The organism is Pseudomonas sp. PA15(2017), assembly GCF_001945395.1.
Lineage (GTDB): Bacteria > Pseudomonadota > Gammaproteobacteria > Pseudomonadales > Pseudomonadaceae > Aquipseudomonas.
Genome location: NZ_MSXV01000050.1, coordinates 104479 through 160989, shown reverse-complemented (window position 1 = coordinate 160989; position 56511 = coordinate 104479). Strand labels below are relative to the sequence as shown.

At 62.3% G+C, this 56511-nt stretch carries 50 protein-coding genes; 18 read left to right on the top strand and 32 right to left on the bottom strand.

The genetic code is table 11. From position 1 onward, the window contains the following. Window positions 1-7 precede the first annotated feature (7 nt). Window positions 8-904: a DMT family transporter gene (locus BVH03_RS16360; RefSeq protein ID WP_075962282.1), complete on the top strand. Its 897-nt coding sequence runs from the start codon at window positions 8-10 to the stop codon at window positions 902-904. A gap of 15 nt (window positions 905-919) precedes the next feature. On the opposite strand, the gene BVH03_RS16355 is transcribed toward BVH03_RS16360, so the two are convergent. Then, window positions 920-2923: a U32 family peptidase gene (locus tag BVH03_RS16355; RefSeq protein WP_075962153.1), complete on the bottom strand. Its 2004-nt coding sequence runs from the start codon at window positions 2921-2923 to the stop codon at window positions 920-922. A 175-nt stretch (window positions 2924-3098) separates the two neighbouring features. On the opposite strand from BVH03_RS16355, the gene BVH03_RS16350 reads away from it, so the two are divergent. Then, window positions 3099-3752 (top strand): YecA family protein, encoded by a 654-nt coding sequence (locus BVH03_RS16350; protein WP_371915368.1) that lies wholly within the window; start codon window positions 3099-3101, stop codon window positions 3750-3752. A gap of 9 nt (window positions 3753-3761) precedes the next feature. On the opposite strand, the gene BVH03_RS16345 is transcribed toward BVH03_RS16350, so the two are convergent. Further along, window positions 3762-4220, bottom strand: coding sequence for a BRO family protein (locus BVH03_RS16345; protein ID WP_075962151.1), 459 nt, complete (start codon window positions 4218-4220; stop codon window positions 3762-3764). Between the two features lie 114 nt (window positions 4221-4334). On the opposite strand from BVH03_RS16345, the gene BVH03_RS16340 reads away from it, so the two are divergent. Then, on the top strand, window positions 4335-4751 hold the full coding sequence (locus BVH03_RS16340; protein WP_075962150.1) for a transcriptional regulator: 417 nt from the start codon (window positions 4335-4337) through the stop codon (window positions 4749-4751). Between the two features lie 366 nt (window positions 4752-5117). On the opposite strand, the gene BVH03_RS16335 is transcribed toward BVH03_RS16340, so the two are convergent. The 12 genes from BVH03_RS16335 to BVH03_RS16280 all read right to left on the bottom strand — a co-directional run bounded on the left by BVH03_RS16335 (window position 5118) and on the right by BVH03_RS16280 (window position 18753). Further along, on the bottom strand, window positions 5118-6764 hold the full coding sequence (locus BVH03_RS16335) for a methyl-accepting chemotaxis protein (RefSeq protein WP_075962149.1): 1647 nt from the start codon (window positions 6762-6764) through the stop codon (window positions 5118-5120). Window positions 6765-7424: 660 nt separating this feature from the next. After that, window positions 7425-8246 carry an HDOD domain-containing protein gene (locus BVH03_RS16330; protein WP_075962148.1) on the bottom strand — a complete coding sequence of 274 codons (822 nt, stop codon included), beginning with the start codon at window positions 8244-8246 and terminating at the stop codon, window positions 7425-7427. A gap of 149 nt (window positions 8247-8395) precedes the next feature. Next, a complete protein-coding gene (locus BVH03_RS16325; protein ID WP_075962147.1) occupies window positions 8396-9430 on the bottom strand; it encodes a GGDEF domain-containing protein in 1035 nt (344 codons plus the stop codon). 202 nt (window positions 9431-9632) lie between these two features. Beyond that, entirely contained in the window at window positions 9633-10721 is a 1089-nt protein-coding gene (locus BVH03_RS16320; protein WP_075962146.1) for an SMP-30/gluconolactonase/LRE family protein, read from the bottom strand. A 238-nt stretch (window positions 10722-10959) separates the two neighbouring features. Then, on the bottom strand, window positions 10960-11307 hold the full coding sequence (locus BVH03_RS16315; protein ID WP_075962145.1) for a cupin domain-containing protein: 348 nt from the start codon (window positions 11305-11307) through the stop codon (window positions 10960-10962). Between the two features lie 102 nt (window positions 11308-11409). Then, the gene (locus BVH03_RS16310) at window positions 11410-12267 is read right to left on the bottom strand and encodes a DMT family transporter (RefSeq protein WP_075962144.1); all 858 of its coding nucleotides are present in this window, start codon (window positions 12265-12267) and stop codon (window positions 11410-11412) included. 162 nt (window positions 12268-12429) lie between these two features. Further along, window positions 12430-13209, bottom strand: coding sequence for a 2-oxo-tetronate isomerase (gene otnI, locus BVH03_RS16305; RefSeq protein WP_075962143.1), 780 nt, complete (start codon window positions 13207-13209; stop codon window positions 12430-12432). A gap of 64 nt (window positions 13210-13273) precedes the next feature. Then, window positions 13274-14731, bottom strand: coding sequence for an SLC13 family permease (locus BVH03_RS16300; protein ID WP_075962142.1), 1458 nt, complete (start codon window positions 14729-14731; stop codon window positions 13274-13276). 77 nt (window positions 14732-14808) lie between these two features. Next, window positions 14809-15447, bottom strand: coding sequence for an aldolase (locus tag BVH03_RS16295; RefSeq protein WP_075962141.1), 639 nt, complete (start codon window positions 15445-15447; stop codon window positions 14809-14811). Continuing rightward, window positions 15447-16733 carry a 3-oxo-tetronate kinase gene (gene otnK / locus BVH03_RS16290; protein WP_075962140.1) on the bottom strand — a complete coding sequence of 429 codons (1287 nt, stop codon included), beginning with the start codon at window positions 16731-16733 and terminating at the stop codon, window positions 15447-15449. Before otnK ends, BVH03_RS16295 begins: the two co-directional genes overlap by 1 nt. A 3-nt stretch (window positions 16734-16736) precedes the next feature. Further along, window positions 16737-17714, bottom strand: a complete 978-nt coding sequence (gene ltnD, locus BVH03_RS16285) for an L-threonate dehydrogenase (RefSeq protein WP_256574728.1) — start codon at window positions 17712-17714, stop codon at window positions 16737-16739. Window positions 17715-17934: 220 nt separating this feature from the next. Beyond that, on the bottom strand, window positions 17935-18753 hold the full coding sequence (locus BVH03_RS16280) for a DeoR/GlpR family DNA-binding transcription regulator (protein ID WP_075962139.1): 819 nt from the start codon (window positions 18751-18753) through the stop codon (window positions 17935-17937). Between the two features lie 437 nt (window positions 18754-19190). Here BVH03_RS16280 and BVH03_RS16275 point away from each other — a divergent pair, with 437 nt between their 5' ends. After that, entirely contained in the window at window positions 19191-19865 is a 675-nt protein-coding gene (locus BVH03_RS16275) for a DUF2076 domain-containing protein (protein WP_075962138.1), read from the top strand. Window positions 19866-20192: 327 nt separating this feature from the next. On the opposite strand, the gene BVH03_RS16270 is transcribed toward BVH03_RS16275, so the two are convergent. Both BVH03_RS16270 and BVH03_RS16265 read right to left on the bottom strand, forming a co-directional pair. Continuing rightward, window positions 20193-21365, bottom strand: coding sequence for a GGDEF domain-containing protein (locus tag BVH03_RS16270; RefSeq protein WP_075962137.1), 1173 nt, complete (start codon window positions 21363-21365; stop codon window positions 20193-20195). Between the two features lie 184 nt (window positions 21366-21549). Next, complete coding sequence (locus BVH03_RS16265; protein WP_075962136.1) at window positions 21550-22212, bottom strand: ion channel; 663 nt, start codon at window positions 22210-22212, stop codon at window positions 21550-21552. A gap of 250 nt (window positions 22213-22462) precedes the next feature. Between BVH03_RS16265 and BVH03_RS16260 the strand changes: the two genes are divergently transcribed. Both BVH03_RS16260 and BVH03_RS16255 read left to right on the top strand, forming a co-directional pair. Beyond that, complete coding sequence (locus tag BVH03_RS16260; RefSeq protein WP_075962135.1) at window positions 22463-23206, top strand: class I SAM-dependent methyltransferase; 744 nt, start codon at window positions 22463-22465, stop codon at window positions 23204-23206. A gap of 281 nt (window positions 23207-23487) precedes the next feature. Next, window positions 23488-25581 (top strand): TonB-dependent siderophore receptor, encoded by a 2094-nt coding sequence (locus tag BVH03_RS16255; RefSeq protein ID WP_075962134.1) that lies wholly within the window; start codon window positions 23488-23490, stop codon window positions 25579-25581. 25 nt (window positions 25582-25606) lie between these two features. Here the strand turns inward: BVH03_RS16255 and BVH03_RS16250 are convergent, their stop codons facing one another. After that, a complete protein-coding gene (locus BVH03_RS16250) occupies window positions 25607-26125 on the bottom strand; it encodes a hypothetical protein (RefSeq protein WP_075962133.1) in 519 nt (172 codons plus the stop codon). A 180-nt stretch (window positions 26126-26305) separates the two neighbouring features. Beyond that, the gene (locus BVH03_RS16245) at window positions 26306-26998 is read right to left on the bottom strand and encodes a GNAT family N-acetyltransferase (RefSeq protein WP_075962132.1); all 693 of its coding nucleotides are present in this window, start codon (window positions 26996-26998) and stop codon (window positions 26306-26308) included. Between the two features lie 147 nt (window positions 26999-27145). Between BVH03_RS16245 and BVH03_RS16240 the strand changes: the two genes are divergently transcribed. After that, window positions 27146-27481, top strand: coding sequence for a hypothetical protein (locus tag BVH03_RS16240; RefSeq protein WP_075962281.1), 336 nt, complete (start codon window positions 27146-27148; stop codon window positions 27479-27481). After that, window positions 27465-27665: a DUF1289 domain-containing protein gene (locus BVH03_RS16235; RefSeq protein ID WP_075962131.1), complete on the top strand. Its 201-nt coding sequence runs from the start codon at window positions 27465-27467 to the stop codon at window positions 27663-27665. Before BVH03_RS16240 ends, BVH03_RS16235 begins: the two co-directional genes overlap by 17 nt. Window positions 27666-27723: 58 nt before the next feature. On the opposite strand, the gene BVH03_RS16230 is transcribed toward BVH03_RS16235, so the two are convergent. After that, on the bottom strand, window positions 27724-28077 hold the full coding sequence (locus BVH03_RS16230) for a MerR family transcriptional regulator (protein WP_075962130.1): 354 nt from the start codon (window positions 28075-28077) through the stop codon (window positions 27724-27726). Between the two features lie 84 nt (window positions 28078-28161). Here BVH03_RS16230 and BVH03_RS16225 point away from each other — a divergent pair, with 84 nt between their 5' ends. Continuing rightward, window positions 28162-28968 carry an aminotransferase class IV family protein gene (locus BVH03_RS16225; protein ID WP_075962129.1) on the top strand — a complete coding sequence of 269 codons (807 nt, stop codon included), beginning with the start codon at window positions 28162-28164 and terminating at the stop codon, window positions 28966-28968. An 87-nt stretch (window positions 28969-29055) separates the two neighbouring features. Here BVH03_RS16225 and BVH03_RS16220 read toward each other — a convergent pair whose 3' ends face one another. The 12 genes from BVH03_RS16220 to minC all read right to left on the bottom strand — a co-directional run bounded on the left by BVH03_RS16220 (window position 29056) and on the right by minC (window position 47819). Continuing rightward, on the bottom strand, window positions 29056-29586 hold the full coding sequence (locus BVH03_RS16220) for a transposase (protein ID WP_075962128.1): 531 nt from the start codon (window positions 29584-29586) through the stop codon (window positions 29056-29058). Between the two features lie 107 nt (window positions 29587-29693). Continuing rightward, complete coding sequence (locus BVH03_RS16215; RefSeq protein ID WP_256574721.1) at window positions 29694-30155, bottom strand: BRO family protein; 462 nt, start codon at window positions 30153-30155, stop codon at window positions 29694-29696. 626 nt (window positions 30156-30781) lie between these two features. Beyond that, a complete protein-coding gene (locus BVH03_RS16210; protein ID WP_256574720.1) occupies window positions 30782-32458 on the bottom strand; it encodes a P-loop ATPase, Sll1717 family in 1677 nt (558 codons plus the stop codon). Window positions 32459-32566: 108 nt separating this feature from the next. After that, the gene (locus BVH03_RS16205; protein ID WP_075962126.1) at window positions 32567-33820 is read right to left on the bottom strand and encodes a ribonucleotide-diphosphate reductase subunit beta; all 1254 of its coding nucleotides are present in this window, start codon (window positions 33818-33820) and stop codon (window positions 32567-32569) included. Window positions 33821-33975: 155 nt separating this feature from the next. After that, complete coding sequence (locus tag BVH03_RS16200) at window positions 33976-36888, bottom strand: ribonucleoside-diphosphate reductase subunit alpha (RefSeq protein ID WP_075962125.1); 2913 nt, start codon at window positions 36886-36888, stop codon at window positions 33976-33978. A 709-nt stretch (window positions 36889-37597) separates the two neighbouring features. Beyond that, window positions 37598-38431, bottom strand: coding sequence for a 5'-nucleotidase, lipoprotein e(P4) family (locus tag BVH03_RS16195; protein WP_083640076.1), 834 nt, complete (start codon window positions 38429-38431; stop codon window positions 37598-37600). 531 nt (window positions 38432-38962) lie between these two features. Next, window positions 38963-41860 carry an autotransporter domain-containing protein gene (locus tag BVH03_RS16190; RefSeq protein ID WP_075962124.1) on the bottom strand — a complete coding sequence of 966 codons (2898 nt, stop codon included), beginning with the start codon at window positions 41858-41860 and terminating at the stop codon, window positions 38963-38965. A gap of 797 nt (window positions 41861-42657) precedes the next feature. After that, the gene (locus tag BVH03_RS16185; protein ID WP_075962123.1) at window positions 42658-44823 is read right to left on the bottom strand and encodes a TonB-dependent siderophore receptor; all 2166 of its coding nucleotides are present in this window, start codon (window positions 44821-44823) and stop codon (window positions 42658-42660) included. Between the two features lie 230 nt (window positions 44824-45053). Then, on the bottom strand, window positions 45054-45689 hold the full coding sequence (locus tag BVH03_RS16180; RefSeq protein ID WP_075962122.1) for an RluA family pseudouridine synthase: 636 nt from the start codon (window positions 45687-45689) through the stop codon (window positions 45054-45056). Window positions 45690-45841: 152 nt separating this feature from the next. Then, entirely contained in the window at window positions 45842-46096 is a 255-nt protein-coding gene (gene minE / locus BVH03_RS16175) for a cell division topological specificity factor MinE (RefSeq protein ID WP_013790888.1), read from the bottom strand. Then, window positions 46093-46908, bottom strand: coding sequence for a septum site-determining protein MinD (gene minD, locus BVH03_RS16170; RefSeq protein WP_013790889.1), 816 nt, complete (start codon window positions 46906-46908; stop codon window positions 46093-46095). The genes minE and minD overlap by 4 nt, the downstream gene beginning before the upstream one ends. A 179-nt stretch (window positions 46909-47087) precedes the next feature. After that, complete coding sequence (minC, locus tag BVH03_RS16165; RefSeq protein ID WP_075962121.1) at window positions 47088-47819, bottom strand: septum site-determining protein MinC; 732 nt, start codon at window positions 47817-47819, stop codon at window positions 47088-47090. Between the two features lie 216 nt (window positions 47820-48035). On the opposite strand from minC, the gene BVH03_RS16160 reads away from it, so the two are divergent. After that, on the top strand, window positions 48036-48542 hold the full coding sequence (locus BVH03_RS16160; protein ID WP_075962278.1) for a GNAT family N-acetyltransferase: 507 nt from the start codon (window positions 48036-48038) through the stop codon (window positions 48540-48542). 200 nt (window positions 48543-48742) lie between these two features. Beyond that, the gene (locus tag BVH03_RS16155; RefSeq protein ID WP_075962120.1) at window positions 48743-49411 is read left to right on the top strand and encodes a TIGR04211 family SH3 domain-containing protein; all 669 of its coding nucleotides are present in this window, start codon (window positions 48743-48745) and stop codon (window positions 49409-49411) included. Between the two features lie 175 nt (window positions 49412-49586). Here BVH03_RS16155 and BVH03_RS16150 read toward each other — a convergent pair whose 3' ends face one another. Then, a complete protein-coding gene (locus BVH03_RS16150; protein WP_075962119.1) occupies window positions 49587-50450 on the bottom strand; it encodes a LysR family transcriptional regulator in 864 nt (287 codons plus the stop codon). Between the two features lie 124 nt (window positions 50451-50574). Here BVH03_RS16150 and BVH03_RS16145 point away from each other — a divergent pair, with 124 nt between their 5' ends. The 7 genes from BVH03_RS16145 to accB all read left to right on the top strand — a co-directional run bounded on the left by BVH03_RS16145 (window position 50575) and on the right by accB (window position 56425). After that, window positions 50575-51000 carry a VOC family protein gene (locus tag BVH03_RS16145; RefSeq protein ID WP_075929378.1) on the top strand — a complete coding sequence of 142 codons (426 nt, stop codon included), beginning with the start codon at window positions 50575-50577 and terminating at the stop codon, window positions 50998-51000. A 192-nt stretch (window positions 51001-51192) separates the two neighbouring features. Beyond that, entirely contained in the window at window positions 51193-51963 is a 771-nt protein-coding gene (gene pxpB, locus BVH03_RS16140) for a 5-oxoprolinase subunit PxpB (protein ID WP_075962118.1), read from the top strand. After that, window positions 51960-52901 carry a biotin-dependent carboxyltransferase family protein gene (locus BVH03_RS16135; protein WP_075962117.1) on the top strand — a complete coding sequence of 314 codons (942 nt, stop codon included), beginning with the start codon at window positions 51960-51962 and terminating at the stop codon, window positions 52899-52901. Before pxpB ends, BVH03_RS16135 begins: the two co-directional genes overlap by 4 nt. Next, window positions 52891-53658 (top strand): LamB/YcsF family protein, encoded by a 768-nt coding sequence (locus tag BVH03_RS16130; RefSeq protein ID WP_075962116.1) that lies wholly within the window; start codon window positions 52891-52893, stop codon window positions 53656-53658. Before BVH03_RS16135 ends, BVH03_RS16130 begins: the two co-directional genes overlap by 11 nt. Window positions 53659-53868: 210 nt before the next feature. Continuing rightward, on the top strand, window positions 53869-55194 hold the full coding sequence (locus tag BVH03_RS16125) for an MFS transporter (protein ID WP_075962115.1): 1326 nt from the start codon (window positions 53869-53871) through the stop codon (window positions 55192-55194). Further along, window positions 55191-55985 (top strand): D-glutamate cyclase family protein, encoded by a 795-nt coding sequence (locus BVH03_RS16120; protein WP_075962114.1) that lies wholly within the window; start codon window positions 55191-55193, stop codon window positions 55983-55985. The genes BVH03_RS16125 and BVH03_RS16120 overlap by 4 nt, the downstream gene beginning before the upstream one ends. 17 nt (window positions 55986-56002) lie before the next feature. Then, window positions 56003-56425 carry an acetyl-CoA carboxylase biotin carboxyl carrier protein gene (accB, locus tag BVH03_RS16115; RefSeq protein ID WP_075962113.1) on the top strand — a complete coding sequence of 141 codons (423 nt, stop codon included), beginning with the start codon at window positions 56003-56005 and terminating at the stop codon, window positions 56423-56425. Window positions 56426-56511: the final 86 nt, after the last annotated feature.

Sequence of the window (56511 nt, the reverse complement as noted above, 5' to 3'; positions counted from 1 at the left end):
CACGATGATGGACAAGCAGATTCATAGAGGCACGCTGGAAATGGTCGCCGCCATGCTGATTTCCGGCACCATCGGCTGGTTCGTGCTGCTCACCGGCCTGCCGGTATTTGAGGTGGTGTTCTGGCGCTGCGTGTTCGGCGCGCTGACGTTGCTGGTGGTCTGCGCCATGCTCGGCTTTCTGCGCCCGGGCCTGCTCAGCCGCTATACGGCGATGCTGGCGATGGTCAGCGGGGTGGCCATCGTCGGTAACTGGCTGCTGCTGTTCGCGTCCTATTCCCGCGCCTCGATCGCCATCGGCACCGCGGTCTACAACGTCCAGCCGTTCTTGCTGGTGGTCTTGGCGGCGCTGTTTCTCGGTGAAAAACTTACCCTGCAGAAGCTTGCCTGGCTGTCGATCTCGTTTCTCGGCATGTTGGCCATCGTCAGCGCCCACGGCAGCGCCGGGCTGGGCGGCGGCGACTACCTGACGGGCATCGGCTTCGCCCTGGGCGCGGCCTTTCTGTACGCCGTGGCCGCATTGATCATCAAGAAGCTCAAGGGCATACCACCGCACCTGATCGCGCTGATCCAGGTGAGCGTTGGTGTGCTGATGCTGGCGCCGCTCGCCGACTTCACCACGCTACCCCAAGGCCAGCAGACCTGGTCGATCCTGCTCACCCTGGGCGTGGTGCACACCGGCGGCATGTACGTGCTGCTCTACGGCGCCATCCAGAAGCTGCCCACGGCGCTGACCGGCGCGCTTTCCTTCATCTACCCGATCGCAGCGATTGCCGTCGACTGGGTCGCCTTCGACCACCAGCTCAGTGCGCTGCAGTGGCTGGGCGTCGTGGCCATCCTGCTGGCAGCGGCGGGGATGCAGCAGGGGTGGAGCTTGCGCGCCTGGTGGTGGCGAAGCGTCAGCTAATGAAGGCTGGCGCTCTCAGTGCGGCGCCTGGCGTCGCGCCGTTTTCAGCAGGTCTTCCGGGCTGATATGGCCGACCACCTGGCTGGCGGCGCTGCCCGGTAGCGGCAGGTCGAGGATGTGGCCTTTCATCTTGCCCACCACGTGCATCTCGCACGGCTTGCAGTCGAACTTCAGGGTCAGCACCTCGTCGCCGTGTACCAGTTGCATCGGCGCGACCTTGGTCTTCACGCCGGTGACGCCCTTGGCCTGTTTAGGGCACAGGTTGAAGGAGAAGCGCAGGCAGTGCTTGGTGATCATCACCGGCACTTCGCCTTCTTCTTCGTGGGCCTCGTAGGCGGCGTCGATAAGCTGCACGCCGTGGCGGTGATAGAACTCGCGGGCCTTGTGGTTGTAGACGTTGGCCAGGAACGACAGGTGCGACTCGGGGTACACCGGCGGCGGGTTGCTCTCGGCCTTGCGCCTACCACGCGGGTGCGCGGCGACGCGGGCTGCGGTCAGCGCCTCGATGGCCTCGCGGCGCAGGCTTTTCAGCTGTGAGTTGGGCACGAAGAACGCCTGCGGTGCATCGAGGGCGACGCCCTGGGCGTGGTAGATGGTGGTGCCCAGCTGGGTCAGCAGGTCACGCAGGCCCTCAAGCGCCTGTTCTGGCTTGTTCGCCGCGCCGAAGGGGCCGTCCAGGCTGACGTTGGCGCTGATGCCTTCTTCGCTGGTGGCGGTGAGCTTGAGTGCGTTTTCACGCAGCTGGGCTTTCCAGCTCACACCGATGCGTCGTTCTGCCGAGGTCTTCTGCAACGCCTGCTGCCAGTTATGGTCGAGGTTGCGCGATAGCGGATGATTGGGGCGCAGACGAAACAGCCCTTCGGGCATCTCGTTGGGCTCGACGCGGTAGCGGTAGCGCTTCTCGCCGTCTTCCTCGAACTCGTTTTTGAGTTCGGCGATGTTGGCGCGGAAGCCGACGACCTCGCGCTTGACCAGCACGTTGAGGCCGTCGCCATTGGACAGCGGTTCATGGGTGACGGCGATCAGGTCGCGCTTGTTCACCTTCTCGACATGGCCGACAGAGAGCCCGGTGAAGGTCGGTGAGTCGAAGGCGCCGATGTCCACCTTGCGCTCGGTGACGAAGTAATCGGTGCTGCCGCGGTGGAAGGTCTTGTCCGGGTCGGGCACGAAGAAGTGCGCGGTATGGCCGCTGGAGGCGCGGGCCAGGTCCGGGCGGTCTTCGAGAATCGCGTCGAGCTCGCGGCGGTAGTGGGCGGTGATGTTCTTCACGTAGGCCACATCCTTGTAGCGGCCCTCGATCTTGAACGAGCGCACCCCGGCCTCGACCAGGGCGCGCAGGTTGGCGCTCTGGTTGTTGTCCTTCATGGACAGCAGGTGTTTCTCGTAGGCGATCACGCCGCCTTTCTCATCCTTGAGGGTGTAGGGGAGGCGGCAGGCCTGGGAGCAGTCGCCGCGGTTGGCGCTGCGCCCGGTCTGGGCATGGGAGATGTTGCACTTGCCGGAGAACGCCACGCACAGCGCGCCATGGATGAAGAATTCGATGGCAGCATCGGTTTCATCGGCGATAGTGCGAATTTCCTGGAGGTTCAGCTCGCGGGCCAATACCAACTGAGAGAAGCCGGCCTGGTCGAGAAACTTGGCGCGGCCCAGAGTGCGGATGTCGGTCTGGGTGCTGGCATGCAGCTCGATGGGCGGGATGTCCAGGTCCAGCACGCCGAGGTCCTGCACGATCAGCGCGTCCACGCCCGCGTCGTAGAGCTGGTGGATCAGCGCGCGCGCCGGCTCCAGCTCGTCGTCATGCAGGATGGTGTTGATGGTGGTGAAGATGCGCGCATGATAGCGCCGGGCGAACTCCACCAGCCTGGCGATATCGGCCACCTCGTTGCAGGCGTTGTGCCGGGCACCGAAGCTCGGGCCGCCGATGTAGACGGCGTCGGCGCCATGCAGAATGGCCTCGCGAGCGATCTCGACATCGCGGGCAGGGCTGAGCAGTTCCAGGTGGTTCTTGGGCAAGGACATGGTTTTTCTTTATAGGCAGCGAGGGGCTGCAGGCGCTGCAGCGTTCCTCTGGGGCACGGTTTGGCGCGCATTGTACCGGGCCATCGCCGCCTCGGCACCCGTGATGTGCCGGACGGCTGGTGAGGCTGTTGGCGGCCGGCCATCTGTGGGAAAGTAGCGGCCTTTTTTTCGAAGGATGTTTGCGATGGATAACAGAGGGCTCGAAAAGCTCGATCAGTTGTTGCTCAAGTATGGCAACGACGACTCGATTCTTTCCGCCAGCGAACTGGACGGTTATTTCGCGGCCATCGTGTCCGGGCCTCGGCAGATCGACCCTGGCATCTGGTATCCGCCCATCTGGGCCGAGCAGTTGCCCAAATGGGCCAACGACAAGGAAGGCGAGCGCTTCACCAAGCTGGCTGTCGAGCTGATGAGCGAAGCCGCCTATATGCTCGGCGAGGAGCCGGACGATTACGAGGCCATCTTCCTGGCCGACGACAATGGCAAGGGTGAGAAACTCATCGTCTCGCAGTGGTGCGCCGGTTATCTGCGCGGCGCTCAGGTGGCGGGCTGGATCGATGCCGAGCTGCCCGAGGCGCAGCAGACAGCACTGGCGAACATTACCCTGCACGGCAGCGAAGAGGGTGTGGAGACGCTCAACGCCATGTCCGATGAGCAATACGACGCCTCGGTCGCCACCGTCGAGCCAGCGGCCCTGGCACTGTACGACTACTGGCAGCAGCATCTGGAACAGGTGCTGCCGGTACGCCGTGAAGAAACCAAGGTTGGCCGTAACGACCCGTGCACCTGTGGCAGCGGCAAGAAGTACAAGCAGTGCTGCGGCCGTTGACGCACCGAGTTACGGGGCGGTCGTGCATTTGGCGATCTTGATGGGGTCCTCACCAGCACCGAACAGCGTTACCGCATCCTGCATCGACAACCACCAGGCTTCCTGCCAGTGCAGCAGTTGCAGGTGATGGTCCCCGGTGGCGAGTTTATGGCGCTGCGGTTTGGCTGACTGGTCGAGCTGTGACGTTAAAACGATCCGGCACAACCAGTCGTACAGCCGTGTGGCGCGGTTTGGAGGGCTGTGATGAGTCAGTTGCAGAACATTGCGCAAGTCGATCATCGCCTGCGGCGATTGCTCGTTGCCGAACACAATGCCGCCCGGGTCACAGTGATAGAGCAGCGCGGCCTGGCTGTCCGAATACTGCAGAGCTGAACAGATGGTTTCTGCAGAAAACCAGAGGCGCCCATCGGCACCGTTGCGAACGGCAACGTGTTTTCCCTCGAAGTGAAACGACCATACCTTGTTCATGACGCCTCCCTTTGCATTATCTGCATTGCGCTGGCTGTCATGAAACCATGAATTTAATTTAGAATTCAATCGTATGTTCAATCAAGCATGGAAGCGGAATTTAACGTCCGCCCCATGACTGAGAAAACCGAATTCGCCCAGCGCCTGCGCGACGCCATGCTCGCTGCGGGCTACCCTGATCGTCCCGCTGTGCTGGAGCGGGAGTTCAACTCCCGCTATTGGGGCCGCTCCGTAACCTTCCAGGCGGTATCACGTTGGCTGCGCGGCCAGGCCATTCCCTCCCAGGACAAGCTGCAAGTGCTGGCCGAATGGTTGCGCATCGAGCCACAGGCGCTGCGTTTCGGCGAGCGCGCCGCCCTGGCCGCACGGGAGCAACGCGGGCGTTGGGAAGACCCAAGCTTTTATCCCGAGCGCGAGGCGGTGGAGGCCTTCCTGGCGCTGCCGGCCCAGCAGCGCAAGGTAGTGCGCGACGTGATCATGGCCTTCGCCCAGAGCGCCGCCGCCACCGCCAGCAAACCTGGCCGCGAGTGAGCGCCTACCGGCAGAAATCCTGCCTTCGACGCGGCGTGCGGGGCGATGACCGCCAGGGGGCGATTCTGTTGAAAGATCGTGTTGGCCAGAGCGGCCTATTCAGGGGCTCAAACGCCGCTGATTAGTGCGCTGCCAGGTGAAATCCCGTGCAGTTCTGCCCCGCAAATGGCTCAGACCGCAGCGAAGGCAATGCGCCCTTTGGGCAGAATTTTTCAACATGATCGGGGTACGCGGCCTGTCGAAGAGCCACTGTGGGAGCGGGCCACGCCCGCGATTTCGTGCGCATGGCGCGCTCCCACAAACAGCCGATTTTTCGTCGTTCCATCGCAACGGGGGCCCGGGTACCCCAAGAGCGTGAACAGGTTTTTACAGCTGGAAGCGGCTGATGTTCTCGCGCAGGGCTTCGCTGGTGCGAGCCAGGCTCTCGCTCTCGCGCTGAGTGGCGGCGAAGGCCTGGGCCGATTGGGCACTGCTGTCGCGCACGGTGACGACGCTCTGGTTGATCTGTTCGGCCACCGTGCTCTGTTCCTCGGCCGCCGCGGCGATCTGCTGGTTCATGCCGTTGATGCGTTCGATCATGGCGACGATCCGCGCCACCGTCTCGCCGGCCTGGGACACGCCCTCGACCGACTGCTGGCTGGACGCCTGGCAGTGCTGCATGTACTGCGCGGCTTCGTCGGTAATGCGCTGCAGGTTGCCGATCAGGCCTTCGATTTCCGCCGTTGCGCCCTGGGTACGCTGGGCCAGGCCACGGACCTCGTCGGCGACCACGGCGAAACCGCGCCCGGCCTCGCCGGCCCGTGCCGCCTCGATGGCGGCGTTGAGGGCCAGCAGGTTGGTCTGATCGGCGACTGCCTTGATCACGTCCAGCACGCTGCCGATGTTGACGCTCTGCTGCTTGAGGTTGGCCATCGCTTCGGCCGAGTGGTCGATGACCTCAGCCAGGTTGCCAATCAGATGAACCGCGTGACGGGTCTTGTCCTGGCCTTCCACCGCGGCGGTATCCGCTTCGCCTGCGGCCAGCGCGGCGGTCTCCGCGTTACGCGCCACTTCTTGCACGGTGGCCGACATCTCGTGAATGGCGGTGACGATCTGCTCGATCTGCAACTGTGCGCTGGCCACCCCGTCGGCATTCAGTTGGCTGGATTCGGCCAGTTCCTGACTGGCAGCCGCCACCGACTGCGAGGAGGCGTCGATGCGCTGAGCCATATCGCGCAGGTTGCCCTGCATCTTGCGCAGCGAACCGTGCACACCGTGGCCGCTGGCGCTACCGTCGGCTTGGCGCAGGTCGCCCTCGGCCACCTGTTGTGCGAGGCGGTCCAGATCGCTTGGCTCGGCGCCCAGGGCACGCAGCAGGCCACGGGTGATCAGATGGCCGAGCAGCACGGCCAGCAGGGCCGAGAACATGGCGATGCCGATCAGCAGGTTGCGTTGCTGGCGGTAGTTTGCATCGTTCTGCGCCAGTTGCTCGCCGGCCACATTCTCGGTGTAGGTCAGGTAGGCGTTGATGGCCTGGGTCAGGTTGTTGAGCAGCGGTGTGCATTGCTGGGAGATCATGGCGATGGCTACGGCGTCCTCGCCGGCGAACACATGCTCGGCGATGCGCAGGGCCACTGGCTCGTAGCGTTGCTCGATGGCCTTGATGTCGTTGAACAGGTTGCGTGCGGCTGGCGATACGTCGGGGTCACGGTCGATTTCCCGGCCCAGGGCATCCAGCTCCCGCGTCACCAGTTCGTTGGCAGCATTGATTGCCGAGCGCTGGGCGTTGCGCTCGCCGTGGTCGGTGATCAGCACCAGGTTACGCAGGGCGATGGCCCGTTCCTTGGACGCGTTGGCCAGCAAGCTGGCCAGCTTGGCGCGGTGGTCGAGGCCGTTGATGTAGCGTGAGAAGCTGTCGTTGACCGCCGACAGTTGATACAGCGAGGCACCGGCTACCAACAACAGTAGCAATACCAGAACGGCGTAGCTCAGGGAGAGCGTCGTTCGGGTGGACAACTGGCGGGATTGGGACATGGGATCTTCTCTTGAGTTGGCGGGTGCGTGGTGGGCTCGGACGGTTTTCGATCGTTTATCGGCAGTGTTCACTTGGTCGCATCCGCTACGGCGTGACGGCGAGATCAGGGTCGGCGAAAACAAACGCGGTTTGAAACAGTGATTGATGTAGGGATGCAACTATGAGTTGCATGTTAGGCAGCCTAGTTGATCTGGCGCATGCTGGCGAAACGATAGCTGATGCCAGGGCGCTGCTATGAGCGTCTCGAGGGGCGTTAAGTTCTAACAATCGTGTACGGCTCGCAGATTACGGCTCCAGCCGGGTGGCTGCCGTTCGTGCATGGCCACCAGGACGCGCAGCAACCCCCGCGATGCCTGACTGTAGGAGTCTGGACTTCGACCAATGGGCGCCGGTCAAGGGGGCATCAGGGCAGTTGCGATGTGGATCGCCGTGATGTTCGCTTCTTTATTTAACAGTGCATCCGAGCCGGATGCTCGTTAGTTGCATGAGGAGGAATCTGGCGAGATCAGGGTGGCCGCTCCAGGCACTGAGGCCTGGGGCAGACAGCTGGCACGTCTGCGACGTCGACCAATGAGGAAGAGGCCCGTTGCCGTAGCTGACTGCAGCCCGCGAATGCGTCGGGGCTGTTGTCAGGACTCTTCGGGATGCGCTGCCTATCTTCAGCCCAGCAATTGGCCAAACGCCTTGTCCGCTTCCAGCACGGCGGGCAGGGCATCGAACAACTTGTTCAGGTCCACGCCGTCGAACAGCGGGCCCTCCAGCTCCTGTTTGGCTGCATCGCCCAGGCCGTGGGCCTCAAGGCTTTCCTCGACGTGGATAGCCTGCGCCACCAGGCGCGCATACTGGCCGTCGCCCGGCGCCTGGGTCGGTTTGTTCTGGTAGGCGATGGCGTTCTGGATCAGTGCCGGCAACTGCCAGCGGCGTGCCAGTTCGGCGCCGACTTCCGGGTAGCCGAAGCCCAGTTGCAGGGTTTCCTCGGCGGCCTGGGCCGCGGCCTCACGTTGTGGGTGGCGGTTGAGGCGACGGGCGAAATCCGGGGCGCCGGTCTGGATCAGCAGCTCGCCGATGTTGTGCATCATTCCACAGGTAAAGGCGGCATCTGCGTCGAGCTTCGACTGTTTGGCCAGGGTGCGGGCGATGCTCGCCACGCGGAAACTGCGCAGCCAGAATTTCTTCAGGTTGAAGCCGGTATCGACCTTGAAGGCGCCGGTCATGGCAGAAGCCAGTACCAGAGTGCGCAGGGTGTTGAAACCCAGGCGCATGGCGGCGTCCTCTACGCTGCTGGCATCGCGCGAGCCGCGAAAGCGCGCCGAGTTGGCCAGGCGCAGCACCTTGGCGGCGATCACCGGGTCACGCTCGATATTGCGGGCCACGCTTTCCAGGCTAGTGGAGGGGTTGTCGAACTGCTGGATCAGATCCTGGGCGACCTTCGGGACGGTGGGCAGGGTGTGCAATTCGGCAAACAGGCTGGCGATATCCATATGAAGCTCCTGGGAACGATCCGCGGGGACGATATGGAGTTTCAGCATAGCCGCGCTGATGACGCTTGCCAGGCCTCAAGCCGGCTTTTCACCGTGCAGGGGCTCGCTTCGTCAGGAAAAAAGCTCGGTTTTTCAACGCCAACCCGTGATCAGCCGAGGGCGAGTGCCTCATCGCTGACCACCCGGTTGCGGCCCGCACGTTTGGCCGCATAGGTGCGCTTGTCGGCCGCGTTCATCAGCTCGTCCAGGCGCTCGCCGTCCTGGCCCAGGTTGGCCACGCCGGCGCTGAGGGTCATCTGCATGGGCGTACCGCTGACCACCATCGGCGTGCTGGCCAGCCGCTCGCGCAGCTCCTCGGCGATTGCGCTGGCCTGTGCAGCCGTGGTGTTGGGCAGCAGGGCGGCGAATTCCTCGCCGCCGAGCCGGCACAGCAGGTCGGTGGTGCGCAAGCGCTGGGACAGAACGCTGGCGAAATGGCGCAGGGCCTGGTCGCCGGTTTCATGGCCGAAGCGGTCGTTGATCTGCTTGAAATGATCGATATCCAGGTAAACCAGGGCCAGCGGCGTGTCGTTGCGTTGCGCGTGGGCACGCTCGCGGGCGAAGATTTCGGTCAGTTTGGAGCGGTTCGCCAGGCCGGTCAGGTAGTCGGTGCTGATCAGCTCCATCAGGCGCTTCTCGGTCTGCGCGCGGGTGTGTTCGTAGGTGTGGGAGAAGATGGTGATCGCCAGGGTCGCCATGCCGATGTCGAGCAGAAAGCCCAGGCTGTCGCCCGGGTTCTTCTCGGCGTAATGCTGGGTGTACAGGTACAGCCCCAGGCTGACGAACAGGATCGAGCCGATGAGCCCCAGGCGCAGGCCCAGCAGCAGGTAGAGAATGATCGGGATGGTCTGGATCCAGGCGAAGATACCCACCGAGGTGTTCGGGTTGGCCAGGGTGGCCATCATCACCCCCAGGAAGGGAATCAGGTAGACGATGGTCAGCGTGCGCAGGTGGCGGGTGCGTTCGACCACCACCAGCATGTACAGCGACAGCAGCGTGTAGATGACCTCGATGCCCACCAGCAGCCACAGCCCGCGGGTGGCGTTGAACACCGAAAACAGCACACCGAAGCACATGGTCACCCAGAGCAGGGTCTTGAACATCCTGCGCCTGGACTGATCGCTGTGATCGACTGGAGCCAGCATTGAAACGTCCTTCGGGCCGCCTTGGCGCACGAGATTGCCGGCGCGTCCTGGCAATTGCGCCGTTTGATTGGGGAGGAGATGAATGTGGGCAATTTTGCCCGAAGCTGGCCCTGTGCTACTAGGGTTATTTTGTAGTGCGTGGGGAGTGCGTCAACGCAACCCTGCGATCACGCCCGGGTTGGCCGGGCATGATCGGTGTCGTTCACACCAGGGTAGCGCCCCGGGCATTCACGAAGATCGAATAGATCGCATGGCTGCTGGCCATGAACAGACGGTTGCCTTTCTCGCCGCCGAAGCACAGGTTGGCGCAGCGTTCGGGCAGGGTGATATGGCCGATGGCCTTGCCTTCGTTATTGAACACTCGCACGCCGTCGAGCTTTTCCGGCTCGCTTTCTGCCGAGCCGTTGCTGCCCCAGCCGCACCACAGGTTGCCGAACTCATCGCATTTGATGCCGTCCAGTGCGCCGGTGTCGGTGGCTTCGACGTGCTTGCGGCGCTGGCCGAGGGTGCCGTCGTCGTTTACCGCGTAGGCCCAGACCAGGCGGTTGGGCTTGGCGCGCCCTTCGACGATGTACAGGGTCTTCTCGTCCGGCGAAAAGCACAGGCCGTTGGGGCCATCCAGGTCGTCGGCCACGCGGGTGACCTGGCCGGTTTCGCCATCGATGCGGTAGACGCCATGGGGCAGCTCGGGCTCGATCTTGTAGCCCTCATAGAAATTGCCGGTCTGGAAGGGCGGGTCGGTGAACCACACCGAGCCGTCACGCTTGACCACCAGGTCGTTCGGCGAATTGAAGCGTTTGCCCTCGAATTTGTCGGCCAGCACGGTGATGCGCCCGTCGTGCTCGGTGCGGGTGATGCGCCGCCCCAGCTCCTGGGTGGTGGAGCCTTCACAGGCGATCAGCCGACCCTGGGTGTCGCGCACCAGGCCGTTGGCGTAGTTGGAGGGCTGGCGGTAGACGGCGAGCGACTGGCCGATCTCGTCCCAACGCATGATGCGGTTGTTGGGAATATCGCTGACCAGCAGGTAGCGCCCATCACCGAACCACACCGGGCCTTCAGCCCAGCGCAGGCCATCGGCGAGTTTTTCCACGCTGGCGTTGAACAGGCGCAGTTGCAGGAAGCTGTCATCGAGCACCTGCACGGCACTGTCGGGGTAGCGCAGGCCGAGCGGCTGGGCGGCGCCCGCCAATTGCGGCAGCAGCGAGCCGGCGCTGGCGGCAGCAGCGGAGCAAATCAGCGATTGCTTGAGAAAACGGCGGCGCGAGTTGCCAATTGCCGGGGTGTCGTTCATGTCATGTCCCTTCTTGTCATGGTCGGGCCGAAACGGCGTAGACAAGCTACAAGATGCACGATGACTGCGAAAGATTTATCGCGGCGGAATAACGGCGATGCGTAGCGTAACCTTTATCTGATTGATATTTCTTCATTTATGCAGGTGTCTTGGAGCTGCATAGCGGGATCGAAATCGCTCGTCCAATGACGTGACAATCGGCCATCGCGCCCGGGCGGTGGCCGGTCACCGAAGGAGGTCAGGCGAATACGAAATACTTGCGCACCGTCTCGACCACTTCCCAGGTGCCTTTCATGCCCGGCTCGATGACGAAGATATCGCCGGCCTTGAGGTGGATTGGCGCCATGCCGTCCGGGGTGATGATGCAGTAGCCTTCCTGGAAGTGGCAGTACTCCCATTTCACGTACTCGACCCGCCATTTGCCCGGTGTGCAAATCCAGGTGCCCATGATCTTGCTGCCGTCGTCGCTGGTGTAGGCGTTGAGGTTGACCGTGTGCGGCTCGCCCTCGATACGTTCCCACTTGCAGGCGTCGACCACGGGCATGGGCTGGGTGTCGCGCAGTACGGTGATCGGTTTGTTGGCCATGAACGGCTCCTGTTGTTGGACGAAAGGGGGTTCACCTTAGGGGGCGTTTGGATCGTCCAGTTGTCTGGGGTCGACATGGGCGTGCGTATTCGCGCTGCCTGGTCATGCCGCAAGAGCGGGGCGCGCACGCAGGGTGACGCCGGCATGCACCACCAGCGTGGCGATTACCAGCGTACCGCCGTACAGCGTGGCTCGGGCCGGTACCTCGCTCAGGAAATACCAGACCCACAAGGTGCCCAGCACGCTTTCCAGCAGATAGAACAGCGCCACTTCGGCAGATGGCAGGTAGCGCGTCGCGCTGTTGATCAGCAGGGTGGCCACCGGCATCTGCACCAGCCCCATGATGCCCAGCGCCAGGTAACTGGCCGAGTCCAGGCCCAGGGGCTGCGCCTTGGGCAGGGCGATCAGCGCGGCCACCAGCCCGCCAAGGGCGATCAGCGGCATGCGGGCGAGGCTGGAATGGCGGCGCAGCAAGGTGAGGTTGGCGCCCAGCGCGGCCGAGGACAGCAACGCGTAACCGTTGCCCAGCAGGTCGCTGGCGCTGAAGGAGCCGGCGAACACCAGCACGATGCCCAGCGTCGCCACGCCGATCGCCAGCCAGGTGCGCACGGCCACCGCCTCGTGCAGGACGAAGCGCGTGAACAAGGCGGCGAACAGCGGCGCGGTACTGAGGATGACCACCACGTTGGCCACCGTGGTGTGAATGATCGCCAGCACGAAGAAAATCGAGATCAAGGCCAGCAGTGCCGCCGACACGACGCTCGGCAGCGGCTTGGCCCGCAGGCTCGTGCGGCTTTTGGCCGATAGCGAAAAGGCGCCCAGGGCGATGAACATCAGCAGCCCGCGCCAGAACACGATGCTCCAGCCATCGGCCTGCACCAAGCGCACCAGCAGGCCATCGAAGCTGAGCAGCACGATACCGCTGGTAACCAGCAGCAGGCCGCGCGCTGAGTCGTTCATCTCGGCGTTCCTTGTTCTTATGGAGTACTGCCCGGATGATCGCTCCATTCTGGTGCGCCGGTCTGCCCAGATGCGCCGTCGGAACAGGCGTTCACGACGTGCCGGCTGGCTACCTAAAGGAATGTACGCCAGCGCTGCCGCTTTATCGCGGGTGTTGCCGGCTCAGGCCTTGATCCGGCGCAGCCATTCCAGGCCTTCGCTGGTATCGCCTTTGGGGCGGTACTCGCAGCCGATCCAGCCGGTGTAACCCAACTCATCGATCACCTCGAACAGCTGGGCGTAGTTCAGCTCGCCCATGTTCGGTTCGTGGCGGTCCGGTACGCCGGCGATCTGGATGTGGCCGATGCCCGCGAAATCACGACGCAGCTTCATGGTCAGGTCGCCTTCGACGATCTGGCAGTGATAGCAGTCGAACTGCACCTTGAGGTTGTCGGCACCCACCTGGCGGACGATGGCCTGGGCCTGGTCCTGGCGGTTGAGGAAGAAGCCCGGCATGTCACGGGTGTTGATCGGCTCGATCAGCACCGTGACACCCGCGCGACGCGCCTGCTCGGCGGCATAGGCGAGGTTTTCCAGGTACACCGCCTGATGCGCCACGCGTAGCGCTTCGCTCGGCAGCAGGCCGGCCATCACATGGATGCGGTCGTTGCCCAGCACCTGGGCGTACTCCAGCGCCCTGGCCACGCCGCCGCGGAATTCCGCCTCGCGGCCCGGCAGGCTGGCGATACCGCGCTCGCCAGTTGCCCAGTCGCCTGGCGGGGCGTTGAACAGCACCTGCACCAGGCCATTGTCGTCCAGGCGTTGTTTCAGGGCCTGGGCGCTGTAGTCGTAGGGGAACAGGTACTCGACCGCGGCGAAGCCGTCGGCGGCGGCCGCGGCAAAGCGGTCGAGAAAATCATGCTGCGGATACAGCATGCTGAGGTTGGCGGCAAAACGAGGCATGGGGGCTCTCTCTTTTCAAATCGGCGAAGGGATACACAGGGCGAGCGCTAGCGCTCGCCGTACATCAAACCAATGGCCACAGGATCAGGGTCATGACGAAACCCAGGGTGCCCAAGAGGGTGACCAGTACGGTCCAGGTACGCAGGCCGTCGGCCACGTTCAGGCCGGCCAGCTTGGTGAACATCCAGTAACCGGCATCGTTGATGTGCGACATCGCCAGCCCGCCACCGCCCATGGCCAGGCACAGCAACGCGAGCTGGTTGGCCGACAGGTCGAGGGTGGCGATCAGCGGGCTGAGGATACCGGCGGTGGTCACCAGCGCCACGGTGGTCGAACCCTGCACCGCACGCAGCAGCATGGTCAGGATGAAGCCCAGGGCCAGTACGGGCAGGCCGGTATGGCGCAGCGCCTCGGAGACCACCGCACCGATGCCGGTGTCGACCAGTACCTTGCCGAACACGCCACCGGCACCGGCGATGAGGATCACCATCGCCACGCCCGGCAGCGCCGAGCCGAGCACGTCGGAGACCTGCGAGCGGCTCCAGCCACGGCGCGATCCCAGCAGCCAGGCACACAGCAAGGTGTCGATCAGCAGCGCTACGAGCGGCGCCCCAAGTACGGTCAGCACGTCACGCAGCATCGAGCCGGCTGGCAGCAGGGTGGTAGCTAGTGTGCCAAGCAGGATCAGCACAATCGGCAGCAGAATCAGCGTGATGATCAGGCCGAAACCGGGCGCAGGGGCCGGCGGCAGGCTTTTTGCCAGACTGCCGGCGTTGGCTTCGGCGCCGAATTCCTTGCTTTCGGCCACGTCACGCACGGTGGAGTAGTCGTTGCGCGCCCAGGCTTGCAGATCGGCGTTGGTGACATTGGGGCCGTAGACCTCGGCACGAATGTCGTCGGTCATCGGGTAGGTCTTGCGGGTCATGCGTCCGGCGATGAAGTAACCGACCGTGCACACCACCGCGACCAGTGGAATACCCAGCAGCAGCACACGGCCCAGGTCGGCGCCCAGCTGGCTGGCAGCCGCCACGGCACCCGGGTGCGGCGGCAGGAAGGCATGCACGGCCAGCAGCGCGGCGCACATCGGCAGGGCGAAGATCAGCAGTGGCTTGCGCGCGGCACGCGCCACACCGTAAGCCAGTGGCATGAGGATGATCACGCCGACTTCGAAGAACACCGGGATACCGACCATGAAGCCGGCGACAGTCAGTGCCAGTGGTGTGCGCCGGTTACCAAAGCGTTCGATGAGTGTCTTGGCCAGCGCCTCGGCGCCGCCGGACAACTCGATGATTCGCCCGATCATCGCGCCCAGGGCGATGATGATCGCGATATGGCCGAGGGTTTTGCCCATGCCGCCTTCGATGGTGGCCACCAGGTCGGCGGGTTTCACGCCCGCCACCAGCGCGACGATGATGCTCACCAGCATCAGCGCCACGAAGGGCTGGAATTTGTATTTGAGGACCAGAAACAGCAACAGTGCGATACCGGCACCGGCGATCAGCATCAACATGAGTGGTGTCATTGCAATTCTCGTTTTTTATTGTTGTCCGGAATTTCCGGGCTGTTCGGGCGCCGCAGGGCGGCGCCCGGCCATGGGCATTACCAGTTCGCGCCGAAGACCTGGTTGAGTTCTTCCAGCGCATGTTGCGACAGCGGAGCAGGCTTGGGCTCACTCATCAGCCACAGCCGGGCGGTTTCCTCGAGTTCTTCGAGGGCATAACAGGCTTTCGCCACCGAGCTTTCCCAGATCACCGGGCCGAGCCGCTCGAGCATGACGCCGCGCACGCTATTGGCCAGTTGCGCCACGCGCTCGGCCACCACGGGCGAGCCGGGGCGCTGGTAGCCGATCAGCGGGATGTGGCCGACCTTCATGACCTGATACGGGGTCAGCGGCGGCAGGATGTCGTCTTCGCGCCATACGCCGGCCAGGGTCAGCGCCACCAGGTGGGTGGAGTGGGTATGCACCACGCCGCCGACGCCCGGGTTGCGGTCATAGACCTGGCGATGCAGGGCCAGGGTCTTGGACGGCTTGCTCCCGGAGACCCATTCGCCGGCCAGGTTGACCTTGGCGATATCATTGGCGTGCATGCGGCCCAGGCAGGCGTCGGTGGGGGTGATCAGCCAGCCGTCGTCCAGGCGTGCGCTGATGTTGCCGGCGCTGCCCACGGTGTAGCCGCGCCCATACAGGAGTCGGCCGACATCGCAGATTTCCTCGCGCAGGGCTTTTTCATTGCTCATCAGATTTCTCCCGCCAGCTGTTTGAGGGCCTTGGCGAAGAAATCGCGGGCACCGAAGTTGCCAGACTTGAGCGCCAGAGCCAGCGGTTGCTCGCCGTCGCTGATCGTGGCCGGTACTCCGGGGTCGATCTGCGCGCCGATCTTCAGCAGTTGCACGCCCAGTGCCTGGACCACGGCGCCGGAGGTTTCCCCGCCGGCCACCACGAAGCGTCTTACGCCTGCAGCCAGCAGGCCCTTGGCGATCTGCCCGACGGCGTCTTCGACCATCGCACCGGCACGCTCGGCGCCGAGCGTCTGTTGCACCACCTTTACTTCATCCGGGGTGCTCGTTGCGTAGATCAGTACGGTCTGGCCGGCGTCGCGGGCGAAGGCGATGGCCTGCTCGACCACCGGCTGGCCGGCCGCCAGGGCCAGCGGATCGACACGCAGCGCCGGGCGACCGGCCTCCAGCCAGGCGCTGACCTGGCCATTGGTGGCGACCGAGGCACTGCCGGCCAGCACCACCTCACCACCAGGGATGTCGATGCGCTGGGCGGCGTCGATGTCGCGCAGCTTGCCGGCCTTGCGGAAGTTGCCCGGCAAGCCCAGCGCCAGGCCCGAACCGCCGGTAAGCAGCGGCAGGTCGGCGCAGGCTTCGCCCAGGGTGTAGAGGTCGGCGTCCGACACGGCATCGGCAATCGCCATGGTCACGCCTTCGGCACGCAGTTCGGCGATGCGCGCGCGTACGGCATCGCTGCCCTTGGCGACGCTGTCATAGCGCAGCAGGCCGACCTTGCCCTGGGTCTGGGCATCCAGCACGCGCAGCAGGTTGGCGTCGCCCATGGGCGTCAGCGGGTGATGTTGCATGCCCGATTCATTGAGCAACTGGTCCTGGACGAACAGGTGGCCGCGGAAAATCGTCCGGCCGTTTTCCGGGAACGCCGGGCAGGCGATGCTGAAGTCGCCGCCCAATTCGGCCAGCAGGGCCTCGCTGACCTGGCCGATGTTGCCGGCCGGGGTGGAATCGAAGGTCGAGCAATACTTGAAGAAAATCTGCTCGCAGCCGCGCTCGCGCAGCCACTGCATGGCCGCCAGGGACTCGGCGACGGCTTCGGTTGCCGGCGTGGTGCGCGACTTTAGAGCGATGACGATGGCGTCGGCATCGAGGCCGGCAGCCACTTCGGCGCTGGGAATGCCAATGCTTTGCACGGTGCGCATGCCGCCGCGCACCAGCATGTTGGCCAGGTCGGTGGCTCCGGTGAAGTCATCGGCGATGCAGCCCAGCAACGGGCGGGAAGTCATGCTCATCGGTTACTCCTTGCCCTGGGCTTTCGGCAGCTCGATGCCAGGGAAAATCTTGATCACGGCGGAGTCGTCCTCGCGGCCGAAACCGGCGCTGGAGGCCTGCATGAACATCTGGTGCGCAGTGGCCGACAGCGGTAGCGGGAATTTGCTGGTGCGTGCGGTATCGAGCACCAGGCCCAGATCCTTGACGAAGATGTCCACGGCCGAGAGCGGCGTGTAGTCGGCGTTGAGGATGTGCGGCACGCGGTTCTCGAACATCCACGAATTGCCGGCGCTGTGGGTGATCACTTCGTAGAGGGCATCGGCATCCACGCCTTCGCGCAGGCCCAGGGCCATGGCTTCGGCGCTGGCGGCGATGTGCACACCGGCCAGCAACTGGTTGATGATCTTGACCTTGGAGCCCAGGCCATGGACGTCGCCGAGGCGGTACACCTTGCCCGCCATGCCAGCCAGCACGGCTTCGGCCTTGAGATAAGCGTCGGCGGGGCCGGACGTCATCATGGTCATCTGGCCGGCGGCGGCCTTGGCGGCGCCACCGGAAATCGGTGCGTCGAGGTAGGCGAGGCCCTTGTCGGCCAGGCGCTGGCCCAGCTCCACGGCGAAAGTTGGCGCCACGGTGGCGCAACCGATCACCAGGCTGCCGGGGCGCAGGGCGGCGACGGCACCCTGGTCACCGAACAGTACGGTCTCGGTCTGTTCGGCATTGACCACCACGGTGATGACGATGTCGCAGGCGGCGGCCATCATGGCAGGCGAGGCGCAGGCCACACCACCCTCGGCGGCGAATGCCTGAACCACCTCGTCGCGCACATCACATACATGCACCTTGAATCCGCTGCGCTGCAGGGAGCGGGCAATACCCAGGCCCATGGCGCCCAGGCCGATCACTCCGACATTGGATTGAGTCATTGCAGTCTTCCTCGGTCTTTGCCGTCGCGCGTCAGGCTGGTTGACGGCTTGATTGTTCTGAAATGTGAATTCGATAGTGAGTTAGTGAGCGGATAATGTGAAGTATTTTTTAAAATTAACAATAATTCACAAAGCTGGGCGCGCGCTGATCACGCTCCAGTCAGTTGCCAACGGGCGGGCTTTAGCCGGAAAAAGGCCTGGATCGGCCCCGAGTCAGGCGTTTTTTGACCAACGCCGAGCCAGCCAGGCGGGGCTGGTTGGATTGGCTCGAGTCGGGATGCCTGGAGGCGGGCGGTCAGGAGACCGGGGTGCTGGCGAGCAGAAGCTCGATGCGCTGATGGCGGATGCTCTCGGCAGCGGCGGGGGTCAGTGCGCTGTCGGTGATCAGGGTGTCGAATTGATCCAGGGCGGCGACCTTGTACATGCCAAAGGTGCCGTACTTGGAGCTGGTGGCGATCAGCACGTTACGCGAGGCCGATTGCATGGCCGCCTGTTTGACCTCGACCTTCAGCGCCGACGGCGTGGTGGTGCCACGTTGCAGATCCCACGAACTGGTGGAAATGAACGCGATGTCGGTGGCCAGTTGGCGTAGGGTTGCCGCTGCCAGGCCACCGACACTGGAGATGTTGGGGTGGTCGAGCAACCCGCCAGTATGGATCACGTTGACATGCTCGGCTTCGGCCAGGGCATGCACGATACCGAAGTCGTTGGTCACCACGGTCATGCCTGACAGCGCAACGATAGCCGGCACGATCTCCAGGGTGGTGGTCCCGGCGTCCAGGTAGATCGTCATGTCGGGGTGTAGCAGGCCGGCAGCCAGGCGCGCCATGGCCTGCTTGTGCGGCAATTCCACCACGGCCTTGGAGTCATGGCTGGGCTCGCTGTGCAGCTGGCTGGCGATACGCACACCGCCGGTGACCGAATAGGCACGGCCCTGTTGCTCCAGCTGGGCAATGTCGCGGCGCACGGTCATGTGCGAGCACTCGAACATCTCCATCAGCTGATGAACGCTCAGCACCTGATGCTTGCGCAGTTGGCGCAGCATCTGCTCGCGGCGCTGCTCGGGGATCATCGGAGCAACGCCGGGCGTGGCGTGTTTATCGGGAGGCGGCATGCGTGCTCCTGCGTAAAGGCACCGTGGAGCAGGTGCAAGGTAATCAGTGGCAGGTTTTTAACACAATCCGTTCATTCAAACCATTTGGCCCTCGGCGCGGCGATGGTCGTGCGCAAGGTTGCCGACTGCCGTGATGTATTACCTTCCAGCCCGGAACTTGTGATTTTGCAATTCACTCCAATATCTCGCTTCAAGGCGTCTCTAAAAACGTAGCCGAGGCAGTCAGCGCAAGGCGAAAGCAGGCGAAAAAGCGACTGGGGTCGTGCTCGACGTTACCAGCTGTAAATGAGCATTTTGTTTGGACTCGCATCCAAGTCTGCTTTCAACGCGGCGATGACAATGCAGGCAGTTTTTAGAGTTGCCTTTCAGCGGCGCCGGGCGCCGCGCGGCACCTTGAACAGGGACGTGCATTTCTCCATGGCTCAAACGAGGCATCCATGAATTCCGAAGAGCAAACCCTGATCGATGGCCTGTTCACCCGCCTGCAAGAAGCCGAGCACGAGGGCGGGCTGCGCGATAGCGAGGCCGAGGCGCAGATCAAGAGTCATCTGGCCCGACAGCCTGCAGCGCCGTATTACATGGCCCAGGCGCTGTTGATTCAGGAAGCGGCCATCAAGCGCCTGGATCAGCGCGTGCGTGAACTGGAAGCCCAGGCGGCTGATGCGCAGCGCCAGCGCGCAGGCGGTGGCGGCTTTCTGTCCGGGCTGTTCGGTGGCGGGCAAACGGCCGGCACACCGCAGCCGAGCCAGCGCCCGGCTGGCTGGGGCGAGACGCGCTTTTCCCAGAACGCCAATGTCGCACCCGTGGCCCCGACTGGCATGCCCGGCGCCGCACCGGCCGCCCAGGGCGGCGGTTTCATGCGTGGCGCGCTGCAGACCGCGGCCGGCGTGGCCGGTGGGGTGATGGTGGCGGATCTGCTCACCAACATGTTTCATCACGACCAGCCCCAGGAAATCGTCGAAGTCATCCGCGACGAGGCGCCCGTGCAGGACAGCTTCGCCAACGGCCTGGACGACGCCACTTACGCGGGCAACAGCGACATGAGCAACGACATCGACACCGATGCCTTCGACAGCTCGGACTTCTTCGACGACGACAGCATGTTTAGTTAGGGTCTGTTCCCGTTTCACGCACGGCCGCGCCGGAGCCAGTTCTTGCGCGAGGCAAGGGCCGCGCCCGCTCCAGGCGGGCTTGCGGCATTTCCCACATCCATGTGGGGCACACAGATGCGAAGTTTGGCAGGCCAAATGAGCCATCGAGTAACGCCGCATCGCGCAAGAACTGGCCCGGCCCTCCGGGTTGCGCGGGAAATGACCTCCGCTGTCGTTGCAGGACTTGGCAAGGGAAGACGCGGACGGCTAGTCCATTCCCTGCGTCCTGCGCCTAACCGGAGGCCATTTCTCGCAGCAACGCGGCTCGCGCTGAAACGGGAACAGACCCTAGCCCGCCAGCGGTTCGGCGTTGGCGGTGCGATCGACCAGCCGAATGCTGTCGCGCCCGCCACGTTTGGACTGATACAGCGCCACGTCGCCCTGTTCGATCAGCGCCGCCAGGCTGGCAGGCGGCTGGTCGAACAGGCTGGCGCCGATGCTCAGGGTCACCGCCTCGGGGGTGGCGAACGTGTGCGCGGCGGTGTTCTGAAATTGCTGACGCAGCAGGTCACCGAGGCTGTTGATGAGCGCTGGCGAAGCGTCCCTGAGCAGAATCACGAACTCGTCACCGCCCAGACGCGCCGCCAGTGAGCCGTCGGGTAGCACCCGGCGAATCATCTCGCCAAGGGCGATCAACAGTTTGTCGCCCGCCGTATGGCCGTGCAGGTCGTTGACCTGTTTGAAGTTGTCGATGTCGATCAGCAGCAACGCGCCGGGATGCTTCGGCGAAACCCCGTCGAGCAGTTTGGGCGCCCGCGCCTCCAGGGCGCGGCGGTTGTACATGGCGGTCAGCGGGTCGCGTGCGGCCAGGCGTTCGATACGTTTCTCCCGGCGATAACGCACGGTCCCGGTCATCGACAGGGCGATCAGCATCAATGCCATCACACCCTCCACCAGCGAGATCTGGATGATCTCGCCGCGAAATGCCGCGAGGTCGATCAGCGTGCCCGGCACCAGTACCGGAAAGGTCTTGGCGACGTAGAACAGCCCGTGGCCCAGCAGTACGAAGCGTAACTGGGCCGCGCCGGCGCCCAGTGACTTGCCCCGAGGGCGCAGCAGAAAACTGGCCCTGATGGTGATCAGCGCGATCAGCAGCGAATTGACCACCAGCATGATCTTCGACCACTCCGGCCCTTCCGGCAGAATCAGCATCGCGAACCAGATCACGGCCACCAGAATCCAGGCCGGCGACAGCCGCATTTCGGTAAAGCGCGCCACACCGGCCAAGAACAGCCAGTGCGAGGTTATCAGCAGGCCGTTGGCGAACCAGATACCGACCAGCAGCAGGCCGCTGCTGCGCAGCAGGGCAAGGGTGCAGCCCACGCTGATCAGCGCAAAACCCGCGCTCCAGAACAGCAGCGAAGGCTCACGTACGGTTTGCCATTCGATGGCCATATACAAGGCGGCCGCCAACGCCAGGGCGATGGTGATCGTCAGTATGGTTAGGGGGTCGAACGCCATGGTCTGCTGGGCCTGCGAGTAGAAGGAACGAGAGCGGAGTGCGCCGCTGGGCTCGAGCGGCGGCGATTGTGTGTTTGAGCGTAGCCGTCATGGGCGAAACCGGATGGCTGGCAGGCTTTTCCCGAGCCATGAATACCCACCGGTTCAGCGGTTCGTGCGTGCTTTGTACGTCTGCGCCCCAGGTTCAGTTGTGTTTCGGCCTTACCGTCAGGCTGACCAGGCGGGTGACCACCAGGCCGATGTACATGACCCCGGCGAATTGCTCGAGCATCACCAGGGCGCGGGCGAAAGGCCGCAGCGGAATGATGTCGCTCAGGCCGACGCCCGACAGGGTGGTGAAACTCAGGAACAGCAGCTCCACCCAGGTGCGCTGCGCCTCGGGATCGATCGCCGCGGTGAAGCTGCCGGGATTGAGCAGTTGGCAGACATGAAACGCATGGGCGAAGGCCCAGGCCAGCAGGGTAAAGGTGGCGCCGACGGCGAACAGCTCATCGGTGCTCGCGCGCTGGTCTTCCATCATGTAGGCGATCAGGCCGCCGGCAGCATAGAAATAGAAGCTCGACTCCAGCGCCGCGAGGAGGATCGACAGCGCGGTGTTGTACTCGAACTCCATGGCCACGGTCAGCATCAGGATGCACGCCGCCTGGGTGAAGGCGATCCACTGGATGGTCGGGCTGCTGCGCACCATGCGCAGCGACATCGCCAGCACCACGATGCCAAAGGCGCCAACGATGGCCCGCCCCTCGGACAGGCGTTCCATGAACGGGTAGAGCACGATGCCCAGCAACTGCACGAACAGCAGGCTGGCGGACGGGTAGCGGAGCAGATAGGTGTGAGCCTTGGGCATCGGAGTCGACCGGGCGAGGGGAGGTATGCAGCGGGGCGCCATTTTGCCGGGCAGTCTAATGGATCGCCAGCGCCGCGTAAGCTGCCGTTCGCCGTCTGGCAGGCTGCATGGCGTTTTGTGCAGGGCGGCCATCAACCGGGCTTATCCGCTCATGGCCTGCTGCACCCGCGCAGCGAATAGTGGCAGCGCCGCGCGGGTTTTCGGCTATGATCCGCCACCCTCGAAAACACCCCGTCATGGTCAGGTTCCGATGCCCGTCAACGCCCTCTATACGGACCTGTCCGATTACTACGACCTGATGTGCGCCGATATCGACTACCAGGCGCAAAGCCACGCTGTGCAGCGCCTGCAACAGCTGTTCGGCAACGGTGGCAAACGGCACCTGGACCTGGCCTGTGGCACCGGGCCCCACGTACGGCATTTTCTCGATGCCGGCTTTCAGAGCAGCGGGCTGGACATCAACCAGCCAATGCTCGACAAGGCCGCCATTCGCTGCCCCGAAGCGCACTTCGCAGTACAGGACATGTGCGCGTTCAGCGTCGACGAGCCGGTCGACCTGATCACCTGCTTTCTCTATTCGCTGCACTACAGCGCCACGCTCGCGCGGCTCGCCGCCTGCATTGCCAGCGTGCACCGCGCCCTGCAGCCCGGTGGGCTGTTCTGCTTCAACGCGGTCGACCGCACCCGCATCGACAACCGCCTGTTCGCGGCGCACACCGTGCAGGTCGAGGCGGGACGCTTCACCTTCAGTTCCGGCTGGCATTACAGCGGGACGGGGGAGCGGCAGGCGCTGCGCCTACGCATCGAGAAAAGCAGTGGTGATGAAACCCTGACCTGGCACGACGAACACCCCATGGTCGCAGTCAGCTTCGCCGAGCTGCAGGCGCTGCTCGAGCCGCACTTCGAGGTGCAGGTGCTCGAACACGACTATCAGAAAATCCTGCCGATCAGCGAGAACGCCGGCAACGCGCTGTTCGCCTGCGTGAAGCGCTAGCGAGTACGGCTGAAAGACGCCCGTCGACCCCTAGCGGCTTTAGCCGCGATGTTCTCGGCGCCTTCGCGCTCGATCGCGGCTAAAGCGAATCGTCGCCCGGCCGCTCCCATACGGCTCGTGCTGCAGAAAGTCCGCAATATCGAGACGCTACAGCTCCGTCATCCAGGCTGGACAGTCGGGCAAATATTGTATGTAAATATGAATGGGACGCTATTTCATAAGTAAACGCAAAGCATTACCATCCGCGCGCCAAAAACAGCCCTCTCTGGATGCGCCCCTTCATGCCTGCCTCTTTGCGTCTCGTATCTGTTTCGCTTGGCTTTTCCGTTCTACTGACTACCGGCTTCACCTATGCGGCCCCGACCATGCTGCCGCAAACCTCGATCAACGCCGACCGTGATGCCGAAGCCGACACCCCGCGCACCAAGGAAGTCAGCACCGCCACCCGTACCGCCACGCCGGTGCGCTACGTACCCCAGGCCATCGACTCGGTGAAAACCGCCAGCGTGCTCGACTATGGCACCAACGACCTGGCCACGGCGCTGAGCGGCATTCCCAACGTCAGCGGTGCGGCGGATACCCGTTTCGACGGCCTGCGCATCCGCGGTTTCGAGGCCAGCAACGACCTGTACCTCGATGGCGTACGCGATGACAGCCAGTACGTACGCGACCTGCACAACATCGAGCGTATCGACGTGCTCAAGGGCCCGGCTGCGGTGCTCTACGGGCGCGGCAGCCAGGGCGGCATCGTCAACCGCATCAGCAAGGTGCCCGAAGCCGGGCGGCGCTCCAGCATCGAGGCCCAGGGCGGCAGCGAAGACCTACGCAGCCTGTACGCCGACCTGAGTGCCGATGCGAGCGAAAACATCAGCCTGCGCCTGAACATGGGCAACCAGGACGCCAACAGTTTTCGCGATGGCGTGTCCAGCCACCGCCAGTTGTTCGCGCCCTCGATCAGCTGGCAGCTCACACCTCGCCTCAACTGGCTGGCGCAGTACGAATACAGCCGTTTCGACCGCACGCCGGATCGCGGCATCCCCGGCCTAAATGGCCGCCCGGCCGACGTGAAGCGTGAAATTACCTACGGCGACGACCGCGACTACATCGACGACAAAGCACAATCGCTGCGCTCCAAGCTGACCTTCGATCTCAACGACAACTGGCAGCTGCGCCAGACCTTGAGCGTGTTCAAGCTCGACAGTGATTTCGACAACACCTACCTGACCGGGGGCAACGCGGCCACCAGGCGCGTGACCCGCCAACGCTGGCAGCAGGATCTGCATACCCGCAATGTCTTCGGCAACCTCGAGGCTGAAGGCACCGTCGATACCTTCGGCTTCGAGCACCGCTTGCTGACCGGGGTCGAGATCGGCAACCAGCGGCGCGACCCGAGGCTGTACCGCGCTGCCTTAAGCGGGCTGCAAGCGGTGCCCACGCTGGATTTGTACAACCCGGATCGCAACCAGAGCCACACTGGCCCCATGCCGGTGTTCAGCGACAACCACACTGAAGTCGAAAGCCGCGCGATCTACCTGCAGGACCAACTGCGCCTGAGCGAACAATGGCAGCTGCTGGCGGGCCTGCGCTATGACCGCTTCGAGGTGGACACCACCAACAGGCTGACCGGGATTTCTGACGGCCGAGACGACAACAGCGTCAGCCCCCGTGTCGGCCTGGTCTGGACGCCGCTGCAGGATCACTCCTTCTACGCTTCGTGGAGCAAGAGCTATTCGCCGGTCGGCGGCGGCCTGATCGGTATCACCCCGAACGCCACCGGCAATGCCAATGACCTGGAACCGGAGCTGACTCGGCAGAAAGAGATCGGCGTGAAAAGCGACTGGCTGGGTGACCGCCTGAGCACCACGTTCGCCGTTTACGAACTGGAACTCTACAACCGTCGTACCACCGACCCCGTCAACCCGGCGCTGACCATCCTCACCGGCCTGCAACGCTCGCGCGGCATCGAGCTCACTGCCACCGGCCAACTGGCTGGCAACTGGTACCTGCGCGGCGGCGTCGGCGTGCAGGATGCGACCATCGTCAAGGACAACAACGGCCAGGAAGGCAACCGCGTCAGCAACGTCGCCAAGCGTAACGGCAGCCTGTTCCTGACTTGGAAGCCGGAGCAGGGCTGGTATGCCGAAACCGGCCTGACCCTGGTCGGCAGTCGCTTCGCCGACAACCTGAATACCACCGTGCTGCCCGGCTATGGCCGCTGGGACGCGCTGGCCGGTTTCCGCCAGAGGGACTGGGACCTGCGCGCCGCCCTGAATAACCTCACCGACCGCACCTACTACAGCTCGGCGACCAGCGCCGGGCAGATTCGCCTCGGCGAGCCACGCAACCTGGTGGTCATCGGTACCTACCGCTTCTGAGGTCGGGCCTGCGCTGCCGCGCTGGCTACCTGGCCAGCGCGGCAGGGTTGTCGGCCGCTGCGCTTTTCACCTTGGCCGCCAATACGGCGGCCTGGATCGCTACCAGGCTGCGCTTGGCCGCCGGCGACTCGAACACCGCACTTTCAGCCAGGGTGTAAACGCGCTCGCCGTTGTGCAGGGTAAATTCCACGAACGCCAGGTGCTCGCTCCATGAGCGGTAGCGCCGCACCATAAACAGTCTGTGCTTCGAGGCAACCGAGCGCACGCTGCTCAGCGGTATCTGCCGGTGATTGCTTGCGCTGGCAATGATCAGTTCATCGTCATGTATCGAGGCCGGCCCGGCCTTGTTCATCCGCCGCCATTCCAGCGCAAATCGCCAACCCATAAGCAGCAGGCAGCCGCCAACCAGCAGCAGTTCGGGCAGCTGCATATCCGCTGCCTTGAACAACAGCATGGCGCCAATGGCCAGGAGAATGGTCAGGGTGATGGAGCGGTAGAAATAGACGTTATGAAAATCGGGGAAGCTCAGAAAGCGGGTGTCCATAGGCGCATTCTCGTCCAGAAGTCTGACTACCGGATGTTCCCACGGCCGTGGGCGCATAGCATTGAAAGGCTTTGCGCCGGCTTCCTGCCCATAACTGCTCGGCATCTCGGCAGGTTATGGCATCTGTTCGTCATGCTGCGTGATCCGGCACGCAAATCGGCAGCGTCCTCGCCTATGTGATCAGTGCAGCGTCGGCGTAAGCCTTTCAGCAACCAGCTGGCGAGCCTGGTGGGCGAGCTGATCCAGGTGATAGTCGCGCTGCTTTTCGGCCTCGCTCATGGCCTTCTTGCCATGCTGCTTGAGCAGGTAGGCGTGGATCTGCCGCACCTCGGTGGACTGGAAAACCGGCGCCAGGTCCTGCACGGCCACCAGGCCATCGGAGCGCTGGTCGCGGGTGTTCATCAGCACCTGCGGCCCTTGCGCGGCCAGCACCTGAAAGCCCATGGCCTCGAAGGTCGGCACCTTGCCGGCCACGCAGGCCAGCTCCATATGCGGATGGCGCTCGATGATGCGTTGCAACATGGCGCGGGCAACACCGCGCCGGCGATGGCTGGCCGCTACGGCCATATAAGCGAGGGTGCAGGCTTCGGCGTCGTCCTGGCTGGGCAGGTACAGCGCAAAACCCAGCACCACGGCAGGATCTTGATCATCCAGGGCCAGCAGCAGGTGCGTCGGGCTATCGGCCTCGCCGTTCATGGCCTGCAGGTACAGGTGCACCTCAAAGCCGATCACATACTGGTACAGCTGGAACAGTGGGTTGCTGGGCGTCAGCGGCACCGGGCTGATGTCGCTGAAGTAGTCCACCACCATCTGCAGCACCTGGGCTTTGAGATACTCGGGTGGCGGGGCGTCGAGGTGGGTGAGGGTGAACATCGGGCGGGCTCTTTATAAAACGGCGGGCGGCATTGTAACGCGTGTGGCCGCTGACGTTGTGTAGGGGAGAGGGTACGAGCTGTTCAGCTCAAGGCGCATACCTCGGGTAACATGGCGCTGCATCGAGCATTGATTCAGAAGGGCCTTATGGCAGCCTCGAAACGAAAATATGCAAGCATCGAGCGCGAGCTGATTCGCACGCTGACAGATGCCTGCGAAACGGCAAAAAGTGAAATCGTCGGCTTTCAGTGGCTCACTCACGAGGTGGACTACGAGCGCTTTCCAGAGAGCCTGATCGTCACTTGGGTGTTCGATACCGAGACCAACAAGGCAAGTACACTCGCCAGTGCGGACAAGGCGAGAGTGCTGGCGCTGACCCTGGCTGCTTTCGAGGAAGTAGGTATCAGCGTGACCCGCATCACTGACCATGTGACGTTTTTTGTCGAGCAACCGGCGAGGGGCAAACGTGGCCAAGGACATTGAAAACCCCTGCGTGTCGCTGTGCCAGCTCAACAGTGAAATGTGCGTGAGCTGTGGCCGCACCCGAGAAGAAATCCGCAAATGGCGCGGCATGAAACGCCCCGAGAAGATGGCCACCGTGCAGAAGGCTGCGACGCGGATGAAGGCGATTGCCAAGAAGAAGGGCAAAGGGCAGAAGCCCGATTAGCCCGTTGATCGCTCCAACGTCTCGCGCAAGAGCGATTCTGTCGTGCGAGTGCCCGGCTTCAGTCACGTTCAACTTCGTGTAGAAAACTCTCCAGAATCTTGCGGCTTTGCGCCAGCTCGGCCGCTTTCTGATCCGCCACGCGGATCTGTTCGTGCAGCACCTCACGTAGTTCATCACAAGGCTCGAAAGCCAGGCCTTCACCTCTTACGCACGGCAAGAATTTCAAGATGGTCGCCAGGGTCATGCCGGCGGCGCCCAGCAATCGGATGCGTTCGACCGTGCGCAGTTCTTCCAGCGCGTAATCGCGGTAACCGCTTGTCGTGCGCTTTGGCTGCAGCAGCCCTTCGGTTTCGTAATAGCGCAGCATTCTGACGCTTACGCCCGAACGCCTGGAGAGCTCGCCTATTTTCATCCTTTGCTTCGCCTTGACTCTGACAGTGCTGTCAGGGTCGATGATAGGCGCTCGATCAATCGAGCACCATCAGGAGCCTCTGTCATGACCACTCACTCGTCGTCCTACATCGACGGCCAACCCGTCAATGCCTCGGCGCTGACCCCGCTGGCGTTCGCCGGCTTTGCCCACTTCACTGCCATGCAGGTGAGGGATTCGAGAGTCAAGGGACTGGATCTTCACCTGAGCCGACTGCGTCATGCCTCTCTGCAGTTATTCCAGCGTGCACCGGATGATGCGCTGTTGCGGTCGTACATTCGAACCGCGATCAGAGAGGGCGCGAGCGAGCAGTCGCTGACGGTCACCGTCTTTTCACCGCATGGCGAGTTCACGGCTGACAGCATGGACGTCGAGCCAGCCGTGTTCGTGCGTAAAGACGCGCCGTCCGATGGGCCGCAAGGCCCGTTGCGCTTGAGCGTCATCGAGCATGAGAGGCCGCTGGCCGCCATCAAGCATGTCGGTGAAATCGGCAAGACCTATTACCTTCACCAGGCCATACGCGAGGGGTTCGATGATGCGGCCTTCGTCGATCAGCGTGGGCACCTGAGCGAGGGCACGATATGGAACCTGGCCTTCTGGGACGGTGAAGCGGTGATCTGGCCCGAGGCCGAGAGGCTCGAGGGCACCATGATGGGCATGGTCCAGCGTCAGCTGGCCCGCCTCGGCGTACCGCAGCGTGTCGAGCCCATCACCCTCGAGCGTGTGAAGGCGCTTTGCGGTGCGGCCGTGCTCAATTCATGGACGCCGGGCATTGCCGTCACCGCCATTGGCTGCCATGCGCTCGACGAGGCGAGGCCGTTTATCGAGCTGCTGCACAAGGCTTACGGGGCCGAGCCGGCCGAGGTGCCCTGAGCTTGCGGGAGGCCAGCACGATCGATGGCAACCATGTAGGGTGGATGACGCTTTTTTCATCCACCATAGCGATACAACGTCGGCCCCTCATTCGCCGTAACCTCGCTCAGCGCCCTCCGGCTCCACACACCAGCCAAGCGGATAAATGCCCATCGCCATCGCACGATGAAAGCTCGAATACGGCCAGTCCTCCAACCGCTCGACATAGCCGTGTTTCAACGGATTGACGTGGATGTAATCGAAGTGTCGCTGGTAGTCCCGTTCGTCACGAATCAGGTGCTCCCAATAACGCCGTTGCCAGATACCGCGCTCGCGGCGGCGTTGCTGATTGACCGTGCGTGTCTCAGTAGTGGGGAGACGTTTGGCGAAGGCGAACTTGATCACCTTCCAGCGCAGGGCGAAGTCGGCATCGCCTGGCGGTAGCGTCCATAGGCAGTGCATGTGGTCGGGCAGCACCACCCAGGCATCGATATGGAAAGGGTGCCGGGCCCGCGTGGCCCGCACCGTCTCACGCAGCAGCTCGATTTCGCGGGTCAGCAGGTCGCTGGTGCGATCACGCAGATTGACGGTGAAGAAGTAGGTGGCGTCAGGAACCTGGGCGCGGCGGTAGTTGGGCATGGCGGCTCATCCTTGAGCAGTGGGTTGCCTGAACCATGGTGGACAAGCTTCGTGTTGTCCACCCTACAGTCAATTTTTGTGTCGCGTAGGAGGGATTGGACTACTTGCTAGCCAGGCCGATACGGTATCCATACATCGCCCTGCCAATGCAGCAGTGACAGGCCCTGACGGTTTTCGCGGCGCGGGCGGCGAGTGTTCGCTGGCCCGCCCTCGCGTAGCGTTGGCACCACATCGGCGGTGATCCAGCGGCGGATGCAGCGGTTCTCCGGGTGGTAGTAGTGGATCAGCGCGGCGTATGCGCCGGATTCGCTGATCAGCCGGGTCGTCTCCGGTTGGCCATGGGTGTTGAGCAGCACCGCATCGAGCAACTGGTCGGCGTCCAGCGTGCGGGTAACGCGTTCTTTCAGGTGCGGTTGGCCGATCAGCCGGCCCAGGTCGCGGGCGCAGAACCAGCAGTGGGGTTCGAGCAGCACGGCGCGCAGTTGGCGGCGGTGGCGGGTGAAGGTCGTCGGGATCAGGGTTTCGCCGGGGAGGGCGGGTATGGCGGGGAATGCGGATTGGGTTGGCATATCCATGATCTCAATGGAATACACCGCTGCTTTCGGGAGCAGTATTGCCGCTGCGTGAAGCGTTTCTTAGGCGCTGTGGCTCAGGGTAGGGATGTAAGAGTGGATGGTCAATGGCGGCTAGCGGTAGGGTGGATGACGCTCTTCTCATCCACCATTGCGGTAATAGTCCGGGTCACTTCCTTTCGGCGTGAACTCGCTGCTTTCGTGTTGTTGCCGATACCGGTTCCGCTCTTACAGCGGCTCACTTTTGGCAAACGCCCCAAAAGTAAGCAAAAAGGCTTGCCCCTGGCATCCGGCCCGACTTCGTCGGGTTCCCTCGTTACATCGTCGTTCCAGGGGCACGCCGCGAAGGGCCATCCCTGGCCCATCGCGGCTCTCGCGGCATCCATGCCGCTCAACCCCTTACACAACGATTCCACTCGGCCTCCTGACGGGGCGTCTGGCGTCGTCTGTGAGATAGGTGATCATTGATTGTGCCCACGCTCTGCGTGGCCACGCCTTGCGAAGACGCTTTGCATCCTGCTTTTGATCTGTGACCTAGATGAGCTCGTGCTGAATTCGGCATTGATAGACGCAGAGCGTCGAAACTAGATTCCCGCGTGTGAGCGATCAAAACTGCGGTGCATTTAGTCGAAGTTTTCTGGTTCAAATATTTCATGCTGCTCGGAGATTATATCTAGTGATCTGTGCAGCATTTTATGGACTTTTAAGTTTTCTGATCTTCGAGTTTCACCTCGTGAAATCGCAGATTGATCAATGTAAGACCAGATGAATGTTTCTGTCGCCCCTACTTTTACGCCGAGAGCGCCAATCTTGTACAGGCATGAGAATATAGTTGCTAGTACATCTGACTCTTTAGCCCCTTTTGAGTCGTAGTATTTTTGAACGATGGCAGTACAGGGGTCGCTGTTTTTTTGTTCATATAATGTCATCATTACTTCTTCGATCCTAGACTCCTTTATAAGGGACCTGGTAAAAGTTGATTTCAATCCGCGCAATATTTCAATTGTGTCTTCGAGCGAAGGGTAAATGTCACTCCATTCTTCTTTTAGAGACTTTACTCTCTTGGTAGAGTATTGTGCTTCTGCAGCAACTAACGACCTCCAAGAGACTCGTTCTCTTTCAGATGCTATAGAGAAGCTTTCATTGACAAACTGAAGGACATCTCTAGGTCTTCTTAATGATCGTTCGATTATGAAGTCTAAAGAAGTTTGTCCGCCGCCTTTTCGTGGTTTGGGAAAAATATGTTCGAAAGATACCTTTTCCTTAGTATATTGGCTTTTGAATACCTCATTTATTCTTAGTTCTATTAGTTTTGCTAAGTCCTCAGGCGACCGTTTTATGTCTAAAAGATAGGATTCGTATTTTTCCTCTTGGAAACCAGAATCTCGAGTTTTATCAAAAACTAGGTCAAGTAGATCCTTTCGAAGTGCAGCTATTATTTTTACCTGTCGTATCTTTCTGAATGTCTTTATTTCTTCGATTAGAGCTCTTATGAAGTGGCAGCGAGTATTAGTGCTTGCCCAGTCCTCGTCTAATTGATCAATAAGGATGAAAAACTTTTTCTGAGGGTCTGTGAAAGAGTGGTCAGCAAGCAGGTCGAGCATCTCGTTTAATTTCTTTATTTGTAATCCGTTGACTACTTGGCTTGCTCTCTGTTTGATTTCTGACTTGGTTTCTTCTGAAAGTTTTTTAGCGCCATCTAGCGACAAATCTAATCCGTTGAATTTTGTGCCAATTGTAGCTTTTGTGTCTCGCTCAAGTTTTTTTGTTATTTCTTTTAAGTGTTCGCTTGTGTCTAGCCAGAATTTATCACTCCACTCGTTAAAATATTCAATCGCTTTCCGCTTTGCTGGGTCTCGGCTAAATGCGTTGAAAATTCCCTCAATAAAACCTCGGCTATCGACTTCGCTTTTGAATTCATAGCGGAGTTTTAATAACTCTACTGTGAGGACATGGCGCCATAGTAGTCTGTAAAATAGATCTAGGTTTATTCCTAGCTCTTCAAAAAACTGAATGATGTCTGAATTCTCTAAGAAGCGGAGAGAAATGTCATTGGGGTCAAGCTTTATGCTCTTAGAGGCTGTCTCTTCTATTTTGTATATTAGTGCGCTTTTCCCTGACCCTGTACGGCCTAATATTATTGATACAGGGCTGTCGATGTTTGTTAGTAGCTTTAAATTGCCGTTGTCGACAAAGCATTTCTTCAGAAGTTCGGAGTCCGCTTCAGCATCCAGAGCGCCGATTTTAAGATTTTTTGTAATTTTTAATTTTGAGTCTTCTATGATAATAAAGAACCTCAATATATTTATAATAACAAAAAGCCCCGCACTAGGCGGGGCTCTTTATAAGCTTCAACCCCAACATCCATGGCAGGTGTGGGGTGAATCTACCGTAATTTCAAATTGCCATCAATCCCAGCTCAACGCCCCACCCGTCTGATACTCGATCACACGGGTTTCGAAGAAGTTTTTCTCTTTCTTCAAGTCCATGATTTCGCTCATCCATGGGAAGGGGTTGCTGGCGCCCGGGTACTCTTCCTTCAGGCCGATCTGGGTCAGGCGGCGGTTGGCGATGAATTTGAGGTAGTCCTCCATCATCGCGGCGTTCATGCCGAGTACGCCGCGGGGCATGGTGTCGCGGGCGTATTCGATTTCCAGCTGGGCGCCCTGCAGGATCATCTGGGTCGCTTCGTCTTTCATTTGCGCGTCCCACAGGCTCGGGTTCTCGATCTTGATCTGGTTGATCACGTCGATACCGAAGTTCAGGTGCATGGATTCGTCGCGCAGGATGTACTGGAACTGCTCGGCGGTGCCGGTCATCTTGTTGCGGCGGCCCATGGAGAGGATCTGGGTGAAGCCGCAGTAGAAGAAGATGCCTTCCAGTACGCAGTAGTAGGCGATCAGGTTCTTGAGGAACTGGCGGTCGGTTTCCGGGGTGCCGGTCTTGAACTCGGGGTCGGAGATCGAGCGGGTGTACTTGAGGCCCCAGGAGGCCTTCTTCGCGACGCTGGGGATCTCGTGGTACATGTTGAAGATCTCGCCTTCATCCATGCCCAGCGATTCGATGCAGTACTGATAGGCGTGGGTGTGGATCGCTTCCTCGAAGGCCTGGCGCAGGATGTACTGACGGCACTCGGGGTTGGTGATCAGGCGGTATACGGCCAGTACCAGGTTGTTGGCAACCAGGCTGTCGGCGGTGGAGAAGAAGCCGAGGTTGCGCATGACGATGCGGCGCTCGTCCTCGGAGAGGCCGTCAGTGCTCTTCCACAGAGCGATGTCGGCGTTCATGTTCACTTCCTGCGGCATCCAGTGGTTGGCGCAACCATCCAGATACTTCTGCCAGGCCCAGTCGTACTTGAAGGGTACGAGCTGGTTGAGGTCGGCGCGGGCGTTGATCATCTGCTTGTCGCCGACTTCCACGCGCGCGGAGGTGCCTTCGAGCTCGTCCAGGCCTTCCTGGATGTCGAGGTCGTTGAGGGCCTTCTTGGCGCGGGCGATAGCGTCGGAGTCATTGGCGTCGATGGCGCGGGCTTCGAGGGCGGCATTGCCACCGACCTGATTGAGTTTGTCCAGGCTCATGTCGGCAGCGGCTTGTGCGGCGGACTGTTTCGGAGCGGCAGCTTCAGCGCCGTCTTCCTTGTCGAATTCATCCCAGCTCAGCATGGTGGGGCTCCTTTCAGGAGCAGCTTCAAGCTTCAGGCTTCAAGCTGCAAGTGGTTGGGTGGTAGCGGGGAGGGCGGTCCATCCCCGCGAGCAGCACACGGTCGGCCATGTTGTGCGGCCAGCTTGTGGCTGACCGCTTGCAGCTTGCCGCTGCTTTATTGGCAGGCTTCGCAGTCCGGTTCGTCGATGGCGCATGCCTTCGGAACCGGCGCGGGGCCAGGGGAGGCCTGGGTGGCCGGCGCGGCAGCAGGTGCTGCGGCGAGGCCTGCGTCGCCACCACTGGATACGGCGTTGAGCTTGCCGGTGTTGATGGTGGACTTCTCGGTGCTGGTCGCGGCCAGGGCACGGAGGTAGTAGGTGGTTTTCAGGCCACGGTACCAGGCCATGCGGTAGGTCACGTCGAGCTTCTTGCCCGAGGCGCCAGCGATGTACAGGTTGAGCGATTGCGCCTGGTCGATCCACTTCTGGCGACGGCTGGCGGCATCGACGATCCACTTGGTGTCGACTTCGAAGGCGGTGGCGTAGAGGTCTTTCAGCTCTTGCGGGATGCGCTCGATCTGCTGCACGGAGCCGTCGTAGTACTTGAGATCGTTGATCATGACCGAGTCCCACAGGCCGCGTGCCTTGAGGTCGCGAACCAGGTAGGGGTTGATCACGGTGAATTCGCCGGAGAGGTTCGATTTCACGTACAGGTTCTGGTAAGTCGGTTCGATGGACTGCGATACGCCGGTGATGTTGGCGATGGTCGCGGTCGGCGCGATGGCCATGATGTTCGAGTTACGAATGCCTTTCTGTACGCGAGCACGGACCGGTGCCCAGTCCAGGGTTTCGTTCAGGTCGACGTCGATGTACTTCTGGCCACGGGCCTCGATGAGGATCTGCTGGGAGTCCAGCGGCAGAATGCCCTTGCTCCACAGCGAACCCTGGAAGGTTTCGTAGGCGCCACGCTCGTCGGCCAGGTCACAGGACGCCTGGATGGCGTAGTAGCTGACCGCTTCCATGGACTTGTCGGCGAACTCCACGGCGGCGTCGGAGCCGTAGGCGATGTGCTGCAGGTACAGGGCGTCCTGGAAGCCCATGATGCCCAGGCCGACCGGACGGTGCTTGAAGTTGGAGTTACGCGCCTGGGGTACCGAATAGTAGTTGATGTCGATGACGTTATCGAGCATGCGTACGGCGGTCTTCACGGTGCGCGCCAGCTTGGCGGTGTCCAGCTTGCCGTCCTTGATGTGGTTAGGCAGGTTGACCGAGCCCAGGTTGCAGACGGCGATCTCGTCCTTGTTGGTGTTCAGGGTGATCTCGGTGCACAGGTTGGAGCTGTGCACCACGCCCACGTGCTGCTGCGGGCTGCGCAGGTTGCATGGGTCCTTGAAGGTCAGCCATGGGTGGCCGGTCTCGAACAGCATCGAGAGCATCTTGCGCCACAGGTCTTTGGCCTGGATGGTCTTGAACAGTTTGACCTTGCCTGGGTACTCGGTCAGGGCTTCGTAGTACTCGTAGCGCTCTTCGAAGGCCTTGCCGGTCAGGTCGTGCAGGTCCGGTACTTCGCTTGGCGAGAACAGGGTCCATTTGCCGTCGTCGAAGACGCGCTTCATGAACAGGTCCGGGATCCAGTTGGCGGTGTTCATGTCGTGGGTACGGCGACGGTCATCACCAGTGTTCTTGCGCAGCTCGATGAACTCTTCGATGTCCATGTGCCAGGTTTCCAGGTAGGCACAAACAGCGCCTTTGCGCTTGCCGCCCTGGTTGACCGCTACGGCGGTGTCGTTGACCACCTTGAGGAACGGCACCACGCCCTGGGATTTGCCGTTGGTGCCCTTGATGTAGGCGCCCAGCGAGCGCACCGGGGTCCAGTCGTTGCCCAGGCCGCCAGCGAATTTGCTCAGCAGGGCGTTGTCGCGGATGGCGTCGTAGATGCCGCCCAGATCGTCAGGTACGGTGGTCAGGTAGCAGCTGGACAGCTGCGGACGCAGGGTGCCGGCGTTGAACAGGGTCGGCGTGGACGCCATGTAGTCGAACGACGACAGCAGGTTGTAGAACTCGATGGCGCGGTCTTCGCGGTTGTTCGGCTCTTCGATGGCCAGGCCCATGGCCACGCGCATGAAGAACACTTGGGGCAGTTCGAAGCGCACGCCATCCTTGTGGATGAAGTAACGGTCGTACAGGGTCTGTAGGCCCAGGTAGGTGAACTGCTGGTCGCGCTCGTGGTTGATCGCCTTGCCCAGTTTTTCCAGGTCATAGGTTTTCAGTTTCGGGTCCAGCAGTTCGAACTCGACGCCGGCTTCGACGTAGGCCGGCAGGGCCTTGGCATACAGCTCGGCCATCTCGTGGTGAGTGGCGCTGGCGGCGACATTGAGGAAGCTCAGGCCTTCGGCGCGGATGTTGTCCATCAGCAGGCGGGCGGTGACGTAGCTGTAGTTCGGCTCACGCTCGACCAGGGTACGGGCGGTCATCACCAGGGCGGTGTTGACGTCTTTCTGGGCAACGCCGTCGTAGAGGTTCTTCAGGGTTTCTTTCTGGATCAGCGTGCCGTCGACTTCCAGCAGGCCTTCGCAGGCTTCGCTGACGATGGTATTGAGGCGGCCCATGTCCAGTGGTGCCAGGCTGCCGTCAGCCAGGGTCACGCGGATGCTCGGGTGCGGCTCGGCGATGCCGTCGACAGCGTCGGCGCTCTTGCGCTTGTTGGCCTGGGCTTCGCGGTAGATCACGTAGTCACGGGCGACTTTCTGCTCGCCGGCGCGCATCAGGGCCAGTTCGACCTGGTCCTGGATCTCTTCGATGTGGATGGTACCGCCCGATGGCATACGACGCTTGAAGGTCGCGGTGACCTGCTCGGTCAGGCGTGCGACGGTGTCATGGATGCGCGACGAGGCGGCAGCGGTGCCGCCCTCCACTGCGAGGAACGCCTTGGTGATGGCAACGGTGATCTTGTCACCGGTGTAAGGCACCACGGTGCCGTTACGCTTGATCACACGCAGTTGGCCCGGCGCGGTAGCGGCCAGGTCCTGAGGGGCGTCGCCCTGAGGCACGCTGGCCTGAGGGTTCTCACGAGTGGTGTCGGTGTGCATGAAGGTCTCCATGATCAATGAAATTTTCGGGGCGAAGCGTTGTGTCGTTGATCGACGTGGTACCCGGCGTTCATTCCAATCGACAAAGCCTGCGCCCGCACGAAGCTGGCAGCAGGGTGTTGCAAAAAGGCGGTGATGGACCGGTCGAGGCGCTGCTCGGTGGTGGTCGGTACTGTTCGATGCCGGAACGCTTCATCCCTGGCGTTTACTGGTGCTTCCTGCTGCGTGGGGCCACTAGATGTTGTGATGGCCGCTACGGGTGCAGCGTCTGGTGTCGTATCGGGTGCGAACGATCGGGTCGTACGCTGCCACTGTGTCTTGGTTTGCCAGCGCCTCTGCAAAAAGGGCTTCGGGCATGGACTTTTTCAGCACATCTGTGCTTGGGTTCTTTCTGGCCAAAACCCAACATATAGGGGTCTGGCGAGCTGGGGATACAAGATAGTGCGGTGTGGGCGTCAAGGCAAGCCCTTCGGTCTGTGGATAAATCTGTGGGTTATGGCGGGGTAAGTGGCGCAAATGCCCATGGTTGCTGGCGCTCGCCCGGGCACGGTCATTAATGCCGCAGGAAGATTTTTTTCAGGCTGCAGCAGGGATGCATCCCCGGCTCACACAAACACAACATATGGGATTATTTACTGAACTTTTTGATTGGGGTGCCATCACGCCGTGCGCGCTGGATTCAAAGCGCGCGGCCGTGACCGCTGGTCGCTCAGGGCAGGAGCAAGGCGCGCTCCTTGAGGGCGCGCTTTTCGCCGTCGGACAGTTCGTCCCGATCAGCATAGGGCGCCGTATACCAACCGCCATAGGTGGGGTTGGGCAGCAGGAACCAGCGCTGGCCAAACCAGGCCTGGTAGGGCGCTGCGGCCTGGCGCTGCGCACTCAGGCGATTGGGCGCGGCAATGAAGTCGCCGTAGCTGTCGCCGACCAGCAACAGTACCCGCGCGCGCTCGCCGACCCACTGGCGACGGCAGGTCTTGTCCGAGCCCGCTCGCTGGCAACCACCGATGGCCGTGCCGGCGGTGAGAATCTGCCCGGCCTCTTTGATGGGAAAGCCCGCCTGGCGCAGGTTGCGCAAGGTGTCGGCTTCCTGTCCCGGTTCGCGATTGGTCAGGTAATAGGCGGTGATGCCCAGTCGGTCAGCCGCCTGCATGAAGGCCACCGAGCCGGGCAGGGCGCGGGCCTCGGCCTTCTCGACCCAGCGGTACCACTCGGCGTAGTCGTAGGCACCGCCATCGACCACGGACTTGGCATTGACCGGCGTGTTGTCGAGCAGGGTTTCGTCGATATCGACGATCAGCGCCGGCGGCAGGCCGGCCAGGTCGCGCGGCGCCTGGGCGAGGGCATCCCACTGCGGGTCGGCCAGTGCCGGCTGCAGCTGGCGGGTCGCCGCGGCGTAGGTCTGCTGGTAGAGCAGCTCGTGCTCGATGGAAGTCTGCGTCCACAGCACGGCGTCGAGCTGGTCGTGAGCCTGGGGTGTTTGCTGGCAGCCGCTCAGCATGGCGCCGAACAAGGCAACGGCCAAGGTGGTGGCTGTACGATGCATGGGAGTAATGCTCAGGTTGGCCGACGATGATTGGAGGACAGGGGCGTGCAGTCTAGCAATTGTGGCAGCGGACATGGGCGAGGTTTACACAACTAAGCGTCCCCGCCTGGCGCCACAATCTGGCGTTGAAACCCCGTCGATCAGGAATCATTCGTGCAGGCAGTCAGGCCGTGCAGGGCTCATTCGCGAGTAGCTGGACCATCACCCCGACAAGCGGCATCGCGCGTGACACTGAAGGTCGCCAAACGACGATGGTGCTGAGAAGGATTGCCTGAATAGCGGCGGAAGACGCCGACGAGGTCGCTGGAGAACATCGACTGGGCTCGCCGATGTATTGCTCGGGCTGGCCAATCGGGTCTTCGCAGATGGCTAAGGCGTTCGTGCGCCGATACAGCCATCGACGGCGCACAAGATGTGCATCTGAGCAGATCGCTCAGCTGGCAGTGGGTATCCTGGCCCATGAGCCAGGGCTACGGCCCTGGCTCATGGGGTTGGTGTTGGACATCGATTGGGATGGTAAAGGGCTTGGGTTTAAAAGTCGTAGCCGACCCGCAGCGAGCCGCCACTGCTGGACACGCGTTCGCCGTCGCTTCCGTGCAGATCGAAGCCGACACTCACAGGACCACGTCGGGCGCTGACACCTAGGCTCGCACTGAACAGGTTGCGATTTTGATTGGCTGAGACTTGCTGTAGGCGAATGTCTTGCAAGCTCGCGTTCGACGTGACCGAGTTGGAGTCCAAGGAACGGCTGTAGCCCAGGCTGAGCTGAGGCTCCAGCAGCCACTGATCCGCCTGCAGGGCGCGACTGACGCGCAGTTGCAACTGCGCTGACGAATCCGTGAAGCGCTTGCTGTTGACATCGAGTGCCAACTCGCTATTTTTCTCGCGAGTGCGCTTGGCATCGACGGTTGTCGAGATAACCCCTGCGCTCGGCTCGATGCTCCATTCATTGTGCTGCCACCGGTAACCGGTTTTAACGCCAGCGTGGTAGATGTACCCGTCGCTATCACCTTTGGCCGTGGTAAAACCAGGTAAGCGCCGTTTGGTGGTGTTATCGAAATAGCCCGCGCCGAGGGTCGCGCCGACATAGGCGCCTTGCTCCAGGCTATCGAACGCATGCACAAGACCGAAGGTGAGCTGGGTAACGTCCAGCTCGGCTTTGCCGGACGCGCTGTTGACCCGCCCCTTGCTGTGCGCGATCGCCGCGCCCGTGCTGGTGCGCTCACCAAATGCCTGGGTAACGCCCAAGACCATGCCGTTGGTGTGTTCACGACTGCGGGCAGCACTGGAACTGCTCGAGTTGGTCTGACTGTCATGCAAGCCGTGCAACCAGACACGCGTTGCTTGACCGCTTGAGTCACTCGATACCTGTTGGTGCATGAGGTCGTTCAGCCGGGTTGGCTGCCTGCTTAGGTAGGACAGGCTATCGGCATAGACTTGACCGCCGACACGCTGCTCCAGGCCATCGAGCTGACCCCGTATTTGTGCAGCCTGTAGCCAGTCGTTGTAAGGGCCGGCTTTCCAGGCGATGGGCTTGTCACGCAGGGCGTTCAATACGCGAGCGTTGCGTGCCGCGTTGCCACGCAGCTCCGCTTGGCCAGGCAGCGCAGTGGCGGCGGCTGACAGGAGGATGCTCTCAGGCCGGAAGTACAGATCGTAGCGCAGTCCTTGCTCGGCGAGCCCCTGAGGCTGTTGTAGGCCGCTAAAGCCTGCTTCGTAGCGGGCGCCATTGGCGGTCTCGAGTAACATCTGGTCGGTCACGCCTGGCAGATCGCTATGAGGCTCGAGTTGAACCTGGCCCCCCAGAGTTGCCACGGCGGCCTCGCCGTCCATGCGTATCGCCGATGCCACGCCCGGCGCTGCCCGTGTGATGCTGGAGGGGGAAAGCGCTAGAGATTGGGTGAAGGTCAGTGACCCGCCCGGCTCATAGGCGGCCAGCGCGCCGTCGATCCGGGTTGGCGCTGTGATTGTACCGCTGCCGCCCAATTCGCCAGCTTGGTCGACGTTCAGCGCCGGCCCTGCCAGGGCGCCGTCCACGCTCAGGCGCCCGCCACGCACCTCGCTGGTTGCGGAAAACTGGTTATCCGCGTTGAGTACCAACTCGCCCGCCTCTACGCTAATTGCCTCCAGGCGGTTGTTGCCCAAGAGCTGCAGCGAGCCGCTGCCCGCTTTGCTCAGCACGCCACCGCCGGTGATGTCGTTGCTCCAAGTGTCTGATGCGTGCCAGCCACCCAGTGCGGCATCCATGACCACCCGTTGATCGCCGAACAATAGTGCCGGCCCATGCACAGCATCGGCGAGATTGAGCAGGCCCCAGCCAAACTCCTCGTCGACGCCAGGCTCACCGAGGTCAGTGGCCGTGCTTAGCATCGTCATACGAATTTGCGGCATGCTCATATAAGGGAAGCGTTCTGCCAATAGCGCGACGCTAGCGCTCACCAAGGGCGCAGCGAAAGAGGTGCCGGAGTCTGGCCTGATGCCATAGAACAAGCTGTCGTCTTCATTGCGCTGAACGATCGCTATGTGCATATCGCCGGGAGCAGCCAGGCACCAATACTTGGAGACACCGCAGGCATTGGAATACTCCGTCAGTTCATAATCGGAGCCGATGGCCACTACACTCAGAAAACCACTTTCCAATTCGGGCATTAAGCGTGGCAGCGCTGCCAATGGGCCAGGCTGTGCACGACTTTCATTGCCGGCCGCAAAGACGAACAGCCGATCCTCGTGCACGCCCTCAGCCAAGGCATCCAAGTAAGGATGTGGGACGCTTGGATCTATCGAGGCGAACATGGCATCCACCGAGGCAGCGTCATCGCCAATAGGGTCCTCGTTGTAGCTATTATTGATAATGCGCGCATTGGGAGCGTTTTGTCTGAGCAGTTTTACTGCCTCTGCAAGATCCGGCTCAGACTCAGGCTCGAGAAGGCCGATACTCGCATCAATCTCCTCGCCGCTCTCGAGCATGTCGGTGCTCACATCTTCTTCCTCATCATCCTCGCCATCGGTCAGGCCAACCTGGAACAGCCTTACGCCTGGTGCCGCGCCGCCCTGGTATACGCTGCCGTCTGCAAGCTCCAGTTGACGGCCAACGATGATTGAGCTGACCGACGTTCCGTGATCCGTAACTTCATCATCGTCGGTGGCGTTTGGTTCGGTTGGCGGTAAAAAAAGTTGCACTACATCCTGTCCTTGAAGTGCCGGGTGCTCAGGGTAGAGAACGGAATCGATGACCCCGACCTCTACGCCTTTGCCGGTAAGGCCCAAAGCACGAGCAGCGGGTACACCAATGAAGTCATGCTCCCAGCCGCTAGGCCGCTCCAGGTCGTCACTGTAACTATATGGAGCAAATGCGAGGGAAATGCTTGCCGGAAGCAGCGCGCGCTTCCAGTAACGCTTGAAAAAGCCATCGTGTGGTTGGCATGCCATTGCGGTATTCTCCTGAATAATAAAAGTTATGCACGTAGCCGAGCGCCGCACTTAAACTGAAGAGCGCTTATATTGGATATGCCTAGTTTATAAATCGCATGATTGCACGCTCTGTTGCTAAGTGCAGAGCGAGTAGTGCGTAACTCATTCAGTGAGTGCGGATCTATGCGCGAATCTATTTGCGTCCGTCCGGTCGATCGTATGCAGAGCACATGACTTGCGGAGAGATGGCTGTTTTTTATCAAGCCATTGTGTAACTTTCAATGTAGGTAGGTGCTTAATAAGCATTTCGTTCAGCCAGGGTTCAATTTGGTGTGACTGATCAGGACTCAATGTGATAGTTGGAATATGGCAGCGAGTGGTTATTCGCTTTGGCAACTATGGATAGCTTACATTTTATGATGTTTGGGAGACATTCAAAGGGCAGCAAATATTCATCGAATTGGGATATAAGAAAATCTTTGGCCTATCAAGTCATGGGTTGTTTCCGCACTTCGGGAGGCACAGTGAAGGCCGTTCTAATGTGGGTGTATCACTCTTGTGCATTGGTTCGGTGGTGGCAGGCCATCCATGAGCTCACGGGAGAATTGCCTGTCGCGAGATTTCTGCCAGCCTGCGAGAGCGCTCATTGGTGTAGCCAAGCCGCCGCTGACTCACCTATTTTTGCCCGGCCTGACATTCGCTCGCAGGCTTTCGTATGGAGAGGTGCTGCAGCGAGCCGCAATTAGCCAAGTGCCTTTATTGGACTGGCAAGCGCACCTGCGCACGAATCGATTCCAGCTAGCTGCGCGGGCGAATCAGAAGTTCACCGTGGCAGACAGCCGCGCCGTACGCGGGTCACCTGGGAACAGGTAGCCGTCGCCCTGGTAGGCACCGGTATCACGCCAATAGCGTTTGTCGAACAGGTTGTCGACGCCCAGGCGCAGCACCGTCTCATAGCCTTCGATACGCGTGGTGTAGCGGCTACCCAGGTTGAACACGGTGTAGTCGCCGACCTTCACCGTGCCGCTCGGGTCGGCGTATTTGCTGGCGCTGTATTGCAGGCCGCCGAGCAGCGACAGGCCCTGGATGCCAGGGATACTGTAATCCGCGGCCAGGCTGGCGCGTACCTTGGGCACGTTGACCGCCTCATGGCCTTCAAAGGTTTCGGTGCCGCTGTCGATGGCCCGGGCGCGGATCACCGCGGTGCTGGCCGACACCTGCAGGTTGCGGCTGGCCTGACCGCTGGCGGAAAGCTCGAGGCCGATATTGCGCTGTTTGCCTTGCTGCACGTAGGTCGGCAGATCGTCATCGACATTGGGGCGGCTGTACTGCAGCGCCTGGTCGATGCGAAACAGTGCGGCGCCCAGGCTCAGGCCACGCCAGTCGCGCTTGAGGCCGGCTTCCAGTTGCCGTGATGTAGTGGGGGCTAGCGTCTCGTTAACCCCATCACGCGCATTGCTGGTGAACCACGGTGCCTCGCCACCCAGTGACAGGCCCTTGCTGTAGCTCAGGTACAGGGTGGTGTCAGCCTGTGGCTTGTAAATAAGCGCGGCGTTGGGCAGGAACTCACTGCGCCTGGTGCGGCGATCGCTGACGCCGCTGCTGGTGAAGGCTTCCTCGATCAGGCGCACCTGGCGCCCGCCCAGCAGCACCTGCCAGTGTTCGTCGAAGCTGATGCGGTCGCTGAAAAACAGGCCGTACTGCCGGCTGTCCAGGCGACGGTGACTGGGGTTGAGCGGTACGTCGGTGGGAGAGAACTCGACGTTGTCCTGATAGATGTTGCCGGTACCGATCCATTCGTTGACCGACTTGCGGCGCGCCACGGTGCGCCGCAATGCACTGCTGCCCACCGTCAGCTCATGGCCGATGTTGCCGGTGGCAAAGGCACCGGACAGCGTTGCCTGCAGCTCATCGTGCTGGCGCGTGTCATCAGGGCTACGGTAGTCGGATATGTCGTAATCGCCCTGCGGGCTGAAATGCGCGTACCAGGTATCACACCCTGATCTGGGACTGCAGCCATAAGGGAAACTGCTGTAGTCGTCAATTACAACCTTGCTGTGGGAAGCATCCAAAGCTGCCTTCCAGTTGTCATCGAGGCGGTACTCGAAACGCCCGCCGAGGTTCAGCGAATCGATGCCCACCGGCTTTGACCAGCTCTGATGGCCCAGGCGTTTATCGGGATCGACCCCGCCTGGCACCTGGGTGCCGCCGAGCAGTTGATAACCCGCCACGGACGGCTGTTCGCGGCTCTGGTACTCGGCATCCAGCTGCAGGGAGGCGTCTGGCGAAATTTTCCAGTCCAACGCCAGGGAAATGAAGTCGCGCTTGCCGTCGGCATGTTCAACGAACGAGCGGATGTCCTCGTGGGCCAGGTTCAGGCGCACGCCAACCTGCTGCTCGGCGCCGAACCAGTGGCCAAGGTCGGCGGCGAGGTAACGCTCACCGTCCTGGTTGCTGGCCACGCTGAGCGAGCGTACGTTCTCCGTGCGCTTGGTCACGTAGTTGATCAGCCCGCCCGGCTCGGTCACACCGCTCTGCAGGCCGGACAGCCCCTTGAGCAGTTCGACCTGCTGCTTGTTTTCCAGCGCCACGTTCTGCTCGCCCACCACGCTGCGGCCATTGACTCGGTAGCTGTTGGCAGCATTGAGGGAAAAGCCGCGCACCACGAAGTTCTCGTAGTAGCCAATGGGCGCGTAGGCCTCGCCCACCGAGGCATCGTTCTTCAGCACGTCGCTGAGCAGGCGCGCCTGCTGGTCGTCGATCAGTTGGCGATTGATCACCGCCACCGAAGCGGGCGTGTCGAGCAACTCGGCTTGAGCGAAGCCGCCCACTGCAGCGCTGCGCGCCCGGTAACCGTCGTCAGCCTGCTCCTCGATGGTGGTGGCATCGAGCAGCATGGCCGACTCGGCGGCCCAACAGAAGGTCGGGCTCAGCGCCAGGGCGAGCAGGCTCGGAGCAAAACGCGGGCAAGACAGGGCCATGCAAATTCCTTGATTGCAGAGGTGGGCGGTTGGCTATCCGGCGCGCGTACGATTTGTCGGCTGCACTGCAGTCATCGCTTGGCGGGGCGACATTGTCGCTTATCGGGGCGGCGGTTGCCATGGCGGATCTGGCAATTCGCCAGTCGTAGCCTGGTGTTGAGCGAAGCGATACCCAGGAGCAACCCCGGGTTTCGCTGCGCTCTACCCAGGCTACGGAACGATTCAGCCGTTCAGAACGGCGCCGGGCACTCGAAGCGTAGGCGTTCGCCGCTTTGCGGGTGGGTGAGGGTGAGCATGCTGGCGTGCAGACACAGGCGCGGGTAGGCGGCCAGGGCCCGTTCGTGGGCGTAGAGGCCATCGCCGAGCAACGGATGGCCGATGGACAGCATGTGCACGCGCAGTTGGTGGGAGCGGCCGGTGATCGGCGTCAGCTCGACGCGGGCATGCTCAGGGTGGCGTTCGAGCACGCGCCAGAAGGTCAGGGCGTGCTTGCCGTGTTCGTGGCAGACGACGTGGCGCGGTTTGGTCGGCGGGTCGTAGCGCAGGGGCAGGTCGATGCTGCCGCTGTCGCCCTCGGGCGAGCCCCAGCACAGGGCCGTGTAAGCCTTTTCGGTTTCCCGGTCGTGAAACTGGCGCGACAGCTCGCGGTGGCTGTCGGCGTCACGTGCCAGCACTATCAGCCCCGAGGTTTCCCAGTCCAGGCGATGCACGATGCGCGCCTCGGGGTAGCCGTTTTCCTGCAGGCGCGTGACCAGGCAATCCTTGTTGTCGTCGGCGCGGCCGGGCACCGAGAGCAGCAGGGTAGGCTTGTTGATCACCAGCAGGGCGGCATCCTGGTGGACGATTTCGATTTGGCTGAGCGGCATGGGCGTGTACAGATTCTGTAGGAGCGGATTTATCCGCGATGCGCTTAGCCTGTAGGAGCTCGCGGATAAATCCGCTCCCACAGGCAGGCTGGTGACAGCAAAATGGCGGCCACCAGGGCCGCCATCGCGTTCAGGCTTCGTTGCCGGTTCGTCTAACGATCCGGCAGGGTGATGTTCAGCTCCAGGATCGAGCAGCTACCCTGGTTTTCCAGGGCGACCTGCACCTGGTCCGAGTCGATGGCCACGTACTTGCGGATCACCTCGACCAGCTCCTGCTGCAGGGCAGGCAGGTAGTCGGGCTGGGTGCGCTGGCCACGTTCGTGGGCAACGATGATCTGCAGGCGCTCTTTGGCGATGGAGGCTGTGGTTTCCTTCTTGCGCGAGCGCAAGAAGTCGAAAATATTCATTCGCGACCTCCGAATAGGCGTTGCAGGAAGCCCTGCTTCTTAACATCGAGGAAGCGGTGCGCCACTTCCTTGCCGAGCAGGCGATCCACGGCGTCGCTGTAAGCCTGGCCGGCGTCGCTCTGGTCATCGAGGATAACCGGCACGCCCTGGTTGGAAGCCTTGAGCACCGCCTGGGACTCGGGGATCACGCCGAGCAGGCGAATGGCGAGGATTTCCTCGACGTCTTCCACGCCGAGCATTTCGCCCTTGGTGACGCGCTCGGGGTTGTAGCGGGTCAGCAGCAGGTGTTCCTTGATCGGCTCGCCGCCCTGTTCGGCGCGGCGCGACTTGCTGGCCAGCAGGCCCAGCATGCGGTCCGAGTCACGTACCGAGGAAACTTCCGGGTTGGTGACCACGATGGCTTCGTCGGCGAAGTACATGGCCAGGTGAGCGCCTTTCTCGATACCGGCCGGCGAGTCGCAGACCACGTATTCGAAGTTCTGCGACAGCTCGGCGATGACCTTTTCGACGCCTTCCTGGGTCAGGGCGTCCTTGTCACGGGTCTGGCTGGCGGCCAGCACGTAGAGGTTCTCGAGACGCTTGTCCTTGATCAGGGCCTGGGTGAGGGTGGCTTCGCCGTTGACGACGTTGACGAAGTCGTACACCACGCGGCGTTCGCAGCCCATGATCAGGTCGAGGTTACGCAGGCCGACGTCGAAGTCGACGATGACGGTCTTGTGGCCGCGCAAGGCGAGGCCGGTACCGATGGCAGCGCTGGTGGTGGTTTTACCGACGCCACCTTTGCCGGAAGTGACTACGAGGATCTTGGCCAAGGTGATTCACCCTAAAAATGAATAAAAGCAGGAACCTGCCGCGATTGGCGGTCTGTCGAAAGAATCGCTCGGCTGCGGCGTGCGCGGTGCTCGCCAGGGTGGCCGATGATTGTTTTGACAGCCCGCCCAGAGGCGTTCGAGGGCCCTGTGTGACAGTTAAAAGTGCCGGGCAGTATCCGTTAAAGACGGGTGATGTTCAACACGTCGCCGATCAGGCTGACTTGCACGGCGCGACCCCAGTTCGGGTCGCGGCGCAGATCTTCGGCAACCTTGTACTGGCCAGCAATGGAGAGCAGTTCGGCACCCATCTGCTGGCAGAAGATTCGTGCTTGCCGGTTGCCCTTGACGCCGGCCAGTGCCCGACCACGCATTGGGGCGTAGACATGGATGTTACCGTCGGCGAGAAGTTCCGCGCCGGCACTCACCGGGGCCAGCACCACCAGGTCGCAGCCCTGGGCGTAGATCTGCTGGCCGCCGCGCACCGGGGTGGTGATGACGCGGGTCGGCTTGACCTCGGGCTCCATCGGCTTGGGCGGCTCGACCGGTTTGGGCGCCGGGTCGATGACCCGCTCGCGGGCGCCGGACGGTGGCAGCACCGGCAGGTCCAGGGCATTGGCTGCGGCGATGTCCTCCTCGCGGCTGGCGCGCACGGCCAGGGTGCGCAGGCCGTGCTGGCGGCACAGGGCCATGAGCTCGCCCAGATCGAGATCACCTTCCTCGCGCGGCAGTTTGTCGAGGGCCAGGACCAGCGGCGTGTTGCTGAAGAAGTTGGGCGCCTGGGCGACCTTTTCGGCAAGTTGCGCATCGAGGCGGGCCAGGTCGTTGTGCGCCAGCTCCATCACGGTGATGGCCAGCATGCTGCCTTTGAGCTGGAACACGGGGTCTTGGTCGAGGAGATCAGCTTGGCTCATGGTCTGCCTGATGGGCCTTGGAAAATTAGCGGGACTTATAACGAGAACGGCGGCGGGGCTCAAGGATAAATGTCGCGTCGATTTCCTTCGCCAGGTTTGCACTGACAAGCTGATGGCCGATTGGTGCCCGATGGGCCTTGCGACTTGGCTGGCTTTTACCTGCGCGTTATGTTGCGCATCTTTAAAGCAAGCGACCGAGTGCGCATCGACCTCATGATGGAGACTGCTTCCGTACAGATTGCCCAGGCCACGACAGCGGATATAGACGAAGCGATCGGCTTCGTGATGGCGGCCCGCGCCGAGGTCTTCCCGATGCTGGACAGCCGCGTGCTGCCGGCTGACCTGCAGCGGTTCGCGCAAATATACGTGCAGGGCGAGGTGGGCGCATTCTGGTTGGCGCGCTGTGCGGGCGAGGTCGTCGCGGCCGTTGGCTATCTGCCGTACGACCATCGTTTCGCCCAGCTCGACTATCGGGGTGTGCGCACGGTGGAGATCGTGCGCCTGTTCGTGGCGCCGGCCTTCAGGCGCTCCGGCCTGGCCGCAAGGTTGTGCAGTCGGTTGCGCGAGCACGCCATCGGTCAGGGCGTGGAGGTGCTCTATCTGCACACCCATCCCTTTCTGCCGGGCGCCATTCGTTTCTGGGAAAGGCAGGGCTTTACGGTCACCGACGTGGAGCGCGATCCGGTGTGGCAGACCACGCATATGCAATGCCGGCTGGGGTAGGGGCTGTCGCCGTTCGCCGGTGCGCCACCAATCTGCCGGGTGCTGAGGAACCCGACCGATCTGCTGCGGTCTTTCAGCAGTCGGCCAAACCGGCGAAAGGCATGGCGTTGCGCCACTTTCGCGCCGGTTACAACAATTCGCCTGGCCGACGTTCGCGCGCTACGTCGCATTGTGTTCCACGCCGAGTGAAGATGGTTTTTATGTCCCTAGCCCGCCCTTTTTCTGCCTCCTTTTCCCTGTCGCCGCTTCGCGCACTGGGGACTTGCATTCTATCCGGCCTGCTGCTGGCCGCCGCGCCGGCCCACGCCCAACAGGCCAGCGACAACGTGCGTTGGGTCAGTGACAGCCTCAACACCTACGTGCGCAGTGGCCCCACCGAGGGCTATCGCATCGTCGGCACCCTGAGCTCCGGCACCCGCGTGCAACTGCTGCGCACTCAGGGCGACTACAGTCAGGTGCGCGGCGAGAACGGCGACGCGGTGTGGATCCCCAACCGCGACCTGCAGGAAGTACCCGGCCAGGCCGAGCGGCTGCCGGCGCTGGAGCAGAAGGTCACCGAGCTGAGCACCGAGCTCAAGGGCATCAACGAGACCTGGGAAACCCGCGTGCAAGGCATGCAGGAGACCCTCGACTCGCGCAAGACCCTAATCGACGAACTTGAAGCCAGCCGCAGCGCCCTGGACATCGAGCTCAACCAGGCCCGCTCGGAGCTGCGCGAAGCCCAGGCTCAACTGGGCGACGAGCAGAAGCAGGTGCTGATGCGCTACATGGTCTACGGCGGCAGCATCGCCGGCGCCGGCCTGCTGGCGGGGTTGATCCTGCCGACCATGTTCCGCCTGCGTCGCAAGCGCAACGATCAGTGGATCTGAGGCTGTCGGTGGCGGTCGTGTGGTTCAGGTGAGGTCGGTAGAAGGCAGAAGCGGACATTGATGCAGTACCTGTGGGAACGGGCCATGCCCGCGAAATCACGGGCATGGCCCGTTCCCACAAGTGGCTGTCGGCCGTCCGTTTTCGCCACGTTGCCGGCCCTCCTTGCTCGTGCATTCAAACCTGCGCCATCACGCATGCGCGGAACAGTTTCTGGGCCGGTGATTGGCGTGAGCCGTAGCGGGAAATCAGCACCAGGTCGCGATGGAACACCTTGTCGCCAAGGTCGATGATCTGCACCTGGGGCTTGTTTTCGACCCATAGGCCGGCCTCTGGGATCAGCGCGATGCCCAGGCCGCTCTCGACCATCTTGGCGATGGCGTCCAGCTCGTCCAGTTCCAGCACCTGGCGGGGCTGGATGCGTTGCCTGCGCATGAACTGGGTGACCTGGCGGCCGCCGAAGGAACTGCGGTCATAGCGTATGAACGGATGCTCGGTCAGCATCTTCAAGGGCTCGTTGGCGTCCATGTCGATGGGCGCTACCAGCACGAAAGGTTCGCTGCGCACCAGCTCGAGCTCCAGCTCCTTGGGCAGCTGGAAAGGCGGGCGGATGATGATCGCCAGGTCGATTTCGCCGCTGTCCACCTGATTGAGCAGGTCCAGCGAGACGCCGGGCACCAGCTTGGTCTCGATGCCCGGTGCCTGTTCGCGAAGCTTCAGCAGCATCGCCGGCATCAGGCAGGATTGAACGGTCCCGATGGCGCCGATGCGCAATTCCCCCCGGTAATCCTCGAGCCGCTCGGGGGTGCTCATCAAGCTGAATTGCTCGAGGATCTTTTCCGCCAGCGGGACCGCTCGTGCGCCGGCCTGGTTGAGGGTGGCGGTGCGCCCGGTACGGTCGAACAGCGCCTGGCCAACGCTATCTTCGAGGTTTCTGATCTGCGCACTGACCGCCGACTGGGTCAGGCCGATCTGCTTGCCGGCAGCGGCGAAGGTGCCGCAGCGAACGACGGTCAGAAAGGTTTTCAGTTCGCGAAGCATGGCGCTCGTTCTGCGGTCGATTGATCGAAATTATTTGAGCTCGAATCAAAAGATATCCGCTTTTCTGCGCGGGCGGCAAGTTGCACCATGGGCGACAGAAAAACACCGCACAGGATGACTTACCGTGAGCCTTTCGCCTTTCCACCTCGCTATTCCCGTCTACGACCTGGCCGCTGCGCGCGCTTTCTATGGTGATGTATTCGGCCTGCCCGAAGGCCGCTCGTCCGACCATTGGGTCGACTTCGATTTCTACGGCCACCAACTGGTGATCCACGAGCACCCGAAAACGGCGTCCCAGGAATCCGCGCACACCAACGCCGTCGATGGGCACAACGTGCCGGTGCCGCACTTCGGCATCATCCTGCACTGGGAAGAGTGGGAAGCCCTGGCCGACCGCCTGCGCGCCCGTGAAACCCAGTTCGTGATCGAGCCCTACGTACGCTTCAAGGGCCAGGTCGGCGAGCAGGCCACCATGTTCCTCTTCGACCCGTGCGGCAACGCGCTGGAGTTCAAGGCGTTCAAGGACATGAGCCAGCTGTTCGCCAAGTGATGCGCTAACGCAGACCGCCAGCACAGAGTGGCGGCTCGACAAAAATGCTTTGCGGCATCTCTCTTCCGTGGGCCTGGCTTGATGAGAATAACAATCGATAATGATCGATTTTATTTGTCAATCCGCTGGCCCGTGGCGGGTGGTGTATCCGTCGAGCGCTTCATTTCATCTGCCAAAGACGATGAAGACGCCATGGGCCAGCCAGCAACCGTTGATTCCTCCGTTATCCATCAGGCACTGCATGCCTGGCAGATCGTTCCTTGCGGCGATGCCTGCCTGATCATCCAGTTCGCCGCACAGTTCAGCCTTGCGGCCAACCGCCATGCCGCTGCCGTTGCTCGGCAGATCGAGGCGCAGCGCAGCCGGGGTTCGCTCGTCGGCATCACCGACGTCGTGCCGGGCATGGTTTCCATCGGCCTGCATTATCGCGCCGAGCGCGTTCACTGCCTGGCGGCAGAGTTGCCGTATCGCAGCCTGACTCGCCAGCTGGAAGCACTGCTCGGCAGCCTGGAACTCCGGGGCGGGGAGGCCACCTCGATGGAGATTACCCTGCCGGTGTGCTACGGCGGCGAGCATGGCCCCGACCTCGATGAGGTGGCCCGCGCCTGCGGCCTGACACCCAGTGAAGTGATCGAGCTGCACACCCGTACGCCCATGGATGTGCTGATGCTCGGCTTCGCGCCCGGCCATGCTTACATCGGCGAGTTCGATGCGCGCCTGGCCATACCGCGCCGCAGCACGCCACGTACCTTGGTGGCCAAAGGCAGCATCGGCGTGGCGAACCGCCAGAGCGTCATCTATCCCACGGATTTGCCAGGGGGCTGGAACCTGATCGGCCGTACGCCGCTCAACGTATTCGACCTTGCAAACGCGTCACCCTGCTTGCTGCAGGCCGGTGACCGGGTGCGTTTCGTCGCAATCGACGCTGAGCAGTTCCAGGCTCTGACCGAGGTGCGCCCATGACGCTTCGTGTACTCAAGCCTGGTCTGGCCTGTACCTTTCAAGACCTGGGCCGCAGCGGTTTTCAGCATCTTGGCGTGCCGGCCAATGGCGTGATGGACGAGAACGCCCATCGCCTGGCCAACCTGCTGGTGGGCAACGGGGCCGAGCAGGCCACTCTGGAAATCACCTTGCAGGGCCCGGAGCTGGTCTTTCAGGCCGGTACCGTGATTGCACTGGCCGGGGCCGATCTGGGTGCGACGCTGGATGGCCAGCCCCTCGAGCCGCTACGAGCCGTGCGTGTGCGCTCGGGTGCAGTCTTGGCTTTCGGTAAGCGGGTCCATGGTGCTCGTGCCTATCTGGCGGTGCGCGACGGCTATCGGCTGCCGACTACGCTGGGCAGCACCAGCACCTACGGCCGCGGCGCCTATGGTGGGCTTGCCGGCCGGGCGTTGCGCCGTGACGATGTGATTGGCATCGCTTCCGGCTTCGCTAATCCGCCGCGGGTACTGCTGCCTCGTGAATCGGCCCTGCTGGGCTACGAGGATGGGCCGATCCGCGTTGTCGCCGGTCGCCAGTGGGCGCTCTTTCAGCCCGCTGCCCAGGCGCGCTTTTTGTCCAGCGCCTATCGCATCGAGAACGATTCGGAGCGCATGGGCTATCGCCTCGAGGGCGAACCCATCGAGCTGATCGAGCCGGCCAACCTGCTGTCGGAGGCGGTCGTTTTCGGCACCGTTCAGGTACCGCCCAATGGCCAGCCGATCGTGTTGATGGCCGATCGGCAGACCACCGGCGGCTACCCGAAAATCGCCAGTGTGATCAGTGTCGATCTGCCGCGCCTGGCACAGAAGCTGCCTGGTGAGGAAATTCGCTTCGAGCAGGTCAGCCTGGATCGGGCCCAACAACTGAGCCTGGCGCGCAGCGCGTTGTTCGCCGAGCTGGAGGCCGGCCATGCAGATTGATTTCAACAGCGACCTGGGCGAGAGCTTCGGCCTTTACTCGGCCGGTAGCGACGCCGACGTGCTGCCTTACATCACCTCGGCGAACATCGCCTGTGGTTTCCATGCCGGCGATGCGCCGACCATGCGCGCCACCGTGGCCCGCGCCAAGGCGCTTGGCGTCGCCGTAGGTGCTCATCCCGGCCTGCCGGATCTGCAGGGGTTCGGTCGCCGGGAAATGCAGCTGTCGATGGACGAAGCCTATGCATTCGTCGTCTATCAGGTCGGTGCGCTGAAGGGCTTCACTGCCGCTGCCGGCGTCGAGCTTCGGCATGTCAAACCCCATGGCGCGCTCTACAACATGGCGGCCCGTGACCGCGAGCTGGCCACGGGGGTCTGCCAGGCGATCAGGGATGTCGACGCGGCACTGATTCTCTTCGGCCTGGCCAACAGCGAACTGACCCGCGCCGGTGAGGCGCTGGGCCTGCGGGTCGTCCACGAAGTATTCGCCGACCGTTCCTACCAGGCGGACGGCTCCCTGACTGCCCGGGGCACGCTCGGCGCGATGATCGAAGATCCCGAAGTCGCTACCGCGCAGATATTGACGATGCTCCACGAGGGCAGAGTGCGCAGCCAGCAGGGCACCTGGGTGTCCGTGCGTGCGGACAGCGTCTGTATCCACGGTGATCAGCCCGGCGCGCCGCAATTCGCCCGGGCGATTCGTCAGGCACTGGAGGAACAGGGCGTGCTGCTGCAGGCGCCCGGCACGAACAAGCCATGACGCGGCCCGGATAACAACAGCAACGCCGTGTCAGTCACACCCCACGCCCACTGGAGACGGGCCGCGACACCCTTATCACTGCCGGGATTCACCAAGCCAATAAAAAGCAAGAGGGCCGTGACTGCAGCCGCCGCGCTGCGTTACGGACGACAAGAAACAGCCAGCCTGACTGGCCAACACTGCCTCCATAAATCGACATAAAGGTGAGATATGTCTCGCGTGCTCAGTCCTGATTATTCGGGAGCGGCTTCGGCCGCCCCGCAAAAAGCTTCCTCGGTCGCCAAACGTGCCGCTACCGCTTCGGCAACGGGCACCGCGGTCGAGTATTACGAGTTCGGTGTGTACGGTTACATGGCCGTGATCATCGGCCCGCTGTTCTTCCCCGGCGACAACCCGACCGCTTCGCTGCTCGCCGCATTGGCGGTGTTCGGCAGCTCGTTTCTGATCCGGCCGCTGGGCGGGGTGTTGCTCGGCCGGCTCGGCGACAGGATCGGCCGGCGCAAGGTGCTACTCACCACGGTGATCGGCATGGGCGTGGCGACGGCAGCGATCGGCTTGCTGCCCACCGCGGCTCAGGTGGGCATCCTTGCGCCGACTCTGCTGGTGCTGATGCGTCTGACCCAGGGCTTCTTCGCGGGTGCCGAAGTAATCGGCGCGGCGGCCTTCGTCGCCGAGTCCTCGCCGACCGGTCGGCGCGGCTTTTTCGGTGCCTTCACCCCGGTCGGCGTGGCGCTGGGGGGCGGCCTGGCGGCAATCGTCTGCGCCACCACCACTGGCCTGCTCAGCGATGAGCAACTGCGTGAGTGGGGCTGGCGCATACCGTTTCTGCTGGCCATTCCATTGGTGCTGATCTCCTGCAAGATGCGCCACAATGTCGAGGAAACCCCGGAGTTCAAGGCCTTTCTCGAGAAGGAGCAGCCGCCCAAGGCACCGATCAGAGAAGTGCTGAGCACGCAACTGGGCCCCGTAGGGCGGGTGATTCTGCTGACCTTCGGGCAGAACGCCGGTTACTGGATCGGCCTGGTATTCATGAACGTCTACCTGACCACCTACCTGGGCTTCGACAAGTCCAAGGTATTCTGGGTGATCGCCTGCATCAGCCTGTGCATGGCGGCGATGATGCCATTCTGGGGTGGGCTTTCCGATCGCCTGGGCCGTCGCAAGGTGTTGACCATCGGCTTTGTCGGCTACATCACCCTGGTCATCCCGATGATGCTGCTGATGGATAGCGGCTCACTATGGATCGCGGCACTGGCCATGTTTATCGCTACGCTGCCGATGCCGATCATCCAGTCGGTGGGCTACCCGACCTACGCCGAGCAGTTCCCGACCCGGGTGCGCTACACGGCGATGGCGATCAGCTTCAACATCGGCGCGATTCTCGGCGGTGGCCTCACGCCGTATGTGGTGACCTGGATCATCGCCAAGACCGATTTCCTGCTGACCCCTGGCATCTTCATGGCCGCTGCGGCGTTCTGTGCGCTGCTGGCATTGCTGACCCTGCGCGAAACCGCCCACACGGAGCTGTCGCGATGAACCTGGACGCCACCGCTGTGCCGGACACGCCCCATCAATTGCGCGAGATGATCGCCCGAGGCGAATGGGTGCGTCCCACCTCGGGCGTGCTCGACGACCACCAGCAGGCCAACCTGGCGGTAGTGCCGCGTGCCCATGCCTACGACTTTCTGTTGTTCTGCACGCGCAATCCGAAGAGCTGCCCATTGATCGCCGTTACCGAGCCGGGTAGCCCGTTCGTCGACGGCCGCAATGGGCCCATCGACCTGCGCAGCATGCTGCCGCGCTATCGGGTATGGAAGGAGGGCGTGCTGGTCGACGAACCCACCGACCTGAGTGACTATTGGCAGGACGACGCCGTGGGCTTTCTGCTCGGTTGCAGCCATACCTTCGACGCACCGCTGCGCCGCGCCGGCATCCCGGTTTCCGGCGCGGCGCCGGCGGTTTACCGCACGATGCTGCCGTGTCGCGAGGCCGGCGGCCTGTCCGGGCCGCTGGTGGTCAGTATGCGCCCGGTCCCGGCTAGCAAGGTGGCGCTGGCCGTGGAAGTGACAGCGCGCTACCCGACCGGCCACGGCGCGCCGGTGCACGTCGGTGACCCGGCCAGGTTGGGCATCGCCGACCTCAGCACGCCGGACTTCGGCGTGCTGCCGCCGATGGACGAAGACAGCGTGCCGGTGTTCTGGGCCTGCGGTGTGACGCCCCAACTGGTGCTGCCTGCCCTGGGCGCACCCTATGTATTTTCCCACTATCCCGGGCACATGCTGGTGCTCGACTGGCGCGTCGACGAAATGGCCGCGCGGCTGAACTGAAACCGAGAGGAATCGAGTTGGACATTCAACGCATCGAAAAACTGGCCGAACTGGTCGAGCGCACCGGTCTGGACGAACTCGAAGTTCGCGAAGGCGACTTCCATCTGCGCCTGTCGAACAAGGGCCAGTCGCGGGTCGCTGGCAAAGCGCAACGCTCGGCCGAGCAGGTGCCGGCTGACTCCCGCGCCAACAAGGCAAGCAGCGCGGGGCATGACATCTGCGCGCCGATGGTCGGCATCTTCTATCGCAGCGAGTCGCCAGAGGCGCCGTCACTGGTCGAGGTCGGGCAGGCGGTCAGCAAGGGCGACCTGCTGTGTATCATCGAGGCGATGAAGATGATGAATCACGTCGAGGCCGAGGTGAGCGGCACCATCGCGTCCATCCTGGTCGAGAACGGCCAGCCGGTGGAATACGATCAACCGCTGTTCACCATCGTCTGATGCACGGGGAACCCGTAATGCAGAAGCTGGAAAAAGTTCTGATCGCCAACCGCGGCGAGATCGCCCTGCGCATCCTGCGTGCCTGC

What these genes read in the sequence shown, in the direction of transcription:
- BVH03_RS16360 (WP_075962282.1), top strand. Translation starts at nt 8, where the DNA reads ATGGACAAGCAGATTCATAGAGGCACGCTGGAAATGGTCGCCGCCATG.
- BVH03_RS16355 (WP_075962153.1), bottom strand. Translation starts at nt 2,923, where the DNA reads ATGTCCTTGCCCAAGAACCACCTGGAACTGCTCAGCCCTGCCCGCGAT.
- BVH03_RS16350 (WP_371915368.1), top strand. Translation starts at nt 3,099, where the DNA reads ATGTTTGCGATGGATAACAGAGGGCTCGAAAAGCTCGATCAGTTGTTG.
- BVH03_RS16345 (WP_075962151.1), bottom strand. Translation starts at nt 4,220, where the DNA reads ATGAACAAGGTATGGTCGTTTCACTTCGAGGGAAAACACGTTGCCGTT.
- BVH03_RS16340 (WP_075962150.1), top strand. Translation starts at nt 4,335, where the DNA reads ATGACTGAGAAAACCGAATTCGCCCAGCGCCTGCGCGACGCCATGCTC.
- BVH03_RS16335 (WP_075962149.1), bottom strand. Translation starts at nt 6,764, where the DNA reads ATGTCCCAATCCCGCCAGTTGTCCACCCGAACGACGCTCTCCCTGAGC.
- BVH03_RS16330 (WP_075962148.1), bottom strand. Translation starts at nt 8,246, where the DNA reads ATGGATATCGCCAGCCTGTTTGCCGAATTGCACACCCTGCCCACCGTC.
- BVH03_RS16325 (WP_075962147.1), bottom strand. Translation starts at nt 9,430, where the DNA reads ATGCTGGCTCCAGTCGATCACAGCGATCAGTCCAGGCGCAGGATGTTC.
- BVH03_RS16320 (WP_075962146.1), bottom strand. Translation starts at nt 10,721, where the DNA reads ATGAACGACACCCCGGCAATTGGCAACTCGCGCCGCCGTTTTCTCAAG.
- BVH03_RS16315 (WP_075962145.1), bottom strand. Translation starts at nt 11,307, where the DNA reads ATGGCCAACAAACCGATCACCGTACTGCGCGACACCCAGCCCATGCCC.
- BVH03_RS16310 (WP_075962144.1), bottom strand. Translation starts at nt 12,267, where the DNA reads ATGAACGACTCAGCGCGCGGCCTGCTGCTGGTTACCAGCGGTATCGTG.
- otnI (WP_075962143.1), bottom strand. Translation starts at nt 13,209, where the DNA reads ATGCCTCGTTTTGCCGCCAACCTCAGCATGCTGTATCCGCAGCATGAT.
- BVH03_RS16300 (WP_075962142.1), bottom strand. Translation starts at nt 14,731, where the DNA reads ATGACACCACTCATGTTGATGCTGATCGCCGGTGCCGGTATCGCACTG.
- BVH03_RS16295 (WP_075962141.1), bottom strand. Translation starts at nt 15,447, where the DNA reads ATGAGCAATGAAAAAGCCCTGCGCGAGGAAATCTGCGATGTCGGCCGA.
- otnK (WP_075962140.1), bottom strand. Translation starts at nt 16,733, where the DNA reads ATGAGCATGACTTCCCGCCCGTTGCTGGGCTGCATCGCCGATGACTTC.
- BVH03_RS16280 (WP_075962139.1), bottom strand. Translation starts at nt 18,753, where the DNA reads ATGCCGCCTCCCGATAAACACGCCACGCCCGGCGTTGCTCCGATGATC.
- BVH03_RS16275 (WP_075962138.1), top strand. Translation starts at nt 19,191, where the DNA reads ATGAATTCCGAAGAGCAAACCCTGATCGATGGCCTGTTCACCCGCCTG.
- BVH03_RS16270 (WP_075962137.1), bottom strand. Translation starts at nt 21,365, where the DNA reads ATGGCGTTCGACCCCCTAACCATACTGACGATCACCATCGCCCTGGCG.
- BVH03_RS16265 (WP_075962136.1), bottom strand. Translation starts at nt 22,212, where the DNA reads ATGCCCAAGGCTCACACCTATCTGCTCCGCTACCCGTCCGCCAGCCTG.
- BVH03_RS16260 (WP_075962135.1), top strand. Translation starts at nt 22,463, where the DNA reads ATGCCCGTCAACGCCCTCTATACGGACCTGTCCGATTACTACGACCTG.
- BVH03_RS16255 (WP_075962134.1), top strand. Translation starts at nt 23,488, where the DNA reads ATGCCTGCCTCTTTGCGTCTCGTATCTGTTTCGCTTGGCTTTTCCGTT.
- BVH03_RS16250 (WP_075962133.1), bottom strand. Translation starts at nt 26,125, where the DNA reads ATGGACACCCGCTTTCTGAGCTTCCCCGATTTTCATAACGTCTATTTC.
- BVH03_RS16245 (WP_075962132.1), bottom strand. Translation starts at nt 26,998, where the DNA reads ATGTTCACCCTCACCCACCTCGACGCCCCGCCACCCGAGTATCTCAAA.
- BVH03_RS16240 (WP_075962281.1), top strand. Translation starts at nt 27,146, where the DNA reads ATGGCAGCCTCGAAACGAAAATATGCAAGCATCGAGCGCGAGCTGATT.
- BVH03_RS16230 (WP_075962130.1), bottom strand. Translation starts at nt 28,077, where the DNA reads ATGAAAATAGGCGAGCTCTCCAGGCGTTCGGGCGTAAGCGTCAGAATG.
- BVH03_RS16225 (WP_075962129.1), top strand. Translation starts at nt 28,162, where the DNA reads ATGACCACTCACTCGTCGTCCTACATCGACGGCCAACCCGTCAATGCC.
- BVH03_RS16220 (WP_075962128.1), bottom strand. Translation starts at nt 29,586, where the DNA reads ATGCCCAACTACCGCCGCGCCCAGGTTCCTGACGCCACCTACTTCTTC.
- BVH03_RS16215 (WP_256574721.1), bottom strand. Translation starts at nt 30,155, where the DNA reads ATGCCAACCCAATCCGCATTCCCCGCCATACCCGCCCTCCCCGGCGAA.
- BVH03_RS16205 (WP_075962126.1), bottom strand. Translation starts at nt 33,820, where the DNA reads ATGCTGAGCTGGGATGAATTCGACAAGGAAGACGGCGCTGAAGCTGCC.
- BVH03_RS16200 (WP_075962125.1), bottom strand. Translation starts at nt 36,888, where the DNA reads ATGCACACCGACACCACTCGTGAGAACCCTCAGGCCAGCGTGCCTCAG.
- BVH03_RS16195 (WP_083640076.1), bottom strand. Translation starts at nt 38,431, where the DNA reads ATGCATCGTACAGCCACCACCTTGGCCGTTGCCTTGTTCGGCGCCATG.
- BVH03_RS16190 (WP_075962124.1), bottom strand. Translation starts at nt 41,860, where the DNA reads ATGGCATGCCAACCACACGATGGCTTTTTCAAGCGTTACTGGAAGCGC.
- BVH03_RS16185 (WP_075962123.1), bottom strand. Translation starts at nt 44,823, where the DNA reads ATGGCCCTGTCTTGCCCGCGTTTTGCTCCGAGCCTGCTCGCCCTGGCG.
- BVH03_RS16180 (WP_075962122.1), bottom strand. Translation starts at nt 45,689, where the DNA reads ATGCCGCTCAGCCAAATCGAAATCGTCCACCAGGATGCCGCCCTGCTG.
- minE (WP_013790888.1), bottom strand. Translation starts at nt 46,096, where the DNA reads ATGAATATTTTCGACTTCTTGCGCTCGCGCAAGAAGGAAACCACAGCC.
- minC (WP_075962121.1), bottom strand. Translation starts at nt 47,819, where the DNA reads ATGAGCCAAGCTGATCTCCTCGACCAAGACCCCGTGTTCCAGCTCAAA.
- BVH03_RS16160 (WP_075962278.1), top strand. Translation starts at nt 48,036, where the DNA reads ATGGAGACTGCTTCCGTACAGATTGCCCAGGCCACGACAGCGGATATA.
- BVH03_RS16155 (WP_075962120.1), top strand. Translation starts at nt 48,743, where the DNA reads ATGTCCCTAGCCCGCCCTTTTTCTGCCTCCTTTTCCCTGTCGCCGCTT.
- BVH03_RS16150 (WP_075962119.1), bottom strand. Translation starts at nt 50,450, where the DNA reads ATGCTTCGCGAACTGAAAACCTTTCTGACCGTCGTTCGCTGCGGCACC.
- pxpB (WP_075962118.1), top strand. Translation starts at nt 51,193, where the DNA reads ATGGGCCAGCCAGCAACCGTTGATTCCTCCGTTATCCATCAGGCACTG.
- BVH03_RS16135 (WP_075962117.1), top strand. Translation starts at nt 51,960, where the DNA reads ATGACGCTTCGTGTACTCAAGCCTGGTCTGGCCTGTACCTTTCAAGAC.
- BVH03_RS16130 (WP_075962116.1), top strand. Translation starts at nt 52,891, where the DNA reads ATGCAGATTGATTTCAACAGCGACCTGGGCGAGAGCTTCGGCCTTTAC.
- BVH03_RS16125 (WP_075962115.1), top strand. Translation starts at nt 53,869, where the DNA reads ATGTCTCGCGTGCTCAGTCCTGATTATTCGGGAGCGGCTTCGGCCGCC.
- BVH03_RS16120 (WP_075962114.1), top strand. Translation starts at nt 55,191, where the DNA reads ATGAACCTGGACGCCACCGCTGTGCCGGACACGCCCCATCAATTGCGC.